Here is a 57,671-nt window from a genome sequence, read left to right as displayed (position 1 = left end):
GGCGCGGGTGGTTCTGGGCACCAGGTCCAGGGCAAATGCCTGTACGTTTTGCCCGGCGAGCTGTTCCAGCAAAGGCTGGTTGAACCAGGGATCGAGCAGGCAGATCAGGGTGGCGTCTTGCTGAATCAGTCGCGCTTCCTCTGAGGAGGGCGCCCGAACCTTGAGGATGACTGTGGCCTGACGATATAAGGCGTCGGCATCGTCGGCGATGATGGCCCCGGCGTGGCGATAGTCGTCATCGGTGAAATGGGCGGCACTGCCAGCGCCACTCTCGACCACCACCTCGTAGCCGGCCTCCAGCAGGGTGGAAACTCCGGATGGGATAATGGCCACACGGTTTTCACCGTCTTGTCGTTCTCTGGGAATCCCTATCATCATGCGTACAGGCTCCGTTCAGTTTGAGTTTGTTCTGCCCCGGTGTTCAGTCCCAGGGTGTTAAGGGTGTAGCGGCGGACATCGGCTAGCAGTTGGCGGTTGGCCTGAAGCGATTGACCGTAGCTCGGAATCAGCGATTGCAGGGTTTGCAGCGGTTGGCCCTGAATCAGTTCCGGGAAACAACGTTCTATAACCTCCAGCATTGCGGAGACGCAGGTGGAGGCGCCCGGTGAAGCGCCCAGCAGGGCTGCCAGGGATCGGTCCTCAGTGCTCAAAACCTCGGTGCCGAATTCCAGACTGCCCCGGCCCGAGGCCGTTGGCTTGATAACCTGAACACGCTGCCCGGCCCGCACCAATTGCCACTGAGCCGGATCCGGGTCCTCCATAAAGCGCGCCAGTTCGCCGAGGCGGGCCGATTTGGGGCTGAGAGCTTCTTTGATCAGGTATCGGGTCAGCGGCCAGTTGTGCACGCCAACGTCGATCAGCGGCCGCAGGTTGTGGCTGCGAACTGAGCGGATCAGGTCCGATCGATCGCCGCTTTTGAGGAAGCGGGTGGTAAAGCCAGCGAAGGGGCCGAAGAGCAGCGCCGCCTTGCCATTGATAAACCGGGTGTCCAGGTGGGGCACCGACATGGGTGGGGCGCCAACCGGTGCCTGGCTATAGACCTTGGCGTTGTGTGACAGGGCCATGTCTTCGTTATCGCAGGCCAGCCACAGGCCGGATACCGGGAACCCCCCGTAGCCGCGAATTTCCGGAATACCGGTCTTCTGCAGCAATGACAGGGCCGCTCCGCCCGCGCCAATGAACAGAAAACGGCTGGTAATGCTGCGTTTCTCGCCGCTGCCCAGGTGATGCAGGCTCACGCGCCAGCCGCCGGCTTCGCGCTTGATATCGGTTACCTGGCACTGGAGCTGAATATCACAGGCGTGCTGGGCCAGGGAGCGCCCCAGCAGGCGCGTCAGTGCGCCAAAATTGACGTCACTGCCGTGGGCGACGCGGGTAGCTGCGACCGGCTCAAAGGCTTGCCGGGTACCGTGGATAAGCGGGAGCCAGCGAGCGAGGGTGTCTGGCTGATCGCTGAACTCCATCTCCTGAAACAGCGGTTGGCCCTCGAGGGCTCTGTGGCGGGTTTTCAGAAATTCACAGGCCCTGGCACCCTCAACCCAGCTCAGATGTGGCACCCGGCGAATGAAGTTGGCCGGTGCGGGCAGGAGCCCCTTCTCAACCAGGCTGCTCCAGTACTGAAGTGAGAGCTCGAAGCGCTCGTTGATGGCGAGCGCCCGCTCTACGGAAACGCTGCCATCGGGGTTGGCGGGGGTGTAGTTGAGTTCGCAATAACCGGCGTGACCGGTGCCGGCGTTGTTCCAGGCGTCCGAGCTTTCTCCGGCCAGCTCCTGACCCTGTTCGACCAGGGTGATCGACCGGGAGCTGTCCAGTTGCTGAATCAGAGAGGCCAGCGTGACGCTCATAACGCCGCCGCCAATCAGAAGAATATCGGTATCGAAGCCCGCCATGGGTATGCCCCTTTCAGTAGCAAACGAACAAAGGGGGCATACTTTAGTCTAAGGCGGTTGCCGCAAGAATCGTATTTACTGAGGCAAATACATCGAAAAAATCGATCTATTTAGTGCCGAAGCCGCGACCATTCAGGAATGCTTTTATGTGCGGGCGCAGTTTTGAGGTAAACAGTGGCTTCAGCTGTTCGGACCAGGTGGTGTCCTTGTTGCTGCTGCTTCTGGCCTGGTAATACTGATTCATGGTCTGGTCGAAACGGGTCACCAGTGCGGTGTCATCGGCATCGGTGTAGGCGTCTTCTTTCAGAATCGCGGAAAGTGGCAGCCGGGGCTTAACTTCGGGGTTCTGATCGGGGTAGCCGAGACACATGCCAAATACCGGGTAGACATGTTCCGGCAGTTTCAGAATCTCGCTCACGTCCTGCGGGTTGTTACGAATACCTCCGATGTAACACAGTCCCAGACCCTCGGATTCCGCGGCAATGGCGACATTCTGTGCCATCAGGGCGGTGTCGATGGTGGCAACCAGCAGTTGCTCGGTCATACCTCGTATCACCTCGGCACCGGCCCGCTCTGCGGCTTCGGTCGCGCGTTTCATATCGGCACAGAAGACCAGGAAGTCGGAACTGTCTGCCACGTAGGGTTGGCCGCCGGCCAGTTCGGCGATCTTACGGCGGTTCTCCGGGTTGACCACATGGATGATGGAATAGGCCTGAACGTGATTGGAGGTGGCGGCACTCTGGCCGGCACGAATCAGCTCTTCGAACAGTTCCCGTGGGATTTGCTGGTCCTTGAACTTGCGGATAGAGCGGTGGGATTTCAGAAGTTCAATGGTCGGATTCATAGCCTCTAGCCTGTCTTTTAAGAGAGAAAACAGACGATAGCTTGCTCATCAGCAACCGCACAAGCGGACAAAGGTGGGTAGTTGTCCGGATAGTATGACCAACCTCAACAAAAAAGGCGCGCCGGGAAAGCGCGCCTTTGAGGGTGAACGCAGAGCCCGTGACTTACGGGATCATGTCCACCGGCTTGGGCGTATTGGCGGTGCTTGGTGGCAGTACCGGATAGGTTACTTCCGGAACATTGCCGGTCAGGGTCTTGAGGAAGGCGACGATGGATTTCACTTCATCGTCGTTCAACTCGGTGCCCAGCTGGGCCGTACCCATCACCGCAACGGCTTCTTCCAGGCTCCAGACGGCGCCAGAGTGGAAATAGGGCGCGGTCAGCTCGATGTTACGCAGCGGAGAGGCGCGGAACACATACTCGTCAGACGCGGTTTCGGTGACAGAGAAGCGGCCTTTATCGCCCTCTGGCAGGATCTCGGCACCCGGCTTGGCAACCAGCCCGAATGGATGGTAGCTCTGACCGCCGAGGTTCACACCACTGTGGCAGGCGGTACAGCCGCGGTCCATGAACAGCGCCAGACCTTCTTTCTCACTCTCGTTCAGCGCGGAGGTGTCGCCGCGCAGATATTTGTCGAAAGGTGCTTCCGGGGTGATCAGTGTTGCTTCATAGGCTTCAATGGCAACAGCCATATTGTCGAAGGTGACCGGATTTTCCTGGCCCGGGAATGCGTCCTCAAAGCGCTCGATATACTCCGGCATACTCTTCAGGGTAGCCACCACCCGGTCCGGCGTACTGCTCATCTCGACACCCGCCTGTACCGGCCCTTTGGCCTGTTCGGCCAGGTCGGCGGCACGGCCATCCCAGAACTGGGCTGCGTTAAACACGGCGTTGAACACCGTCGGCGAGTTCCGGGGACCCTTCTGCCAGCCATGGCCGATAGAGGTAGGCAGCTCGTCATCACCGCCCAGCCCGACGTTGTGGCAGGTGTTGCAGCTGATCAGGTGGCTGGAAGACAGGCGCGGTTCAAAGAACAGCATCTTGCCCAGTTCAACCTTGGCCTGAGTGAGTTCATTGCCATCAATCACCGGTGGGTATTTGGGAATGGGCTCGAACATGCTGTTGGCCCGCTCCATCAGGTTGTCCGCCATGGCGGAGCCTGCTGCCACGCCCAGGCTCAGGGTGAGTGCTTTTGCCAGTGGATGCTTGATCATGTCGCTTTCTCCTTTGAGAACAACTTGGTATCCATCTGGTTCCAACGTAACAGAGTGGCAGCGCGGTTCATCGCAAAAACGCGAGAGTTGGTTCTGAGCTTGACGTTCATCAAGTTTGATTCCGGTCTGCAATTTCTGGATCTTTCTGCGGCATTTCGTCGCGCAGAAAAGCCGTGCTCTCCCGTTTTCATTTAGGTTATAAAGTTATACTCAGAAGAAATTTAAAAGTAGGCAGGAGTACGCGTTATGAAACCGATTGTTGTGTCTGTGCTTTTCTTTTTGACGGTTGCCATGTCAGCCCAAGCGGAAGATGCACTGTCTGTGACTCCGGAGCAGACCTGGGACGCGGTTCAGGAGCAAGGTGACCATCTGCTGTTCATTGATGTCCGGGATCCGGTGGAAATCATGTTCATCGGCTTTACCGATGCGGTGGACCGAAACATTCCGTTCCAGCTGGTGGATCGTATGCGCTGGAACGATGAGAAAGGTGTCTTCGCCATGGATATCAACGAGGATTTTGTTGCCCAGGTTGATGCCGCGCTGAAGGAAAAGGGACTGACGCGGGATTCCCTGATCATCACCATGTGCCGCTCCGGTTCCGCCCGCGGCAAGCCCAGTGCTGATTACCTTCTGGAACGTGGCTTTACCAACGTGAAGTACATCGACAACGGCTTCCAGGGCAGTACTGTGAAGGACGGCGAAAAGAAAGGATTCCGTGTGCAAAACGGCTGGCAGAATTCTGGCCTGCCCTGGTCGACCAAGGCCAACCCCGAGAAAATCTATCGTTTCCCGGCATCAGGGACCTGACCAACACGGCTGTCAGCCTGGAGCGGCCACTCCGCTCCAGGACAGAAATTCAATCACTTCAGTCAAAAAGTAAAAACCCTCGTCTTGCGATCCAGCATCTGGTTCGCCATCGACGGTGGGGTTGCAACGCCGACACCCTCCATCAAATCTTCTTTGCTGTGTTCGCTGTTGGGCAGGTACAGCGCACACACATTCACCGTACCACCGGCTTTCATCAAACCGCGCAACATCTGGCCCGGGGTGACGTTTTTCGGTGCCAGGGGCTTGGCCTCATAAGTTTTCAGGGCCAGGGCGCCGGCTTCGTCGCATAGAAGCACATTCACCTTGGCACCTTTCTGGGCCATGGTGTTGGACAGCACCATCGCCATACCCTGGGTTTGCGGGGAGTCGCTGGAAAGAATCACCAGAACCTCGTCTACGGTGTTTTCTTTACTGCCGTTGTTCGCCTTTTGATTCTCCGCAACGGCTGTCAGTGGAGCCGCGAACAACAGCGACAGTACAAAAGTCTTGATGGCATTCGTCATTGGGTCACTCCTGAGTTTTGATGGTTCACATGCCAATCCTAGACGCGGGGCTATTGGAGCTTCAGTGACAATGTCACTGTTCTGTCTGTCACCGGGCTCTTCTCCACCCTGCGCGCTATGAGACAGGAAGACCTTGCGCGGCGATATATTCCTTTATGATATAACGATATATCTAAAATGGTGTTAGGATTTGATATGTATCAAGATGAAATGCCGTGCAAATAAACACAAGAGGGTAGAGGCATGAACAGCAGAACAGAACCGGCGGGGGCCGATCGGCACCACAGCGTTGTTATCGTTGGTGGCGGCGCTGCCGGTATCTCGGTGGCGTCCAGCCTGCACAAACGGGACCGCCGTCTGGATATCGCGATCCTGGAACCATCCGCGACCCATCACTATCAACCAGGCTGGACCATGGTCGGTGGCGGCGTTTTTCAGCCGGAGGTTACCTCCCGGCCCATGTCACAGGTGATGCCGGGTTTTGTCTCCTGGTATCAGCAGGCGGTTTCGGGCGTAATGCCGGAGCAGAATCAGGTAAGGCTGGCGGACGGTTCGAGTATTTCCTATCAGACACTGGTGCTGGCGCCGGGGCTGGAGCTGAACTGGTCTGCCATTGATGGCCTGGAATCGGCGCTTGGGTCCAATGGTGTGACTTCCAACTACCGTCAAGGCATGGCGCAATACACCTGGCAAACGGTACAGGCCCTGAAAAAGGGAAGGGCCCTGTTCAGCCAACCACCCATGCCTATCAAATGTGCCGGGGCGCCGCAGAAAGCGATGTATCTGTCTTCCGACCATTGGCGCAGAAACGGAGTTCTTGGCCAACTCGATATTCAGTTTCATAGTGCCGGAGCGGTTCTGTTCGGTGTGCCGGCTTATGTCCCGGCACTTCAGGAATACATTGATAAATACGGTATTCAGGTCAACTTTCAGAGCAATCTGGTAGCTGTTAACGGCCCCGCCCGGAAAGCCACGTTCCGGCTTACGGACGCTGAAGGTAACAGCCAGGATCGGGAACTGGATTTCGATATGTTGCACGCGGTGCCACCCCAGCGGGCGCCCGGTTTTATCCGTGAGTCCGTCCTCGCCAACGACGGTGGCTGGTTGAATCTGGCGGACGATACGCTCCAACACAAAACCTTTGTCAATATATTCGGACTTGGCGACGTGAGCGGCACCGGTAATGCCAAAACCGCCGCAGCCGTTCGAAAGCAGGCGCCGGTCGTGGCGGAAAACCTTATTGCAAGTTTACGGAATCAGCCCCTGCCTGCGGCTTACCTCGGATACGGCTCCTGCCCGTTGACGGTAGAGAACGGCCGCATCGTGCTGGCCGAATTTGGCTACAACGGCGTGCTTCAGCCCAGTTTCCCGCAGTGGGTGAATGATGGCACCAAAGCCACACGCGCTGCCTGGTGGCTCAAGGCCAAGCAGCTGCCCACTTTGTACTGGCACGGTATGCTCAAAGGGCGTGAGTGGTTGGCGAAGCCTGAAGTCCGGGAGGGCTAGGCGCTTACAGTGCACAGCTGAATGACAGCGTGCCAAAGCTGAAGTTATCCTGGTTACGCTGTTCTTCCCCCGTCGTGGCCCGCAAAATCAGCGCCGCTTGCAGGTTGTCCCACTGCCAGGTGCCGCCCAGGCCTAGCTGGCCGAGCAGGGGGCCTTCACTGAACCGGTAGGGCCCGGAATTGTCCTCCAGATAGGAATAGGCAATGTATTCCGCCCCCAGGCCTATGAATACTGACCAGGCGCTTTTCGCGTCACTGAAAGATCCGGGTAGCGCGATGGCAGAGGAGCTGCCGGCGTAATCCGGTATAAAATTGGCCGGAAGGTTTCTGCCCATCCGCCAGATCACGCCAACGGTCGCGGAGGTTCGAAAACTGGACAGCAGGCCGGAGCCTACCGCTGAAAACTGTTGTTCAAGGTCGCCGCGTTGCCCCGCTTGCAACAGTTTGCGCCCGTGGGCCGCCTGAAATCCGCCAACCACGTCGGTCCCTAGCTGGTTGTCCCATCCTTCGGGGCGTTCGCTCCCGGTGATTTTGTGTACCCATTTCTGGCTGGCTTCGGCGCCGCTTTCAGGACCAACCACGCCAATGTGAGCGCCGTACCCCGTAATGCTGTCGGCGCTCCAGCTCCAGAGGGTGCTGCTCAGGGAGAGATGACCGGCGTAGGGGATATCATTGAATTGAGGCTCTTCCTGGCTAATGTCTGCCGGTGTCACCATGAGTTGACGCAGACTGACGCTCATTGCATGGTTGTTGGCGACGTCGCCGACGCCGGGCAGAAATGACAGACTATCTCTGCCTGCCCTTGCAAGTCGGGCTGAGCCTCCGCCGGAGTCTTCGGCTGTGTTGGTAAGGTAAGACAGGCGCACGCCATTGGTGTAGCCCCGGTCGCTGCCAGTGAATAGATCGTTGTCCCAGGCAAGGTTGAACTGTTCTGAATTGGCGGAAGCGGGGGCTAGCACGAGTAAGAGGCTAATGCGGGCAAAAAGAGCTCGGATGGGCACTGGGAATGGACTCCGTGAGGGTAGGATGCAAAGTATCTTAGCAGAACCCTGCTACGGTTTTATGGCGCAAACAGATCCATACCCGCGCTAATCAGGAGTCAATATGCACGTTAAAACCAATACCACGGGCTATGCCGATGCGCTGATTTGCGAAGCTGAGGGTCTGGAATCTCTTCGGGACGGGTTGCAACAGGCAGGGGTTGAAGCACTCCGTATTCCGGAGGTTATGGAGGTGAGCCAGCACCGACTTACCCTCAGGCGGATTGACTCAGCACCGCCCGACGACAAGTGCCTCACTGCGTTGGGGGAGGGGCTGGCGCAGTTGCACCTGCTGGCTCGGGATCAATATGGCTGGCGCCGCGACAACTTCATTGGCCTGGCACCTCAACCCAATACGCTGACAGATTCCTGGGGCCGGTTTTTCCTGGAGCAGCGGCTGAAGTATCAGGTCAGCCGGATCTCAGATGCCGAGGTGCGAGCCAGGTTCGAGCGCACCCTGGAAGCCTGTGGTGCCAGCCTGGCCAACTGGCTGGACCGGCATTGCGAACAGCCGAGCCTGCTGCATGGCGACCTGTGGAACGGCAACGTGATGTTTGACCGTAATGGCCCCTGGCTGATTGACCCGGCGGTGTATCAGGGCGACCGGGAGGCGGACCTTGCCATGACCGAGATGTTTGGCGGTTTCGGCGCGGCGTTCTATCGTGCCTACGATCGCGTATACCCGCGCACTGAGATCTACGCCACCAAGCGAGAAATCTATAACCTGTACCACTACCTCAACCACTACAACCTGTTCGGTGGTGGGTATCTGGGTGGTTGCGAGCGTGGCCTGTCGGCCTTGGCGGCGCTACCAGCCTCGTAAGCAGAAGCTGGTAACGCCGGCATCACACTCAGCTCCTGGCGGGTTTGCGTTCCCACACGGTCACTTCAGACAGCGTGTGCTGGAACTTGTGCTCGGTCTCGCGGATCACGAAGGGCACTTTCCGGGGCTCGCCCACCATCCTGAAGTGCTCTCCCAGGCACTCTCGAATGCCGTCTAGCGTTCGGTGATTTTCGCCATCCTTCTTGAAACCGCCAAGCCATTCCTCTTTCGGGGTGTGTTCTTCAAGCCAGGTATACGGGGAGGCAATAATCAGCAGCCCGCCTTCGTTAATGCGATCGTGGATGCACTCCAGGAAACGACGTGGCCGGTACAGGCGGTCGATCAGATTGGCGGCCAATACCAGGTCATAACCGGAATGCCCGGGTTTCAGGTTGCAGGCATCGCCCTGATAGAACGCCACCTTGGCGGCGGTATCTTCGAGATCCAGTTCTTTCAGGGTGCGGGTGTGGTAGCTGACCAGTTCGCCTTCTTCGGTCAGTGAATAACGGATGGCGCCCTGCTCGGCCATCTCCACCCCCAGACGTATGAAGTTGGCGGAGAAATCGACACCTTCAACCTCGTCAAACTGGCGTGCCAGCTCAAAACTTGCCCGGCCACAGGCACAGCCCAGATCCAGCGCTTTCCCGGTCTTTTTGCCGGCCATAGCGTCCAGGGCCAGTTCCGCCATGGTTTTCGGGAAATTGGCGACGCCAAACCAACGGTCGCCGTAATGGAACTCGGCGTATTCAGTGAGTAGCCGGTCGCTCTCGTAGTAGGCGTTGGGTTGAACAGCCTCGGCCTCGGAGGTGATGTAGCGGAAGCCTGCATTCTGGAAGAAATGCCGACGGAAGGCATAACGGGAGGCCAGCCTTGCTTCGTTGCCGCAGGAAATCCAGGAGCCGCCTTTGATCAGATTGTGCTGGCCGTCGAACGTGGGTGTGGTGAAGTCGTCGTACAGTGGATGCACCTTGAAGTTGTCGAACGGATAGGTGGGCGTTTCGGTCCACTGCCAGACGTTGCCAACCACATCGAACCACTGGCCGTGGCGAAAGCGCGTTACCGGACACGACGAGGCACCATGGTCCAGGTGGAGGTTGGCGTTGGCCGGGGAATCACCTACTTCCCGGACGCCGGCTTCGTCACAGAGGCGATACCACTCGTCTTCCGTGGGCAGGCGGATGGGTTTGCCGGTTTGCTCACGTTTCCACTCACAGAACGCCTTGGCCTCGTGATAGTTGACCTCGACCGGCCAGTCCCAGGGCATCTCCACCTCTTCAGTCATCAGGCGCAGCTGCCAGCCATTTTGCCAGCGCCAGAACGTGGGGTGTTTGGCTTCGGCAAAGGTTCGCCAGGCCAGCCCCTCCTCGCTCCAGTATTCGTCCTGCTGATAACCGCCGGCCTCGACAAATTCCAGGAATTCCTGGTTGCTCACCAGGTACTGGCTGGCCTTGAACTCGGCGACATCGGCCTGGTGCTCGCCGTACTCATTGTCCCAGCCGTAAAAGGCATCGTCGTAGGGCTTACCAATGTGCACTTTGCCAGCGGGAACGGTGAGCAACTCGTTTTCCGGTGCCTCGCCGGTTTCCAGGATGGGCGCCCATTCCGGTTGCGTTTGAACGCGTTCCAGTGCGTGCTGGCGGATGAGCACCGAGGAAGTCTCAAGGTGAATACGCTCATGTTCGATGCCCATCACGATGGGCCACCAGTTACTGTCCCAGTCAATTGGCAGCGAGAGTGGCATGGTTTCGATCAGGTCCAGCACGGTCTGGCGCACCTGTGCCCTGTAGTCCAGCACTTCCTGAACAGCGGGCCAGTCGTAATGGTCGTCGTTCAGATCGTCCCAGCTCATTTCATCCACACCCACCGCGAAGATGGATTCCATGTTGGGGTTGATGCGTTCTTTCAGGATCTTGGCCAGTACCAGTTTGTTCACAAAAAAGGTGGCGGTGTGGCCAAGATAGAAAATGAGCGGATGCCGGAGCGGGATAGATTTCTGGTAATAGCCGGCGTCATCGGCCAGGCAATCGAACAGGCGTGTGTAGGTGTCGAAGGTGTCTGTGAAATAACGCGCGATTTCCTGGCGTTTGGTGTCCGGGGTCCCCTCGGCCAGATTGGGCGTGCGGGTTAAACCGATGGCATGTTGGCGTTCGAGAATTGCAGTCGGGTTGGAGAACTCCATGGTTGAACCGATCCTTCCAGTGAATGATGTCCTACAGGATTACGTTCAACCATAGGTAACCGGTTCAGCGACTGGCAAGTAAAGGCCGGAATTAATCCGGGGGACTCAGGCGCGGTTCAGCTCGTAAACCGCCATATTGACCGCGGAGGCCAGATTCAGCGACTCGATAGCGGCCGCACCGGGGATGGTGTAGGCGTGGGCGCCCAGTTCAGTCAGGGCTTGCTTCGGCACACCGCGGGCCTCATTGCCAAACAGGTAGCAGTCCTGGGCCTGGAATTCTGGCCTGGTAATGGACTCCCCGCCGATGTCCAGGCAGGCGATGCGGGCGTATCGCTGCCCCAGCGTGCCCAGGGCAACCTCGGTCTCCAGCGGTACATGGAATATGGCGCCCATGCTGGCGCGCACCACTTTCGGATTGAACGGATCCACGCTGCCGGGGCTAAGGAGGCACCGGAAGCCACCGAACCAGGCCAGCGTGCGCAGGATGGTGCCCAGATTGCCGGGATCCTGCACCTCGTGAAGGTAAAGCGCTTTTTCCCGGGAGGCGTTTTCTCCGTGGGCAGCCGGTGGCAGTGGCACCAACGCCAGGATGCCCTGAGGCGTTCTGGTATCGGAAAGCTGGGCCATCTGCCGGTCGCTGATGACGTGCTTGGGCCAGGGGCTGGGCCAGTGCTCGTAGGCGCTGGTTACGTACAGTTGGGCGTTGCGCCAGTGGGGCACCTGCTTCGCCGCTTTTTCCAGCTCCAGTACCAGATGTTCGCCTTCCACCAGAAACTGTCCGAACGACTGGCGGTATTTCTTTTGATGCAGCTTTTTGATGTCGTCCAGTTTCACGGTCTGCTTTCCATGGTGCCTGGCACGGCCGGGGCCGGGCGATGATGTTTTTAATGAGGCATGTGATCAGGCGCTATTGTACGGGGGCGTGGCTGGCTTGTCAGGAAGTGGCTGGTTTTTGCGGCGTCACTGGCGGCGGCGTACAATGCCGTTTTTCCCGCAGTGAACAGAAGGCAGGCGATGGCACGCTCGAAAAGCAGTAACCGATGGCTCGAAGAGCACGTAAACGACCCCTTTGTAAAACAGGCGCAACAGGATGGCTATCGTTCCCGTGCCAGCTACAAACTGCTGGAAATCAACAACAAGGATCGGCTGATAAAACCCACGGACCTGGTCGTCGATCTGGGTTCGGCCCCGGGCGGCTGGTCCCAGGTGGCGGCGAAACTGGTGGGCCACAAGGGCCGTGTGGTGGCGTCTGACATTTTGCCGATGGATCCGATTGCCGGCGTTGAATTCATCCAGGGCGACTTCACCGAACAGGAGGTCTTCGACCAGATCATGGCGATACTGGACGGGGCCCGTGCCGACGTCGTGATCTCGGATATGGCCCCCAACATCAGTGGCGTAAACGCCGCAGACCAGGCAGCCTCCATGTATCTGGTGGAACTGGCCCTGGATATGGCCTGCCAGGTGCTCAAACCCAAAGGCAGTTTTGTTGCCAAGGTGTTCCATGGTGAAGGCTATGATGAGTATGTGAAAACCGTGCGCGAGTCCTTCGATAAGGTGGTGATTCGCAAGCCGGATTCGTCCCGGGCCAGGTCCCGGGAGGTGTATCTGGTGGCCAAGGGTTTCAAGGGCTGAAGAGCGCAAGCCGGTTCAGGCAGCGTCGGGGAGTCCCGCAGCTTTGCTCGCTCGACGTAGCCAGAAGGTGTGCCTATAATGCGCGCCTTCCGCAGGAGAGTGGGCCGGCTGGCCCCGCCGAAGGCGCAAACTCCCATAAACGCTCAGGCACAGGTACTGCGGGCATTCGATAACGCCGTCTGGAGAGAGACTGTCGACACAGTCCACCGAAGGGGCAAGCAGAGCCGGGCTCTGTAAACTCTCAGGTATCAGGGACAGGGGGAGAGGCCACAGAAACGCAGGAGACCTGTGTGCTGACCTCTATCTATATGATTGCCATTACCGCGGAAGCCATGTCCGGGGCGCTGGCCGCCGGGCGCAGGAACATGGATCTGTTCGGCGTGGCCCTGATAGCCTTCCTGACCGCCCTAGGTGGCGGCACCGTTCGGGACATCCTGCTGGGTAACTTTCCCGTGACCTGGACCCAGCACCCTCGCTACATCTACATGACCATCACCGGTGGCCTGCTCACTATCGCCATTGCCCGCCTCATGCGCCACCTGCACCAGCTGTTTCTGGTACTGGACGCCGCCGGGCTGGTGGCCTTCACCGTGATTGGCTGCAATGTCGCCCTGAAACTGGGTTACGACACCATCGTGGTGGTGATGTCGGGCATTACCACCGGCATATTCGGCGGCATCCTCCGCGACATCCTCTGTAACCGCACGCCTCAGGTTCTGCGTCACGAACTCTATGCCAGTGTCTCTCTGGTGGTGGCATTGCTTTATCTGGAGCTGCTGAACCAGGGCCTGAGCGAGAACATCACGTTACTGGCTGCCTTCAGTGTTGGCCTGCTCTTGCGCATGGCCGCCATCCGCTGGCAATTGTCGCTGCCGGTGTTCAGCTATTCGCAGGCGCGCTGGGAATAGGTTTCTGTGTAAAAACTGGGGTATCCCTAACTAAATAGATGCGGACACGACCGCCGGGATGATTCGCCGCGATATCGACTTTCTCATGGCATCTGGCCAGAATCCGAGCCAAACTGTCTTTAACTGGCGAGGCAGAGTCGGGCAAACGACGGCCTTGCCCGATTAATCAGTCCAACGAGGACCGAATGAGAGTAGTCCTGTTTATCATCACGGCATTCTGGTTCTTCCCGGTTTCCTCCCAAACCCTTCAGATTATGGGTTCGGACGAGGGCTTCCTGCCGTTTTATTATGGCAAAGGTCTCAGCGAGGGAGTTTTGGTCGAGGTGATCAAAGACTTCTCCATGGAGACTGGTATCGAAGCCGACTTCCGCCCGATGGCCCGCAAACGCCAGATCTGGGCCCTGCAACGAGGACTCGCCAACGCGGTTTTCGCCAGCCCGCACTGGATGCCTTTGCCGGACCAAATGCACGCTGTAGGGCCGGTGTTAACCTGGCGCGACCGGGTGTTCGCGCAGCCTGGCATGCCAACGGATTCCTTCGATGATATCTCGGGAAGCATCTGTCTTCGTAGATGGTTTGTATACAGTGACCAGCTCGAGCGGCGGATAGGGACTCAGCTGGTGCGCCATGACGGATACAACACACAGCAGATGCTGCTAATGTTTTTGCGCAAACGTTGCGATTACATCGTCATGAACGAAACGGAGTTCCGGTTTCTGACAATGATGGGGGGCATTGATCCGGAGCGTTACAGCACGGAACTGATAGACTCAGAATGGCCGGTCTATCTTGGGATACTCAAAACCGAGAAAGCTCTCATTGAGGCGGCGGAAGATTTTTTCGCTACCTACTCGATTGACGTAGAGGCCATGTTACCTGAACTGCCGCGGCCGGATCGCTGAAGAGGTTGGCTGGCAAATGTCCATTCGCCAGGCATTCACGCTTTTTTGTCAAACGTCGTACCCGAATGTCCGCTTAGCGACCGTAGCTTGCGTTTGTACTTCCGCCAATCGCTGGGCCGCCCACTCCATAGTTATGCTGCTTGAGTTCGACACGTTCTTTTAGCCCGGAAGCCAGCCGGAATTCCCGATGGTGTCAGTACTACCTAGCAAAGAAGGTGGGCACTCTTCAGCACCAACGGCCGGCTAAACTATGAGCTCAAGAACACAGCAAGATATCGTCATCAAGCTAATGCGTATGTCGTGTCCTCATAACGACATTGATTAGCCCAAGGGTCGGAAGACGTTATTGAAGAGAGCTTGGCTAAGCTGATGCAAGTGAATCCGGATCTTCTGGTTGGGACGTCGATGGGAAGATGGCTGGCGGGCATTCTGTGAGCCGAAGCCGGTATTCCGGTTGTCGCCATCAATCCTGTGACGGATTCTGCCCACACTTTCACGTCCTGGATAGGCCCGGATGTCGATCATCAGGGTAGGCCTATCAACTGACAGACGAAGTGGTTTCTGGCTACTATTCTTTCACCCGCTGGGGCAGCGGGCTGTTGCTGCTGGATCAGGGGGATGAACTGCTTCCGTGGAATGACACCGTCGGGGCGCTTGGGGATTATTTTCCGGTTTATAGCTTTGAGGGTGGCAGCCACCGGGTTGAGCATATGGAAGAAGCGTTGAAGCTGATTTGGGAATATGTGAAGGATTGAAACCGAAAACCAGGACTGTATGAACGGATAGACCGAACCATGAATTATGACACTCTCAAGCAGTGCCACCGCGATGAGCGAGGCGGCTGCCCCGCCAATCTCAGCCTGCGGGTTCATCGGTCTATGAACTGGCTGCAGCGAGCAGGGCAACTTGAAGACCCCTGGATTGGAGCGGGCAAATAAGTTCCTTTGCTTGTGAGCGACTCTGCCAGGTCGATTTGCAATTAATAAAAGCAAGAAGGCCTGAGGTCGTTCAGGCCTTCTTGATATCTCAGAAGAGTAATTCCGGCAACCAGGTTGCGATCTCCGGGAAGATCATGATCAGGATGATCCCAACAATTTCTACCAGCACAAACGGTATGATCGACTTGTAGATATCGCTCATCGTGACCGACGGAGGCACTACACCTTTCAGGTAGAACAGGTTGAAACCAAACGGTGGTGTCTTGTAACCAATCTCCATGTTGATCACGAACAGAATACCGAACCAGATTGGGTCAAAGCCTAAGGCAGTAATAATCGGGATAAACACCGGCAGAGTGATCATCATGATGCCGACAGGATCCAGAACCATCCCCAGAAAGAAGATGATGATCATCATGGCAATGACGGTTCCCCAGGCTCCGCCTGGAATCATGGCCATGATGCTTTCTATCAGAGCCTGGGCGCCCATGCTCTGATAGGCGGAGCTGAATGCGTGGGCCGAAAACAAAATCCACATCGTTAGGCCGGTCAGCTTGAGTGTACGGATCGCGGCTTCATTCAGTACCGACCATTTGAACTCGCCATAGACAGCTGCAGAAATCAGCGCACCGAGGACGCCCATGGCTGCGGCTTCTGTGGGTGTGGTGAGTCCGCCCATGATGGAGCCCAGTACCATTCCCACCACGCTGATCGGCAGGAGAACAGAGCGCAGGGCGCGGAACTTTTCAGGCCAGGATGCCCGGTCTTCTTTAGGAAGCGCTGGTGCCAGGTCTGGCTGCAGGGCGCAGCGGACAACAATATAGAGGGTGGTGAGTACCATCAGCATAATGCCGGGCATAACACCTGCAGCAAACATCTTGCCTACGGATACACCCGTAATCAGGGCATACAGAATCATCAGGATACTTGGCGGAATCAGAACACCCCAGCCGCCACCAGTATTGATCACCCCGAGTGCCATCTGCTTGTCGTAACCCCGGGAGAGCATGGAGGGGAGTGCGATCGCACCCATAGCGACCACTGCCGCACCGCTGATGCCCACCATGGCTGCAAATACCGCACAAATACCCAGAGTACCGATGGCCAGGCCGCCCCTGAGGCCGCCGAACCAGAGATACATCATGCGGTACAAGTCTCGCGCAACACCTGTGCGTTCAAGAATCATTGCCATGAATACAAACAGTGGTATGGCCACCAATGTAAAGCTTTCCATGGTGCCCCAGATCTGGGAAACCACCATGTAGAAGGAGTCAAAGCCCCAGGTGAAATAAAGAAAAACAACAGACACACCACCCAGCACGAATGCCAGTGGCAGGCCAAGCAGCAGGAAAAACAGCAGCGAACCAAAGAAAAGAAGCGTCATGACTTCAATGCTCATTATGCTTCTCCTTCTTCAGAATGGCTTTTTCGCTCGGCGGGGTCGTAATAGCTCAGGTTAAATGCGATGGCGATATCCTCCAGCAACCTCACAATGCCTTGCAGCAGCATCAAAACAGAGGCAACAAAGATGGCTCCCTTGGCTGGCCAGATAGGCGGGTTCCAGGCAGAAAAGGAGGTTTCCCGGCTTTCGAATGACTCAGATGCCATGTCAAAGCTGAACCAGACCAGCGCCAGCATGAAAATGAAAAACAGAATGGAGGTGAAAATGTCGACAAAGCCCTGGGCTCTCAGCTTCAGCGTCGAGTGCAGCAGATCGACATTCACGTGCCCGCGGTGGGCCATGATGTATCCGCCAGACATTACTGCGTATACACCGAACAGCAGCTGTGTCAGTTCATTTGTCCACACCGAAGGTGAATTGAAAAAATAGCGCAGAGCTACTTCAAGTATCAGAAAGACAAACATGGGAAAGACGATCAGGGCTATACATCGGCCAACGTACTCGTTGAGCCTGGTGACGCCTTTCATGAATGCGCTGACTATGCTCATGGCACTCTCCGGGGGACTTGGGTGTGAACTGAGAAAACAGGCCCCGAGGGTTAATCGGGGCCTGTGGTGTTGCGTTTAAGATCAGAGGTAGCCAAGTTCGCCAAGGAACTGCTTGAGCAGGCTCAGAGCCTTCTTGGCCTCATCGCTGCGCTTGGCTTCTTCATCCCACATGCCCTGGGCGGTCTGGGCAAGCTTCTGCTGAACATCTTCAGGCATCACGTTTACTTCAACACCTTGATCAGCAACGGCTTTGGCCAGGGCGATACGCTCTTTGTACAGATACTGGTTGGTGCGGATCCAGAATTGCTCATCCAGGGCCTGTTTCACCACCTGCTGCAGGTCTTCCGGAAGTTTGTCCAAGGCCTTCTGGCTGACGATGATGACATCAGTGCCGGCGATGTTCAGCGCAGGCTGAACGTGGTATTTGGCAACATCATACAGGCCCATGCTCGCAGCACCCTGGGCAGCACCCCAGTGGGCGCCGTCTACAATGCCGGAATCCAGTGCGGTGTACAGTTCACTGCCCGGGATATAGGAAGCGGAAGCACCGGCTTCGGTCAGGAACTTCTGAAGCGCACCGGAGGAACGGATTTTCAGCCCCGTGAAGTCTTCCCAGCTGTTGATGGGTTTGCTGGTAACCATTTCGGTCGGGTAAACCTTGTCGGTTGCCCAGTAAACGCCAGACTTGGCGGCTTCATCCCGCAGCATTTGTTCGAAGCCCATGTTCTGGTGGAAGTAGGCGGCTTCCCAAACGTTTCGGAATGCGAAGGGCAGGCCAGAAGCAATGCCGGCCAGAGTCATCTTGTCCTGGGCATAACCGGGAGAAATCGTACCCATTTCCAGAATGCCACGACTCACGGCATTGAAGGTTTCTGTGGCCTTGAACATAGCGCCTGCTTCAAACAGCTGGAGCTTGATGCGGCCTTCAGAGCGTTCTTCGATCACATCCTTCAGTCGACCAAGGCTGTCCTGGTAGGAGCTGCTGGAGCCTGGCCAGTGGGACTGAACCTTCCAGGTGTAGGTTTTTTCAGCGTATACAGGTGCGCTGGCGATAACAGCGGATACACCCAGTGTTAACGCGGATGCATAGGTAGTAAGGTTTTTTCTGAATGTGGCAAGGAAGCTCATAAGTTTGCTCCAGTACTTGTTATAGTTGCATTGCTCTTGTTTCGCAGTGCAGAATATAAGACTGCACCGTGAACTGTTGTTGTTCGACTTTATCACAAGATTTGCCATTTGCAATAGGACGTTTTTCTCCTGTTTCAGAGGGGGAGGGCGACACCCAGGAGATGTACATGATTAAGAAATATAGCCAAGAAAAAGCGATCCATCTTGTCATAGATCGTCCGGATAAAAAGAACGCCCTGAACCGAAGCATGTATGAGCAGCTGGCAGGTTATGTGCGGGAGGCAAGTTCTGACCAGAACGTGCATGCCGTCGTCATCTCGGGTGCTGAAGGTGTGTTTACCGCCGGTAACGATCTTGATGATTTCCGGGCGCGGGCTACGGACGAAAACCCGAAACCCTCTGCCGGCCTTGCTTTCATTGAAGAATTGATGGCTTGTGATACTCCGGTGATAGCGGCGGTGGAAGGGTTGGCGATTGGTATTGGCACCACTATGTTGCTCCATTGCGACAGCGTGTTTGCGGGGCGCTCGGCCAGGTTCAAAGCTGCCTTTGTCGATTTGGGATTGGTGCCGGAGGCTGCTTCAACTGTGACCATGCCATTGCACCTTGGCTCTCGTATGGCTGCTGAATTGCTGTTGCTTGGTGAAACCCTGGATGGCACCCAGGCCGGTGAGTGTGGCCTGGTAAGCCGGGTGGTAGATGATGGGCAGGCTGTGGATTCGGCCCTGGCCCTGGCGGGCAGGCTGGGAGAAAAGCCCCGAGAGGCATTGCGGGCCAGCAAGCGTTTAATGAAGGCGCCATGGCGCGACCAGGTGCAGCAGGCATTGGAGCGGGAGCGCGGTGTGTTCAGTGAGCGCTTGCGTTCCGATGACTGCCGTGATGCCCTGAATCGTATGCAGCGCCGTTAACCGGCGCTGTTTTCCCAGTAAGGCGTTCTTAGCTCCCGCTTCAAGACCTTGCCAATGGTAGAGCGAGGCAGTTCCTGTCGGAACTCTACGGCACTCAGACGCTGGGTCTTGCCCAGATGCTGGTTGGCCCAGTCCCGGATTTCCTCTTCTGTTTCCTGGCATCCGGATTTCTTTACCACCAGAGCGAGGGGAGTTTCGCCCCATTGGCTGCTGGGTATGCCGATAACCGCAGCATCGGTTACCGCAGGATGGCTGAGGACGACTTTTTCCAAGTCTACAGCGTAGATGTTGAAACCGCCGGAAATAATCATGTCTTTCCTGCGGTCGAGAATATGAACAAAGCCGTCTTCGTCAATGCGGCCCATATCGCCGCTGCGATAAAAGGCAAGTCCGTCGGGGCTTTGCCACAGCATCTCCCTGGTCTGCTCCGGGCGGTTTACGTAACCCCGCATCATGGAAATCGCGCGCCCGACAATCTCGCCGATCTCACCCTGGGGCAGCTCCTTGCCATCTTCGCTGACCACCCTTACTTCAGCCCCTTCGGTGGGCAGTCCGACGGTATCCCATTTGTCCGGGTAGGCAGCGCAGTCGAGGCTGGTGGAAATGCCGCCTTCTGTGAGGCCATAGACCTCCCGGATATTGCCTGGCCAGCGTTTCATGGTTTCGGCGATCACATGGGCCCGTAGCGGTGCACTGGTACAGAGCTTGAGCTTGAAGCTTGAAAGGTCAAACTGGTCGAAGTCCGGAACCGCCAATATGCGTTCAAACTGCACGGGCACCAGCATGGCGTGGGTGACTTTGTGCTGTTCTGCCAGTTCAAGGAAGCGACGGGCATCAAACTTGGCCATCAGCACGAGGGTGCCGCCATAGAAAATGGTCGGTAGCACCGATACCAGGGTGGTGTTGGAGTACATTGGTGTCGATACAAGGTTAATGGCTTCACCGTTGAGCCCGAACCGGCTCATCCTGACCATTTGCCGCTGGCGGAACCGGTAGTCGTGGAGTATGCCCTTGGGCGTTCCGGTCGTGCCTGAACTGTAAATGATGTTGAACGGATCGTTCAGCGTTAACGACGCCGGGTCTGGCTCGGCGGGAATCGAGCCCAGCCAGTCCTTTAAATGCTGTCCGGCATCATCGTTGTCCAGCCCGATCACCTCATCGTCATTCAGGCCGGCCCGGGGGCTGGCTTCGGCCCAGATATCGAGGTTTTTACGGGAAACGAACAGGAACCTGGAGCCGCAGTCACGAATCATCAGAGCCAGGGATTCGCCGCTGGCCATACCGGAAAGCGGTACCATGCAGCCACCCGCCACCAGGGTTCCCAGATAGAGGGCCACCATTTCCCTGCTGTTTTCCGACAAGGCCGCAACGCAGTCGCCTTTTTTAAGGCCGGCTTGTCGCAGCCTGTTGGCAATGCGGTTGACCTCATGCAGCAGGCCGGCCCAGCTGAGTGCTCCCTTTTCGTCGATGATTGCGGTCTTGTCGCCTTGTCCGCTGGCAAAGGCCTGAATACGAAAACCGATGGCCTCCATGGCTTCGCCGGAGTCAGTGGGAGCGTATACGGGCATTTCGTCAAATCGCGTTTTCATTTTGTCATCCTTTGATGTTGTAGTTTTGCTAGATGAAATTAACTTCCAATTATATTGACTCATAACCGTTGCGCGTGACAAATTATCTGGAAAGCAAAATAGAACACACAAAAATAAATCATGTTAGCGGGGAGAATTTCATGGGGCGATTTGATCAGCGAGTGGTAATCGTCACCGGGGCCGGAAGTGGTATCGGGCGGGCAACCGCACTCAGGCTGGGTCGCGAAGGGGCATCCGTTGTGCTTGTTGATGTCGCCGAGGGCGGCTTGCTCGAAACCGAGAATCAGATGGCTGATGGTGTATCTGTGCTGCGTCGGGTGGCAGATGTTGCTGATGAGGCTGCGGTAACTGCCCTGGTAGCCGAAACCATGAAGACCTTTGGCCAGATTGATGTGCTGTGCAATATCGCCGGTATCGCCAGTATTTCCGGAGCCCATCCGCCGGTCACCGAGAACAGTCGTGACGAGTGGGAGAAAGTGCTCGCTGTAAACCTGCTGGGAACGATGCTGACGATAAAGCACGTTGCACCTCACATGCAGGCCCGCAAGAAGGGCAGCATTGTCAATACTGCATCTGTTGCCGGTATTCGTTCGGGGGCTGGAGGCAATGCCTACAGCGCATCAAAGGCCGGCGTGATCAACCTGACCATGACCGCAGCCTGTGATCTGGGGCTGGACAACGTGCGGGTAAACGCAGTTTGTCCCGGGCTGGTTGAAACCGGTATGACCCAGAAAGTCTTTGACTATGCCCGGGCACACGAAAAGGCCCACAAGCTCGGCTCCCGTTGTGAGTTGCGCCGTTATGGCGATCCCGCGGAAATTGCTGCCGCCATCCTTTTTCTCGCCAGTGACGATGCCAGTTACATTACCGGCCAGGCCCTGGCCGTTGATGGCGGGAACACCGCGTCCCTCAACCTGCCTGGAATGAAAGTCTGATGAGCAACAGTAGTCTGCACATTACCGGTGGCAAAGACTTGCCGGGTTTTCACAACATGCTGGGCTACCGGCAGGTGTCGTGGGAAGAAAACGAGGCCGTGATCGAGCTGGAAATCCAGGCGGATCACCTGAATCTGGGTGGTGTTATCCATGGTGGAGTGCTGACCTCCCTGCTGGATATTGCCATGGCCGAAGCCGGCACCTACTGCCCCTACCCCGGGCGCATGCGCAAAGCCATTACGCTTTCGCTGACCACCACGTTTACCGGGCAGTGCACCGGGGGCCTAATCCGGGTGACCGGTCGTAAGCGCGCGGGTGGAAGCCGGATTTTTAACAGTACCGGTGAAGTTCACGACGAGCAGGGCAATCTGCTTGCAATCGGTGAGGGTACTTTCCGGATACGTTCTGGTAGTGAGAAACCTGAAGGCGTTCCCGTCTGAATGCCTGCTAACGCGATTGCCGGCGTTAGTGGCGGTCGCAAATAACTGAACAGAGAGGAAGCGGATATGTTCGAGCTGTCTGACAAGGCCAAGAAACTGCAGGCCGAATTAACCGAGTTCATGAATGCCTACATCTACCCGAATGAAGAGAAGCATCACCATCAGGTGGCAACCGCAGAAAACCGTTGGGCACCGGTTCCGATCATTGAAGAGCTGAAAGATAAGGCCAAGGCTGCCGGGCTGTGGAACCTGTTCCTGCCAGAAAGTGACCTGGGTGCCGGACTGACAAACTTCGAGTACGCACATCTGTGCGAGATTATGGGCCGATCCGAGATGGCTCCTGAAGTATTCAACTGCTCCGCGCCGGACACCGGCAACATGGAAACCATTGCACGTTACGGTAACGAGGAGCAGCAGGAACAGTGGCTGAAGCCGCTTCTGGATGGAAAAATCCGTTCCTGCTTTTCCATGACCGAGCCGGATGTGGCTTCCTCTGACGCAACCAACATTGCTTGCGAGATTCGTCGTGAAGGTGACGAGTACGTTATCAACGGTCGTAAGTGGTGGTCTTCAGGTGCCATGACCACCACCAGCAAGATTGCCATCGTTATGGGCAAAACCGATCCCAGCGCTCCCAAGCACCAGCAGCAGTCGATGATTCTGGTGCCACTGGATGCACCCGGGGTGAAAATGATTCGCCCGCTGACGGTATTCGGTTATGACCATGCGCCGCACGGCCACGCCGAGATTCACTACGACAACGTGCGGGTGCCGGTCAGCAATATCCTGCTGGGTGAAGGTCGCGGCTTTGAAATTGCTCAGGGTCGCCTCGGGCCGGGCCGTATCCACCATTGCATGCGCACCATCGGTGTCGCCGAGCGTGCCCTTGAACTTATGTGCAAGCGCGCGAATGCCCGTGAGGCCTTTGGTCGCCCGCTGTCCGAATTTGATTCCATCCGGAAAGACATTGCCCGCAGTCGCATCGACATCGAGCAGGCTCGCCTGATGACCCTCAAGGCGGCCCATATGATGGACACCGTTGGCAACAAAGTGGCCCGCCAGGAAATCGCCATGATCAAGGTGATTGCCCCGAGCATGGCCCTGAAAGTTATCGATCGTGCAATTCAGGTGCACGGTGGTGCCGGTGTTAGCCAGGACACCTTCCTGGCATCTGCCTGGGCCAAGGTCCGTACCCTGCGCCTGGCCGATGGCCCGGATGAGGTTCACCTGGATTCCGTAGCCAAGCTTGAACTGCGTCAATACCGCTGAAACAGCTGTTACCCAGAGTAATAAGGATTCGGAAATGACTAATCCATTATTTGATATGACCGGGAAAGTGGCGGTTATTACAGGCTCCACCAAGGGCATTGGCCGGGCCATTGCCGAAGAAATGGCCCGCTGTGGCGCCCGGGTTGTGATCTCCAGCCGCAAGGCTGAAGCCTGTGAGCAGGTTGCCAGTGAAATGCGGGCCCAGGGCTTTGATGCCATGGCTATCGCTTGCCACGTCGGCAAGAAGGAAGACCTGCAAAACCTGGTCGACAAAACTAATGAAGCCTGGGGCACCATCGATGTTCTGGTTTGCAACGCCGCGACTAACCCAGTGTATGGTCCGACCGCGGAAATGACTGACGATGCCTGGGACAAGATCATGGACACCAACGTCAAGGGAACCTTCTGGCTCACCAATATGGTGCTGCCACAGATGGCCGAAAAAGGCTCAGGTTCTGTGGTGCTGCTGTCCAGTATTGCCGGTATTCGCGGCAACACCACTATCGGCACTTACGGTGTGTCCAAGGCGGCAGAAGCTGCCCTGGCGCGCAACCTGGCCGTTGAGTGGGGGCCGAAGGGTATCCGTGTGAACAGCATTGCGCCGGGCCTGATCAAGACCGATTTTGCCAAAGCGCTTTGGGAAGACCCGGTTCGCGTAAAGCGGGCAGAAGACAAAACCCCGCTTCGGCGCATCGGTGATCCGATCGATATTGCCGGCCTGGCTGTTTTCCTGGCGACCCCGGCCAGTGCCTACATTACCGGGCAGGTGATTGTTGCCGACGGTGGTGAAACCATCTGCTGATACCGGGAAACCGGAACACCCCTGCCGCCGGGCCCTGTCTGGCGCCAGGGGTTATCAGAACATAACGACAAGAGATAATCATGAGCATGACTCCAGAGCTGGTAGCGGTTCTGCCAGCCCACAAATTCGATGAAGCCCGCCTGCTCAACTGGCTTCAGCAGGCATTGCCGGACTTCGGTAACCAGATGGACGTGAAGCAGTTTCAGGGCGGGCAATCCAACCCTACCTTTCTGCTGGATACCGGCAACAGGCGTTATGTACTGCGGAAGAAGCCCCCGGGAAAGACGCTGCCTTCGGCTCACATGGTGGAGCGGGAATACCGCGTTATGCGCGCGCTCGCTGAACACACGTCCGTTCCGGTACCCAATGCTCGCGTACTGTGTGAAGACAGTGAGGTCATTGGCACTCCCTTCTACGTGATGGATTTTCTGGAAGGCAGGATTTACTCCCATTCGGCACTCAAAGAGTTGGAGCGTGATGAGCGAATGAGGGCTCATCACTCAGCCATCGACACGCTGGCAGCTTTGCACTCCGTGGATGTCAACGCTATTGGCCTGGCAGATTACGGCCGCCCGGAGGGTTATGTGTCCCGTCAGGTGGCTCGCTGGAGCAAGCAATATCTTGCATCCCGGACGGATGACCTGCCGGCTATGGACAAGCTGATGTCCTGGTTGCCGGAGAATCTCCCGGCCAGGGATGAGACTTCGATTGCCCACGGTGACTATCGGTTTGGCAACCTGATGCTGGCACCGGATCGCCCGGACGTAATCGCGATCCTGGATTGGGAACTGTCGACTCTCGGGCATCCGCTGGCAGACCTCGCCTATTACTGCCTGCCATACCACCTGCCTGCTGATATGCCCGGTATGCGTGGCCTGAATGGCGAAGATCTGCAGGAGCTTGGTATACCAAGCGAGCAGGAAACCATTGCCCGGTACTGCGCGCAAACCGGCAGAGACGGCATTGATGACTGGCACGTATTCCTGTCGTTTTCGTTATTCCGGCTGGCAGCCATTCTTCAGGGTGTGTACAAGCGGGCCCTGGATGGCAATGCTGCCAACGCCAATGCGCTGGAAGTTGGCAAGCGTGCCAGCCTGCTGGCGGATATCGGCTGGCAAATCGCTTGTGAAGGCCGGAAGCCATGAGCGGAGAAGCGATTATGCAGGGCAAGATTGCCAATCGAATTCTGATTACCAACGATGACGGCATCAATGCGCCGGGTATCGCGATCCTTGAAACCATTGCCCGGCGGTTGGCCGATGAGGTTTGGGTTGTGGCTCCGGAACATGATCGCAGCGGAGCTGGCCAGAGCATATCCATTCACAGTCCGTTACGGGTTTATCAGGTTGGGGCTAATCGTTATTCGGTGTCTGGCACACCGGCCGATTGCGTGTTGTATTCCCTGGCCGAGTGGTTCGGGGAAACACCGCCAGACCTGGTGCTTTCCGGCGTAAACTGCGGTGCGAACATCAGTGATTCGGTCCAGTACTCCGGTACCGTTGGCGCGGTACTGAGTGCACACCACATGAACATTCCGGCCATTGCGCTGAGCCAGGCTTACCTGAACCGGGACGACGTCCGCTGGTCGCCGGTGGAAACCCTTGCTGAAGCTGTCATTCGCAGACTTTACCGCCCCGGCCAGGTTCTGGCGTGGAATGTGAACTTTCCAGCCTGTGAAGCGGCCGATATTACCGCAGCCCGATGGTGTCGGCAGTCCAACGGCTCTATCCAGAAGCCAACACTGGTCGCTGGTCGTGATGCGCGCAGCCTGCCTTACTGGTGGCTTGGTTTTGACCGGAGCTCACGCCACATTGTGGCGCCGGATGCGGATGTGACCGTACTTCGTGAAAAAGCCGTTGCCATTTCACCGTTACGCCATGACGAGCCCTTGCCCGGGGCTGTTGATTATTTTGATTTGTCCGCTCAAGCGGTTGACTGAATTAACCCAGGGGGAGAACAAGAATATGTTTACACGCCACTACAAGGTTTGGCCGAAAGATCTGCCCAAAACCATGACCCTGCCGAAAACCAGTCTGTACACCAACCTGGAAGTCTCGGCACTGCGTTATCCGGACCATAATGCCATCGTTTTCTACGATGCGCCCATGACCTATGCCCGGCTTAAGCGAGAAGTCGATACTATGGCGGGTTACCTGCAGGCCCAGGGGGTCAAGAAGGGTGATCGGGTCCTGCTTTATATGCAGAACTCCCCGCAGTATGTGATCTCCTACTATGCCATCCTGCGGGCCGACGCCGTGGTTATTCCTGTGAATCCCATGAACCGCGCGGCGGAGCTTGAGCACTATATTTCGGATACTGGCTCCACGGTGTGCATGGCGGGCCAGGAACTGGCGGGCTTCATCGCGCCGTTGATTGGTGAGACCAACCTGGAACAAGTGATTGTTGCGTCTTACAACACCTACATTAACCCGGAAACCGACCTGACGTTGCCGGCTGAAGTTGCTGCGCCCGCGTGGTCCAGAGATATACCGGGAGTGGTTACCTGGGAGGCGGCCCTGGAAGCCGGACACAAGCCCGGTGAACATACTGCCGGCCCGGATGACCTTGCCGTTATTCCGTACAGCTCCGGTACCACCGGGGCACCCAAGGGCTGCATGCACACTCACCGGTCGGTGATGGCGACAGCCGTGCACCGGGTATTCTGGAATCTGTCCACTCCGGATAGTGTTCAGCTATCCACGCTGCCGTTCTTCCACGTAACCGGCATGACTGGCTCCATGAACGGTCCCATATTCTGCGGTGCCACTTCTGTCATCATGACCCGTTGGGACAGAACCACAGCGGCACGTTTGATTGAGCGTTACAAGGTTACCGGCTGGACCAACATCGTCACCATGGCGGTGGACTTCCTGTCGAATCCGGAGCTGGGCAAGTACGACATCAGCAGCCTGAATATGATTGGTGGTGGTGGTGCCGCCATGCCGGTTGCGGTCGCCGAGAAGCTCAAAAAGCTGACGGGCCTTGATTACATTGAAGGCTACGGTCTGTCTGAAACCATGGCAGCGACCCATATCAATCCAACCAAAAGCCCCAAGCCCCAGTGTCTGGGGATCCCGGTGTTTGATGTCGACAGCCGGATTATCGACGTGGATACGCTTGAAGAGAAAGCTGTCGGAGAAACCGGAGAGATCGTGTCCTGCGGGCCTCAGGTCACGCTGGGCTACTGGAATCGCCCGGTGGATACCGAGGCTTCATTCGTCGAAATCGATGGCAAGCGTTTCTTCCGCACCGGCGATCTGGGTTACTACGATGAAGATGGTTACTTCTTCATGGTGGATCGGGTCAAACGCATGATCAACGCGTCTGGCTTTAAGGTCTGGCCGTCTGAGGTAGAAGGGTTGATGTACCGTCACCCATCCATCCACGAAGTCTGCATTATCTCTGCCCCGGACCCCAAGCGTGGTGAAACGGTCAAGGCTTGTATTGTACTAACGCCTGAGGCTGAAAGCACAACAACCAAGGATGACATCATCAGTTGGTGTAAGGAGCAAATGGCGGCCTACAAGGTGCCAACCATCATTGAATTTGTTGATGAGTTGCCAAAATCACCGACCGGAAAGCTGATGTGGCGGGCACTTCAGGAGCAGGAGTGGCAGAAGTAGCTTGCACAACACTGGAAGTTAGGAAGGCGGCTCCCCCCCCCACCCTCAGGGCTTGCCGCCTTTTTGCACTGACCGGAAAACTCAGACCACGTACATGGCCAGATTTTCCAGTACGCAGGCTGGCTTGTCTTCGTTCCTTATTTCCACCACGGTCTGGTAGGTGGCCAGTAGGCGGTGATCATCCACCTGCTTCAGGGATGCCAGCTCAACCCGGGACCGGATATCCGAGCCAGCCTTCACCGCCGCCGGAAAACGCAGCTTGTTCAGGCCATAGTTGATGGTGGCTGAAGTACCGGTCACCTTGATGACCTCGCTGTTGAGCTTGGGGATCAGTGATGCCGTCAGGTAGCCATGGGCTACCGGGCTCTTCCAGGGTGACTCCCGGCTGGCCCGGTCGACATCCACATGGATCCACTGATGGTCGCCGGTGGTTTCGGCAAAGGCGTTTATCATGGCCTGGCTCACGGTTACCCAGGGGCTGTGGCCAATCAGCATGCCCTGATAGGCTGCCAGTTCATTAATATCAACAGTAATCATAGGACCTTCCTGATAGTGGATTGATGAAGGGCTCAAACGTTGTAGCCAGGAGACCTGGCATCAAGCAGTCTCAGAAGGGCGGGCCAGGTAAGCTTTGCTGCCTTGCCGAGTGAGCCTGATTGATCCGCCGTGGTGTCGATAGCCTGTTGGGTGGGCATGTATACCGGGCCACAGCTCTGCGCTTTTACCTGTATCTCGCAGGCCTTCATCAGGAAGTAGAGGTAAGTGAAGGTTTCCGGCACATCGCGGCCCACGGTCAGAATGCCGTGATTTCGCAAGATCATCATGGATTTGCTACCCAGATCCCGGATCAGGCGCTCCCTCTCATCAAGGTTGAGCGCTACGCCTTCATATTCGTGGTAACTCAGGTGCTCAAGGCACAGCATGGCGGTCTGGCTCAGGGGCAGTAGGCCATCACGGTGGGCTGATACCGCAACACCATCTGCTGCATGCAGGTGCATGACGGCTCCGGCATCTTCACGCCCCATATGTACGGCACTGTGGATGGTAAACCCCGCCGGGTTAACCCTGCGCAGCCCGCCAGCCTCCACGACTTCGCCATTTTGGTCGACTTTCACCAGGGATGAGGCGGTCATTTCATGGAACAGCAATCCGTAGGGATTGATCAGAAAGTGATGATCAGGCCCGGGCACCCGGGCCGACAGATGGGTGAACACCAGGTCGTCCCAGCCAAAGAGGGCTACCAGTCTATAGGCAGCAGTCAGTTCGGTTCTTATTTTCCATTCGGCTTTTCTCAGATCAGCCTGCATTTCGTCCGGGTGGTTTTTTGTCATGATTGTTCCTCCGCAGAGAATGATTACTCAAGGTTATTCCGGGCATAAAAAAGGGGTGGCATAGGCCACCCCGAAAGAGGGTCCTGACTGAATGTGGAGACAGACCCAAGGTTCACTGATTTGGTATCAGTTGGCTTCCAGCAGAGCGGCATAGCGCTCAAGATGGAAGTCATCATCGCCCAGCTGGTGGTTGATCATCACCAGCCGCTTGGCGTAATGGGCAAAGTTGTATTCCCAGGTCATGCCAATACCGCCGTGGGACTGAACGCCCTTTTCCGAAATAAACTGGGCGCTGCGACTAATTACGTTTTTAGCGGCCGCAATTACCCGGCGGCGTTCGTCGCTCTGAGACTCATCAGCCACACTGGCGGCAAGGATGGCCATTGAACGAGCCTGCTCCAGTTCGGACATCATGTCGGCCATCCGGTGCTGAAGCACCTGGAACTTTCCGATGGGCACACCAAACTGCTTGCGCTGTTTGAGATAGTCCAGGGTCAGGTCACAGGCGACTTCCATAACGCCGACAGCTTCACCACAAAGAGCGGAAATGGCACGGCCAACCTGGTATTCAATAACATCGGCAGCCTCACCTTCGTTGCCCAGCAGAGCGTTTGCGCCGACTTTGACGTTGTTCAGGAATAGATCGCAGCCCTTCGCGCCGTCGATGGTCGGGTAGCTGCGACGCTCCAGGCCATCAGCGTTGGCGTCGATGACAAACAAGCTGATGCCAGAGGCATCACGGCTGGTGCCAGAGGTGCGAGCAGAAACCACCAGCAGGTCGGCACTATGGCCACCGATTACAACCGCTTTGCGGCCGTTAAGAACATAGCCGCTGTCGGTTTTCTCGGCGGTGGTTTCTACGTCGTTGGTGTTGTAGAAGCTCTGGGGCTCCTGCAGGCCAACGGCTACCTGGGATTCGCCTGTTGCAATGCCGGCCAGCCACTGTTCTTTCTGCTGTTCATTGCCGGCCTGGCTAATTAGCCCGCCACCAAGAACCACAGATTGAAGGTACGGCTCGATGCACAGGCCGCGGCCCAGCTCGGTCATCACGCTTTGAACTTCAACGCCGGTGCCGCCAAAGCCGCCGAGTTCCTCGGGGAATGGCACCGCCATCAGGCCCAGTTCGCCCAGTTGCTTCCAGAAACTTTCACTGAAGCCAAGCTCTGATTCGCTGTATTCCAGCCGTTTTTCGAAGCTGTACTCACCGCGAACCAGACGAGCCACGGTGTCCTGCAGCATTTGCTGCTCTTCGTTGAGTCGGAAATCCATGGTCGCCTCCTTAAAGTCCCAGAATCATTTTCGAAACGATGTTCTTCTGGATCTCGTTTGATCCACCGAAAATAGACAGCTTGCGGTTGTTGAAGTAATGGGCAGCCAGAGGCGCAGCATCCGGGTCAGACAGGAATTCGCCGTCATAGGCCTGGTCCATCTCTTCTTCAACAAACGGAATGGCGTAAGGTCCGATCGCCCGGCGTGCCAGGTCGTTGATGGCCTGGCGAATCTCGGTGCCGCGCACTTTCAGCATAGAGCTTTCCGCTCCCGGAACGCCGCCGCCTTCTACCGAGGCAACAATTCTCAGGTTGCTGATCGCTGCTGCCATCAGGTCGATTTCGACCTGCGCGATACGTTGGCTGAAGGTCGGATCCTGAATCAGAGGTTTGCCGTTCTTCACCCGACGGCTGGCCAGCTGCTTGAGGTGTGTCAGTGCTGCCTTGGACAGGCCGATGCCCGCCAGGCCGGTACGCTCGTAGGTGAGCAGGTACTTGGCGTAGGTCCAGCCTTTATCTTCTTCACCCACCAGGTTCTCGACGGGAACCTTCACGTCTTCGAAGAAGACTTCGTTAACTTCGTGCTCGCCGTCCAGAGTGATGATCGGACGAACGGTGATGCCCGGGGTATTCATGTCGATCAACAGGAATGAGATGCCTTCCTGCGCCTTCACTTCTGTGTTGGTGCGAACCAGGCAGAAGATCATGTTGGCGTGCTGGCCCAGCGTGGTCCAGGTCTTCTGGCCATTAACGATGTAATGGTCGCCTTCGCGTACAGCCCGTGTTTTCAGGGAAGCCAGGTCAGAGCCGGCGCCCGGCTCGGAATAACCCTGACACCACCAGTCTTCGCCGCTCAGAATCCGGGGCAGGTACTGCTGCTTCTGTTCTTCGGAGCCGAACTTGATGATGACCGGGGCCACCATATTTACGCCGAAGGGAATGGAGCGGGGCACACCGTAACGGCAGGACTCTTCATCCCAGATGTGCTTCTGGACCGGTGTCCAGCTGACACCCCCGTACTGTTCCGGCCAGTGCGTGGCGTACCAGCCTTGCTCGCTGAGAATTTTTTGCCACCGCTGGTGGTCTTCCTTGCTCAGCTTGCGAAAGCCTTTCACCTTGGCTGCGATGTCTTCAGGCAGCTTGGCATCCAGAAATGCGCGAACTTCATCGCGGAAAGCCAATTCCTCGGCTGTGTAATTCATGTTCATAGGTAACCCTCACCGTGCTCTTAGCGAAAATGTATACCGCATAGCAGAATTGTTCCATGATCCATCAACCAAACGGTGGATGTCAATGCTAACGGAATCAACTGTCAAAAAATGCATCGTTGTAGACATGCAAAAAGATAAATGGACTTGTTGATCTAAAATTCTTCATCTATATTCGTCGTCGCGGAAGATGGTACTGCATAATGAAATGCAAATAACCAGCAGTTCCGTTGTGCGGAATTATTGCGCGAAGGTATGTGCCAGTCCCGTAGATTTAACAATAAAGACGCTAACCAACTCCGATGCGAGGTTTTTCAAGATGACAACAACAACAACCCGTTTTGCCACCCATCCGCTGGTCCGCGCCGTAGCCCTGGCGGGTGCACCTCTGCTGATGCTTGGCTCGGTAACTGCCCAGGCGCAGAGCAACACAGAGCTGGAAGAGCTGCGTGAGCGCATCCAGGTTCTGGAAAGTCATGTGTCGACTGCCCCTGAGGCGCGGGACGACAACCCATATCTGTTACGTGAAGGCAAGGGGATGAAGATTGGTGATACCACGATTACATTTGGCGGGTTCATCAAGGCCGATGTGATTTTCGGATCCAACGGTAATGGAATCAGCAACGGTTACTCCATTGGTTTGCCCCGGACGCTTGCCAAGGCGGCCAATGAAGGTGAAAGCGACTGGAAAACAGGCTTCTCTGTCCGTGAATCTCGTATCAGCATTGGTACCAAGACCGAGGATGTTGCCGGCCATGATTTGACCACGTACATCGAAATGGATTTCAACACCGCGGCTGATGCTCCCGGCAATGAAGTTGTCTCAAACAGCTATAATCCGCGCATGCGGCAGGCGTATGGCTCCTGGAATGGTTGGGATTTTGGCCAGACCTACACAACCTTTACCGATCTGTCTGCATTGCCAGAGATTCTGGACTAAGGTAAACAGGCTGCCTTTATCTATGCCCGACAGCCGATGCTCCGCTATAACATGTCCGCTCCGGGTGGCAAGTTGATGGTCGCCCTCGAAAACCCGGAAGATGGTTTTGGCTCTGAATCCTATGGCGATCAGTCCTATCCGGATCTCGTAGCGCGCTATCAGACTCGCGGCAACTACGGTTTCTACTCTGTTGCGGCCCTGCTGCGCCACCTGGAAGATGATGCTGCGGAGGACACCAAGGCAGCCGGTGCTGTATCTCTGAGTGCCCGTATTCCTACGTTTGGGCGTGATGACTTGCGTCTGCAATACAGCTATGGAGCGCTTGGCCGTTACATGGGGCTGTTCACCTACCCGGATGTGGATCGGGCTGAGCAGGCGGCCGGAAAGGTTGAGCCGCTGAATACCTACGGGGTCACTGCGGCCTACCGTCACTTCTGGAATTCAGCCTGGAGAAGTAACCTGTCGGTTTCCCATACCGAGATTGTGGACGATCTGGACTTCTCTCCTGCAGGGACTCTCAGCTATTTCGACTCCTCCACCTCAGTCCACGCTAACCTGCTGTGGTCCGCTCATGAGAACCTTGCTCTGGGTCTTGAGTATGCCTACTGGGACTTTGGCGAGATCGCCGGCAGCGGCAGTCAGCAGTATGAGCAGGTAATGGCTTCCGCCAGGTTGTCATTCTGATCAGCGATTTCCGTTGAGTTAAAACGAATATTAGGTATTTCATCGCTTGCCCCGGGTGCGCTGCACACCGGGGCTTTTTTATGCCTGCGCGAAGCGCAGGCCTCGGACGCCGGGCACAAAAAACCCCTCCGTAGAGGGGTTCAGGGGTGCTGTTCCGAAGGGATCAGCTGAAGGCTTGAATGCCGGTCTGGCCACGGCCCAGAATCAGGGCGTGGACGTCGTGGGTGCCTTCGTAAGTGTTAACCGCTTCCAGGTTCATGACGTGGCGGATAACGTGGTATTCATCGGCAATACCGTTGCCACCGTGCATGTCGCGGGCTACCCGGGCGATGTCCAGGGCCTTGCCACAGTTGTTACGCTTCAGAAGGGAAACGGAATCCGGGGTGGCAATGCCGGCATCCATCATGCGGCCCAGCTGCAGTACTGCCTGCAGGCCGAGGGTGATTTCAGTCTGCATGTCTACCAGCTTCTTCTGGATCAGCTGATTGGCGGCCAGGGGCTTGCCAAACTGCTTACGCTCCAGGGTGTAGTTGCGGGCTGCATGCCAGCAGAATTCCGCGGCACCCAGGGCGCCCCAGCTGATACCGTAGCGAGCCTTGGTAAGGCAGCTCAGGGGGCCTTTCAGGCCTTCAACTTCCAGGCGGTTTTCTTCAGGAACGAAGACTTCGTCCATAAAGATAGAACCGGTGTCGGAGGCGCGCAGCGAGAACTTGCCCTCAATCTTCGGGGTTTCCAGGCCCGTGGCGCCTTCGCGCTCGATCACAAAGCCGTTTACCACGCCGTCCAGCTTGGCCCAGACCACACAAACGTCGGCAATCGGGGAGTTGGTGATCCAGGTCTTGGAGCCGCTCAGCAGGTAGCCGCCGTCAACTTTCTTGGCGCGGGTTTCCATACCACCGGGGTCAGAGCCGTGGTTGGGTTCGGTCAGGCCGAAGCAGCCAACAAACTCGCCAGAGGCCAGTTTCGGCAGAATGCGCTTTTTCAGCTCTTCTTTGCCGTAAGAGAAGATCGGGTACATCACCAGTGAAGACTGTACGCTCAGGGCCGAGCGGTAGGCAGAGTCTACCCGTTCAACTTCCCGTGCGATCAGGCCGTAGCACACGTGGTTCAGGCCGGGGCCGCCGTACTCTTCCGGCAGGGTGGCACCCAGCATGCCCAGTTCACCCATTTCGGTGAAGATGCTGCGGTCGAATTTTTCGTGGCGGTTTGCCTCGACGATGCCGGGCATCAGACGGTTATCGCAGAAGCTGCGAATGCTGTCGCGTACCTGACGCTCGGTTTCGTCCAGTTGTGATTCAAAGTTCAGCAGGTCATCCCAAGGTGCGGAAGCCATTGTTGTTCTCCTGAAAAGTTAGTTGGAAACCCGTTCAATTACAGCAGCAATGCCCTGGCCTACACCAATGCACATGCTGATCAGAGCGTAACGGCCACCGGTACGTTCGAGTTGGCGTACCGCCGTCAGGGCAATCCGGGCGCCGGAAGCGCCAAGAGGGTGCCCCACGGCGATGGCGCCGCCGTTCGGGTTGAGTCTGGAATCGGAAGGATCGATTCCCAGTTTGGTGGTGCAACCGAGAACCTGGGCGGCGAACGCCTCGTTGATCTCGATTACATCCATGTCTTTTAGTGTCAGGCCTGCCCGGGCCAAGGCTTTCTGGCTTGCCGGAACCGGGCCGTACCCCATTACATTGGGCGCAACGCCGGCGATGGCAGCCGATACGATACGTGCGCGGGGCTGGATGCCAGCCCGCTTGCCGGCTTCTTCGGAGCCGATAATCAGGGCGGCAGCGCCATCGTTCACGCCGGAGGCGTTGCCGGCAGTAACCACGCCATCTTCAGCCAGCGAGCGAAGATTGGAAAGCGCCTCGAGGTTGGATGTAGGCCTTGGATGCTCGTCGTCCTGTACGGTCAGTGGCGGTTGTTTGCGGCCCTGAGGTACAGAAATGGGCAGGATCTCGTCTTTGAAAAAACCGTCCTGGCGGGCGGCTTCATAGCGGGCCTGGCTTTGTGCGGCAAAGCGATCCACTTCCAGTCGGCACAGGTTAAGTTCGCGCGCAATGTTGTCTGCGGTTTCCGGCATGGTGTCCGAGCCGAACTGGCGTTCGATCAGCGGGTTCGGGAAGCGGGCACCAATGGTGCTGTCAAAGGCGCGGAATTCACGGCTGTAAGGTGATTCGGACTTGGCCAGCACAAACGGCGCGCGGCTCATGCTCTCGGCACCGCCGGCTACGAACAGGTCGCCTTCGCCACAACGGATAGCGCGGGCAGCATCGATGATGGCGGCAAGGCCAGAGCCGCAAAGCCGGTTCACGGTCTGGCCACCGGTTTCGACCGGCAAGCCTGCCAGCAGTCCGGCGTGCCGTGCCAGGTTGCGGGCATCTTCACCGGCCTGGTTGGTGCAGCCGGCAATCACGTCTTCATAATTCTCCGGAGCAAAGGCGTTGCGCTCAATGAGTGCGCGAATGACCTCGGCCAGCAGGTCGTCGGGGCGAACCTTGGCCAGGGCGCCTGCATGCCGCCCAAATGGTGTTCTCAAGCCATCATAGATGTATGCGTTCATAAGAATTGCCGTATCGATTATGGTTAGGTAATTCCGAACTGCGGAATATAGTTTTGTAAATGATATTGGAAAAGACTAATCTGGGTCTATCTCAATTGCAAGAATTGTTCATCATTGGTGGCTGACTGGTTTATGAATGGAACTCTTCGCTGGCTGCTGGCTTGTGCCGTGGTCATGGAGCTTGTCGCGATTTGTCTGCAGAGCAAAGCCCTTAGCGCCTCTGCCGGGCTGGTATTCATCCTGGTGTTTGTTCTGGGCGCGATGCGCCTTCAGGTCTATGCAAGGACGTTGTTCCTGCTTTCCCTCACGTTTAGTGCTGGTTTGTTTGTGACCGGCCGTCTCGGAATGGACGGTGCCCTTGATGCGTTGTCGGATGCAGCGTTCTATTCGGCGTTTTTGGGCAGCCTGGGGATGATGCAGTGCCTGGTGCGCCGCTTTGAAGTCCTCAGGCGTATCCACGATGTGCTGCTCGGGGGTCGGGCATCCCTTTTATACCCAAAGTATGCGGCGGTGAGCTGCGGTATTGCTTCGGTACTCAGTTTCGGAATGATGAGCCTTCTATGTGGCACTCTCGCAGATAGCCTTAAGGAGAGGGGAATAGAGGGAGCGGCAAGGCTGCAGTGGCTCAGGAGCGTGCTGATCAGCGCCTTGCGAGGGTTTGCCCTGGTGCCATTGGTGGCACCCACCAGCGTAGCGGTTGCGATTCTCACGCGAGAGCTGCCCCAGCTCAGCTGGTCTTCTCTTTTGCCTTTCGGCTTTGTGGCAGCTTTGCTGATGATCGTGGTTGGCTGGGTGCTGGAAAGGCAGCGCTTCCGGGAAATCAGTAGTGAACGGGTTGCGCTCGACGGCTGGCCTGAAGGAACGGGCAAACTGACGCTTCTGGTTCTGGTGGTGTTTGCCTGTATGGCGTTGCTGGTTGCCTTGGCGGGCGTGAAGGTGTCGGTGGCTGCCATGTTGGCTGTTCCGGCTGTCACTTTGTCTTATATGTTGTTGCAGGAACGCTCTCCGGTGGCGGTATTGGCAGAAGGGGTGGGACAGTTGGCGGTGATGTCCAACGAAATGGCGATCTTTGCCGGCTCAGCCATGCTTGGGGTATCGATTGCCACTGTGGTGCCGTCAGATCTGTTGAACGGACTTGTGGTGAGCGGCTGGGGTAGTTACCTGATTGCAGCCGCAGGGCTGCTGATCATGCCGCTGTTCTCCATGGCCGGGGTGATTCCGATTACCGTGCTGAGCGTGCAGTCGGGCATGCTTGCGCAACTTGTGGCTAGCGGGGCTGACCCGATGCTGGTGGCAATTGGCCTGGTTATTGGTTTCTCGCTGGCAATGATGGTGTCGCCGTTCGGGCCGTCGGTGATGTTGCTGTCACGGTTTGGTCAGGTTTCCCGCAACGTAGTGGCCTTTCAGTGGAACGGTGTTTTTGTCTTGCTGGTGGTGCCGCTGTTGCTGTTATTGCTGGCGGTGTTTGCGGTACTTCTGCCGGTCCTGGGTTGACCGGCAGAATCGGCTCGCGGGTTAGTCAGTAGCCACGGGCTATGTCGACTATTCCTGTGATGGGGTGCCCGCTGGCATGGTCCCGGATTTTCCCGGTGATCTGCTCCAGGGTGGCATCCCGAAGAGTTCGCGCCGAAATGTGCGGCGTGATTGTGATGTCGGTTCGCTCCCAGAATGGGTGGCCAGCCGGCAAAGGTTCCTTGCGGAACACATCCAGTGAGGCCCGCTGCAGTTTCTCCTCATTCAGTGCCCTGAGCAGGTCTTCTTCCACGAGGTGCTCCCCCCGGCCGACGTTGATCAGCACCGCACCCGGCTGGAGCTGGCTGAACAGGTCGTAGTTAAGGATGTTTTCGGTTTCGCTGGTCAGTGGCAGGGTGTTAACCAGCACTCGCGTTGCCCCCAGAAACTCTCCGAGTTGCCCGTTGCCTGCAAAGGTGCGCACGCCTTCTACCGTGTGCTCACTCCTGGCCCAGCCGTTTACCGTATAGTCCAGGCTTGCCAGTGTGCTGGCCACACGCTTGCCAATGTGCCCAAGCCCCATAATGCCGATGGGCCACTCTTTCCGGCTGATGGGGCGGTGTATCTTCCACAGCCGCTGGCGTTGCTGATCCCGGTACAGCTCCATCTGCCGGCTGACTTCCAGTATCTGGTGCAGTACATGCTCGGCCATCTGTACCGACATGCCGGCATCTTCCAGTCTTACCACGGTAAGGTCTGCCGGCAGGTTGGGGACTTTCAGCAATCCGTCGATACCGGCGCCCAGGTTGAACACGGCCTTCAGGCGGGTTTCACGCTCGAACAGCTTCGCCGGGGGCTGCCATACGATGGCGTAGTCTGCATTAATCGCCGGTCCGTCCGGATCCCAGACATAAATGTCTGCTTCTGGTAGCAGTTGTTTGATAGGTACGGTCCAGCGCTCTGGTTTGGGATCGCCCGCTACAAAAAGTACCTTCATACATGCTCCTGAGTATGGTTTGTTGTCGTGCATATGACTTGGTTCCGCATTGCAGAATAAAGTATCGCTATACTATGGTAAAGGTTGCCCGGGTTTCCGTCATGGCTATTTCGTGGCATCGGGTAATGCCAGTGTTTCGAATCTGGCATGAAATTTGATGGCAGATTGTGGTTCTTGAGTTTCTCATAGACTAGAATATGTCCACTTTTCACGCCCACGGTTCTCCAGGCTATCCGTGACAGGCAACGCAGTTCAGGAAATAGGCAAGTTATGGCAAAAAAACAGCAGGACAACTCACCGGAGTTGAAAGTAGCGTCTGGCGATGGCAAGCCCGTTCAGCCGGGCAAGGATCGCAAGTTTGTAGAGGCGCTGTCCCGGGGGCTCGATGTACTGCGCGCTTTCAGTCAGGGATCTGTGATTCTAGGTAACCAGGATATCGCCAGGATTACTGGCCTTCCCAAGCCTACCGTTTCCCGGATGACATACACTCTGACCAAGCTTGGCTACCTGAGTTATAACCAGCAGTTGGAAAAATATCAGCTCAGCTCGGGCGTACTGGCTTTGGGCTATGCCTATGTGTCGAATTTGAAGGTTCGTCAGCTTGCCAAGCCTTACATGGATGAGTTCGCCCGGCAAACCAACATGTCGGTTGGTCTCACCTGTCGCGACCGTTTGCACATGATTTATGTCGAGAATCGCCTGCCACCGGAAGCAACACTGCTGCGCATGGATATCGGTTTGAAGTTGCCTATGTCTACAACCTCTGCCGGCCGAGCGTATTACTGTGCCGTTAGCGACCCGGCCCGCAAGCTGATAGATGATGCCATGGCTGAGAAGTACGGTGAAAAGTGGCCGACTATTAAAGAAGGCCTGGACCAGGCGATGGAAGATTACCGGGAGCACGGTTTCTGCCTTTCGCTGGGAGATTGGGATCGAAATATCAACTCGGCCGGTGTGCCTATCCACCTGCAGGATGGCACTACCATGGCTTTGACCTGCGCTGCACCCTCGTATCTGGTGCCGGGTGACAAGTTACGCGATTCCTACGCTCACCAGCTCGCCATGCTGGCCCGTGATATCGAGTCGCTCGGGGTCTAGTGCCGGGCGCCGGTAGTAAGCCGGTACAGAGTGAGTCGAAAGTGAAAACCGCAGATGAGAGTCTGCGGTTTTTTTATGCCTGAACCAAAACGGTGGTTGAAATGAGGGGTAAACTTGTATTAAATCGTTAATTGATTTCGCTAGATAAAACCATATTTCATCATAAGGCGAGGGGAGATTATGTCTGAGGTTGTTGCTTATACCCGTGAAGGGAATGTCGGTGTCATTTCCGTAAACTACCCGCCGGTTAATGCGTTGAGCCACGCGGTGCGTGCCGGCCTGGTTGCCGCCCTGGAGCAGGGCCAGAAGGATGCAGAAGCAGATATCCTCCTGCTGGTATGTGAAGGCCGTACGTTCATTGCTGGCGCGGACATCCGTGAATTTGGCAAACCTTTGCAGGAGCCGGGTCTTCCCGATGTGATCAATGCCTATGAGACCAGCGACAAGCCCATTGTCGCCGCTATACACGGAACCGCCCTGGGTGGCGGGCTGGAAACGGCCCTGGGTTGTCATTACCGGGTCGCCCTGGCGTCTGCCAAGGTAGGTTTACCTGAGGTAAAGCTTGGCCTGTTGCCCGGTGCTGGCGGTACCCAGCGCCTGCCTCGCCTTGTGGGTGCCCAGAAGGCACTGGAAATGATTACGTCTGGCAACTTTGTAGGCGCCAGAGACGCGCTGGCTCTGGGCATTGTTGATGCTGTTGAAGGCGGTGACGATATTCGCCAGGTTGGGCTGGCCTATGCGCGGAAACTGGCAGCTGAAGGTGCTCCGGTGCGCAGGGTGCGTGATATTGCCGACAAGGTTGAAGCTGACAAGGGCAGCGATGTCTTTGACCAGTTCCGTGCTGGCCTGGCCAAAAAAGCCCGTGGCCTGTTCTCTCCTTTCAAGTGTGTCGACGCCGTAGAAGCAGCTTTCACCTTGCCGTTTGCCGAGGGCCTGAAGCGTGAGCGTGAACTGTTCAAGGAATGCATGGAATCGCCGCAGCGTGCTGGCCTGATTCATTCGTTCTTTGCCGAGCGCGAGGTTTCCAAGGTCAAAGGCCTGGCCAAGGATACTCCGGTACGTGAGGTGAAGAGTGTGGGTATTATCGGTGCCGGCACCATGGGTGGTGGTATTGCCATGAACTTCGCCAATGTGGGCATTCCTGCCACCATCGTTGAGGTCAAACAGGACGCGCTTGATCGAGGCCTTGCCGTAATTCGCCGTAACTACGAAAACTCCGCCAAGAAAGGCAAGCTCACTGCAGAGCAGGTGGAAGAGCGTATGGCGCTGATCAAAACCAGCCTGAGCTATGACGATTTCCGTGATGTGGATCTGGTGATCGAAGCCGTATTTGAGAATATGGCTATCAAGAAAGAAATCTTCGCCAAGCTGGATGAAGTGTGTAAGCCGGGCGCTATTCTGGCGTCCAACACCTCGACCCTCGACATTGATGAAATTGCCTCTGCTACCAAACGCCCGGAAGACGTTGTGGGTATGCACTTCTTTAGCCCGGCTAACGTAATGAAGCTGCTGGAAAATGTTCGTGGCAGCAAGACGTCTGACGAGGTGAAGGCCACTGTGATGGCCGTAGCGAAGAAAATTAACAAAGTCGGAGTCATGGTCGGTAACTGTCACGGCTTTGTTGGCAACCGGATGCTGCATAAACGCGGTGCCGAGGCCATGGCGCTTGTAAACGAGGGTGCTTCGCCGCAGCAGGTGGACAAGGTACTGACCGACCTCGGCTTCCCGATGGGGCAGTTTGCGATGTCTGACCTGGCCGGCATTGATGTCGGTTATCGTATTCGTGAAGAGCGTCGTAACGCCGGTGAAGATGTGCCGGCCAGTTGGATGGACAAGCTGGTTGAGCAGGGTCGTCTGGGACAGAAAACCCAGGCTGGGGTATACAAATATGAGGAAGGTAGCCGCGCGCCGGTTGTCGACCCGGAAGTGGAACAGCTGATTGAAAGCTTCCGCGCGGAACAGGGGATCGTAGCCCGGGAGGTTACCGACCAGGAAATCCTTGAGCGTTGCATGTATGTAATGGTCAACGAAGGTGCCAAGATACTGGAAGAAGGCATTGCCGACCGGTCACTGGACATCGATGTGGTCTGGATCTACGGATATGGTTTCCCCGCGTATCGTGGCGGCCCCATGTTCTGGGCAGATCAGGTTGGGCTGGACAATATTCTGGCGGCAGTGAAGAACTACAACAACACAGTGGGTGGCGAGCAGTGGAAGCCTGCGCCGTTGCTCGAGAAGCTGGTGGCGGAAGGCCGCAAGTTCAGCGATCTATAATTATAAGGAGTTCATCTTATGTCTGATGCTGTCATCGTTTCGACCGCGCGTACCGGCCTTGGCAAGTCCTATCGTGGTGCCCTGAACAACACGCACAGTGTTGATCTGGCCGGGCACGTTATCCAGCACGCCGTTGAGCGTGCCGGAATTGATCCTGCCATTGTTGAAGATGTCATTTTGGGCGCAACCTTCCACGAAGGTTGTCAGGGCAAGAACATGGCACGCCTGGCGGCTATTCGCGCCGGGCTCCCGGTTACTACGGCCGGGCTGTCAATTAACCGGTTCTGCAGCTCCGGCCTGCAATCTATTGCTATTGCTGCGCAGCGAGTGATGTCGGAGAAGGTGCCTGCCATCGTGGCTGGTGGCGTAGAGTCCATCTCCCTGGTTCAGAACGACAAACTTAATGGCTTCCGTGCTACTAACGAATGGCTGATGAAGAACAAGCCGGAACTGTACCTGTCGATGATCGAAACGGCCGATATTGTCGCCCAGCGTTACAACGTAAGCCGTGAAGCCCAGGATGAGTACGCACTGATTTCCCAGCAGCGCACCGCCGCGGCCCAGCAGTCCGGCAAGTTTGACGACGAAATTGTGCCTTTTGACGCCACCATGCTGGTTAAAGACAAAGAAACCGGTGAAGTGAGCGAAAAACAGGTAACCCTGGACCGGGACGAGTGCAACCGCCCGAATACCACACTGGAAGGGCTGGCCTCACTGGACGCGGTACGTGGCCCGGGCCAGTTTGTTACCGCGGGCAACGCCAGCCAGCTTTCTGATGGCGCCTCCGTCTGTACGGTCATGGACAGCACCTATGCCGAAAAGCACAACATTGAGCCTATGGGCATTTTCCGTGGCTTTGCTGTTGCGGGCTGCGAGCCCGACGAGATGGGTATCGGCCCGGTGTTTGCTGTTCCACGCCTGCTTGCCCGCAACGGCCTGACCATGGACGACATTGACCTGTGGGAACTGAACGAAGCCTTTGCATCCCAGGTGGTCTACTGCCGCGACCGTCTGGGTATTCCGATGGAAAAGCTGAACGTGAATGGCGGCTCTATTTCTGTGGGTCACCCCTATGGTGTGAGCGGTTCCCGCCTTACCGGCCATGCCCTGATTGAAGGCAAGCGCCGGGGTGCCAAATATGTGGTGGTCACCATGTGCATTGGCGGCGGTCAGGGCGCAGCCGGCCTGTTCGAAGTGGTATAAACGGAGAGCGCCGTCATGCAGCAGAAAATCGTCAGTACCCGGGACCTGGCTTTCCAGCTTTATGAACTTCATGAAGTAGAGAAGGTGCTCAGATTTGAGCGCTATCAGGACCATAGTCGTGAAACGCTGCAGGCGGCGCTGGACCTGGCGCTGAAAGTTGCCGTAGAGGAGTTCGCACCCCATGCTCGCTTGGTGGATGAAGAAGAGCCGACCTTCGAGAATGGCCGTGTGCACATGCGCCCGGAAGTTCACAAGGCGCTGGACGTACTGAAAAGTACTGGTCTGATGGCGGCCAGTCAGGACTACGAGCGCGGTGGCATGCAGCTGCCCAGTGCGGTTGCCCAGATGTGTGTGGGGATGCTCAAAGGAGCCAACGTAGGGACTCAGGGCTACGCCGGGCTAACTATTGCGGCAGCTAACCTGATTCTCGCCCATGGCTCCGACGAGCAGAAAAGCCGCTACGCCGAGCCGATGCTGGCGGGGCGTTTTTTCGGCACCATGTGCCTGACCGAGCCCCATGCAGGTTCCTCTCTGGGAGATCTGCGCACTCGCGCGGAGCCACAGGCGGATGGCAGTTATAGGTTATTTGGTAACAAGATCTACATCTCGGGTGGTGATCACGAGCTGAGCGAGAACATCATTCATATGGTACTCGCGCGTTTACCTGGGGCCCCGGCCGGCGTAAAAGGAATTTCCCTGTTTCTGGTGCCGAAGGTCCTGGTTAACGAAGATGGCTCTTTGGGCGAGCGCAACGATGTCGCCCTGGCTGGCCTGATTCACAAAATGGGATACCGTGGCACGACGTCTACCATGTTGAACTTTGGTGAGGCAGCGGGGGCGGTCGGGTATCTGGTTGGCGCGCCCCACGAGGGCCTGGCTGCCATGTTCCATATGATGAACGAAGCCCGGATTGGCGTTGGTCTGGGCTCGGTGATGCTGGGTTACACCGGCTATCTTCATGCCCTTGAGTATGCCCGCGAGCGGCAGCAAGGGCGTCCGGTTGGAGAAAAGGATCCGGAGAGCCCCCAGGTGCCTCTGATCCGCCATGCCGATATCCGGCGCATGCTGCTGGCCCAGAAGGCCTATGTGGAAGGAGGGCTGGCGCTTTGTCTGCAAGGTGCGGTATTGGTGGACGAAAAGAAGTTTGCGGAAACTGGCGAGCAGCGCGAGCTTGCCGCCGGGCTGCTCGACTTGCTCACGCCGGTGATCAAGTCCTGGCCTTCCCGTTATTGTCTCGAAGCTAACAGTCTGGCAATTCAGGTGCATGGTGGCTACGGCTACACCCGGGAATATCCGGTGGAACAGTTCTACCGGGATAACCGGCTTAACCCGATCCACGAGGGTACCCATGGTATTCAGGGCATGGACCTGCTTGGCCGCAAGGTTTCCATGGCCGATGGCCGGTATTATCGCGAACTGGTGCGAAGGATTGAAGCCACTATTGCCGAGGCCCGCAAGCAGGAACGGCTGGCTTCTAATGCCGGGCTGCTTGAGCGGTCCCTGTCAGCAATGATTGAAGCTACCCGGGTGATCAATGAGGTAAAGGCCTCCGGTGACAAGGAAAAAGCACTGGCAAATGCCACTCTGTACCTGGACGCCTTCGGGCAGGTGGTTGTCGGCTGGCTCTGGGTGCGACAGGCCCTGAAAGCCCTTGTCGGACTAGGCGGGCCCGGTGAGCAGACGGAGGACTTCTATCAGGGTAAGTTGCGCGCCTGCGATTATTTCTGTCGGTACGAATTGCCCGGAGTGGTTGCAACGGCTGAGTTGCTGCAATCGGTGGACTCAACGGCACTGGATATGTTTGACGAGGCATTCTGACCGGCCTCGCCAACTCTGAATCAACACAAAAACAACAGGAGTCAGGGTAATGGACAGACAAGCAAAGGCGGTGGTCTGCCGGGAGTGGGGCAAGCCGGTACAGGTCGAACAGATTACGGTGGACGGACCAAAACGGGGCGAGATAACCATCAAGGTTGCCGCCTGCGGCGTATGCCACAGCGACCTTTCAGCCACCACTGGAAAGATTCAGTATCCACCGCCATTGGTACTGGGCCACGAGGCGGCCGGTGTGGTGGTTGAAGTTGGCGAGGGTGTGGAAGGCTTCAGTGAAGGCGACCACGTTGTTAGTTCGTTTATCTCAATGTGCGGCAAGTGCCGCCAGTGTGTGCGTGGCCATCCGGTTCTGTGTGAAAGCGCCCGCAAGGCGATGTTTACACTGCCCGATGGAACCGTTCGAACCCGCGACAGCCAGGGCGAGCCCTTGAATGTGTTCGGCGCCTGCGGCGTGATGGCGGAGTATGCAACCCTGCATGTGGATAACTGCGTGAAGGTTGCAGAGGATGTGCCACTACAGAACGCCGCATTGGTGGGCTGTGCCGTGATGACCGGTGTGGGTGCTGTATTTAATACTGCCGGGCTGGAGCCGGGTTCCAGGGCTGCGGTGTTCGGTATTGGCGGTGTTGGCCTGAACGCCGTTCAGGGCTGCGCAACCGCCGGTGCCGAAATGATTGTGGCGGTGGACAACAACCCGAAAAAACTCGCCATGGCGCGGGAATTCGGTGCCACCCACACGATTGACCTCAATGAAGTGAACGATGCCGCCAAGGCCATCAGAAAACTGACCGGCGGCGTGGATTACGCCTTTGAGTGTGTTGGTGCCGGTGCCGTGGTTGAGCAAGCCTACAAGTCTCTCGGGCGCGGTGGTACCGCTGTCGTGGTAGGGGTCGCTGACCCGAAAGACAAAACCTCGATTACTACGCTCACCCTGCCGGCCGACGAGCGCACCCTGAAGGGCAGCTGGCTGGGTTCAGCCCGGCCGCAACACGATTTCCCGCGACTTCTGGGTTTGTACCGTGCGGGCAAACTTAAACTCGATGAGCTGATCACCCAGACTTACTCCATAGATGAAGCTGTTCAGGCCTTTGACGACATGATCTCGGGCAAGAACGCGCGTGGCGTGATTGTCTTCGACTGAGGGAAAAACATGAAGATTCTGAACAAGAACTACATTAATGGCAGCTGGGTTGACTGGAGCGGCGACATGGCGGATGTGCATGAAGCGGCCACCGGCGACGTGATTGCCCGGGTGCCCATGTCCGATCCGGGGCAGATGGAGCTTGCAATTGCCGCTGCGCATGCAGCATTTGAGGCCTGGTCTGAAAGTTCTGTAGAGCAAAGGGTGAACGTGCTTGGCCAGCTGCATGCTGGACTCAAGCAAAGGGCACCGGAAATTGCGGAAGCGGTCAGCCGGGAAGTGGGCATGCCACTGAAGCTTGCCACGGCAATCCAGGCTGGCCTGCCGGCAACTGTAACCAAGACCTATACCGATATGTTGCCGGAGTTTCCGTTCGTTGAGCAGTCTGGTAACTCGGAAGTGCAATATGCGCCGGTCGGAGTGGTGGGCTGTATTACGCCCTGGAACTACCCGCTGCATCAGATCATTCTGAAGGTAGTACCGGCGATTGCTGCCGGCTGCACCGTCGTGCTGAAGCCCTCTGAGATTGCGCCGCAGGCAGCTTTTATCCTCGCAGACATTCTGGATGAAACCGACCTGCCGGCGGGAGTGTTCAACATGGTATGCGGGGCCGGGCAAACCGTTGGTGAAACCCTGATCCGGCATCCGGATGTACGCATGGTGTCTTTTACCGGATCCACTCGTACCGGCCACACGATTGCCCACGCCGCTGCAGATGATTTCAAGCGAATTGCGCTGGAAATGGGCGGCAAATCGGCATCGGTTGTATTGCCGGATGCGGACCTGGAAGCCGCAGTAAAAGGCACAGTGAGCAACTGCCTGCTCAACTCCGGACAAACCTGCACCGCCCTGACCCGGCTGCTGGTGCCCGCCGATCGCCATGACGAGGCGTGCAAGCTGGCGGCTGCAGCCGCGGCCCGAATGACTCCGGGTAACCCGCTGGATGAAACTACCCGTTTGGGCCCCTTGGCCTCCTCGCAACAGCGGGACCGGGTGGTGGATTACATCCGGCTCGGTGTTGCCGAAGGCGCAACCCTGATGGCCGGCGGTCAGGATTCGCCGGACGGTCTGGACAAGGGATACTTTGTACAGGCAACCGTCTTTGGCAATGTAGATCCGAACAGCACAATCGCTCAGGAAGAAATATTCGGTCCCGTGCTGTGCGTGATTCCCTACAGCGATGAGGCCGAAGCCTTGCGTATTGCCAATGGCACAGCCTATGGGCTGTCCGGAGCAGTCTGGTCGGCAGATCAGGAAAGGGCGAAGGCCTTTGCTGCAAAGCTCCGGACCGGTCAGGTGTCCGTGAACGGTGGCGGCTTTAACCCGCTGGCTCCCTTTGGTGGCTTTGGCCATTCCGGTATCGGACGGGAGTTCGGCAAGTGGGGGCTTGAGGAGTTTCTGGAAGTTCGCTCGCTGCAGCTGTAATCGCAAGACAACGAAGGAGCCGCAGCAGCGGCTCCTTCACGTTTAAGGGCCGGAAATGTTTATCAACAACAAAAGAGTGATGCCGTGAAAACACGAATTACGGAATTATTTGGAATCGAGCACCCGATCGTACAGGGTGGCATGCACAACGTAGGCTTTGCCGAACTGGCATCGGCAGTCTCCAATGCCGGTGGTCTGGGCATGATTACCGCCCTGACCCAGCCTACGCCTGAACATCTCGCCAGTGAAATCGCCCGCTGCCAGCAGATGACGGATAAACCCTTCGGTGTAAACCTGACCTTCCTGCCGTCCTTCAACGCGCCGCCTTACCCCGAGTACATTGACGTTATCATCCGCAGTGGTGTCAAGGCGGTTGAAACCGCCGGCCGCAGCCCCGAGCAGTACATGGAGCAGTTGAAGGCTGCGGGTATCAAGGTTATCCACAAGTGCACATCTGTTCGCCACGCTTTGAAGGCCGAGCGAATCGGTTGTGATGCCGTCAGTGTGGACGGCTTTGAATGCGGCGGCCATCCCGGTGAGGATGATGTGCCAAACTTCATCCTGCTGCCCCGTGCGGCTGAAGAGCTGAAGATACCTTTCATTGCATCTGGCGGGATGGCCGATGGCCGGAGCCTGGTAGCGGCTATGGCATTGGGTGCCGAAGGCATGAATATGGGCACCCGTTTTCTGGCCACCAAAGAAGCGCCGGTTCATGAGAACGTGAAGCAGGCAATTGTGGACGCCAATGAACTGCAGACCCGGCTGATCATGCGTAACCTGAAGAACACCGAGCGGGTGATGGATAACGCCGCCGTGCGGGAAATTATCCGGATTGAGAGTGAAAAGGGTGACCAGGAAACCATTGACGATATCCGTCACCTTGTCACAGGTGCAAAGGGTAAGTTGGTGCTGCAGGAAGGCAAGATGGATGAAGCTGCCTGGAGTTGTGGCATGGTTGTTGGGTTGATTAATGATATCCCTTCATGCGATGAGTTGGTCCGCAGAATCATGGAAGAGGCTGAAGGGATTGTGCGCCAGAGACTTTCCGGCTTTTTGTAATTGAATTGCCCGGAGGGTGTGTCACCCTCCGGGCAGGACCGTCTCAGGCCAGGGCCTTTTCCCTTCTTTCGTGTTTCTTGTGCGTCAGTGCGGCGGCGATGACCGCAGGAATGATCAACGCAGCACTAATAAGAGACAATTCCAGATTGGTCAGCGGAACCGGTCCGCCACCGGGGATGGCAAGGATCATGCCACCGGCAATGAGTCCCAGCCGGATTGGCCATTGCAACAGTTTGCTTGCTGCCAGAGAGCCTACCCCGATCAGCCAGCCTTGCATCGCCGATGCTATCAACGTTACCCCAATCAGTGCTTGTACAATCACCAGGAGAATCTCGCTCCAGGTACCCTGAAAGATCAGCGCTGGATTAAGCACAAACAGGAACGGGATAAAGTAGATCACGCTGCCCAGCCGCATGGCTTCCACACCGGTTTTCATTGCGTTGGAGCCGGCAACCGTTGCAGCGGCAAAGGCGCCCAGGGCAACCGGTGGGGTGATGAAACTGAGCATGCCCCAGTAAAGGATGAACAGGTGAACGGCCAGGGGATCCATGCCGCCGCCGTTTATCAGGGCCGGTGCGAGCGCAACCGCCAGGAAAATATAGGCAGCTGTAACTGTCATGCCGATGCCGAGCACAAAGCTGGTCAGTGCTCCCATCAAAAGCAGTACCAGGGTGTTGCCACCGGCAAGGTAGATAAGGTCATTGGCAATAGTGCCTGACAGCCCGGTAACCGACAGTGCACCTACCAGCAAGCCAACACCGGTGAGGATCGCGATCAGCTCTGCAAACAGCTTCCCTGACTCTGCGAAGAAGTCCTTCACGTCTTGCCACTTCCAGCGCTGGTAGGGCAGTACCTGGTTGATCACCAGCAAGAGAACCGTTGCAAAGAATGGTGCCGTGGCCTCTCGTCGCAGGAAGAACAGCATCCAGATCAGCAGGGCAAACACGAAGATGAAGTACCAGCCTTCCTTTAATGTCTGCCTGAGTGACGGCAATTCGCTGGCCGGCAGGCCCTGAAGTTTGTTGCGCGCAGCATAGGCATCAATCTGGATAAACAGGCCGAGGAAATACAGTGCGGAGGGCACGACTGCCGCCAGTGCAATGGTGCCGTAGGGAATGTTCAGGAACGCGGCCATGATGAACGCGGTGGCACCCATAACCGGTGGCATCAGAACGCCGCCTGTAGAAGCGCAGGCTTCTACGCCGGCTGCGTAGGAACGGCTGAAGCCGACTCGGCGCATTGCCGGAATTGACATCACTCCGGTTGTCATCACATTAGTGATTACGCTGCCGCTCATGGATCCCATGAGGCCGCTGGAGAAAACCGCAACCTTTGCCGGTCCGCCCCGAACATGGCCCAGCAATGCGAAGGCCAGGTTGATAAAGAAACGACCGCCGCCGGTTTTCTGCAGGGCGACGCCAAACAGAAGGAAGCCGATCACGATGTTGGCAAAGGCTTGTAAGGGCACGCCCATGATGCCTTCTCGACTCATGGCCATGTAGATCGCGGTCTGGTCGGGGGCGGATGGAAACCCCTGGATGGGGCCCGGCAGCTTGTCTGCAAATATCGGGTACAGGCTGGCGACACCGACAATCATGGCAATCGGCAGGCCGCCAGCCCGACGAATGGCTTCGATGACGGTAACCCAGAACAGGAAGCTGAACACTACGGCGTATTGTGGTGCCGCGTATTCCCAGCCGTAATCCAGAATAGTTTCCGCGTTGTAGACAAAGAACCCGCAGATAACCGAGGCGGCAAGGAACAGGATGATGTCGTACCAGGGAACCTTGTTCCGGGAAGCGTGGCGTGACATTGGCCAAAGCAGAAAAACCAGTGGTAGCATAAGTGCCACCACCACATAGAAAAACTGACTTTCCACTTTGGTAACAATATTGATCAGCTGCAAATTGAACAGGTAGTCAATCGTCAGCAGTGTCAGGACAAGAGTTGCAACCCTGGGGATCCATGGCCATCCGCCGGAAAGCCGCCGGATGCCGCTGACGTTTTCGTTCGATGGCTCAGTGTTGTGTGTTTCGGACATGCAGTAAGACTCCTGAAAGAACTCCGGTGTAACAGACCCCTTGTCTTTACACCGGAATCAGGTTTCAACCAGGACAGCAGGTTTTACCGGAATACCGGGTTCATGCCAGCTGCTTGAAGTGCTTCTGCCCGCGCCGTCATCCAGCCCTTTCTGAAGGCTTCCTTGTCGGCAGGCGGGTTGGCCTTGGTGTAGCTCTCCCAAGTGTCCAGGAGGATATTCTGACGCTGTACCAGCATGTCCTGGTGCTGTTGCATATCTTCCGTCCAGTGGCCGATTTCCTTGTAGTAGTCAACGACCACATCATGCAGCGGGATGACCCAGTTGAGATTCTGGTTCTCCAAGGCATAGCCTGCATTGCCCGGTGCGGAGTCCTTGTACTTGTCGTAATCCTCGGTGAAGACACGAATCAGCCCGTCCACCAGTTTTTTATCGGCATCGGCGTTGGCGATGATGATGGGGTAGGGGTAGCTGGAACCAATCCACGGCTCATCCTTGCTGATGCCGGCGCCGGAAGTAACCAGGTGCGGTTGGAAATAGGGAGCCACGGAGCGCAGTCGCTCCCAGCCCTCGGTGTCTTCAGGATCAAGCTCCAGCCAGGATATACCGCGCGGACTGGCGGAAAGCTGTTGTGGGCCGCCGGCGACAGAAACGGTAAATGCGGTATCGCTTTGATTGGCGACGATGCCGTCAAAGGCACGGCCGTATCCCGGGAAGTCTACCCGCTCCACGTCATCCCAGGTGAGGTCGCCAAAGGCCAGCATGGCTTCGGTGCCGAGGTTCAGGGCATCGTCACCACGAATGTAGGAAATGCGTTTGCCCTTGAGGTCATAGGGGGTTTCTACGCCGATATCGCCGGCTACAGCAATGCTCAGGCCAAAACTGGCAATGGATGTGGTAATAACCCGAACCGGCTGCGGCCCCCAGTTGTCCTCGGAGAACATCAGTACGCCCTCGGCGGCGTAATAAGCGGCAATGCCACAGGAACAAACCGGTACGCGCCCGGTTTTAAGTGGTGTCATCCGAGAAACGTCGTTCTCGCCGGGCAGGATCCGCAGTGATACGCCGTACTCATTGCGCAGTAGATTGCCGATAGAAGCCATCTGGCTATAACCTGCTGAGCTGGTGCCATAGGCAGTCATTCCGATGGTGGCTGGCAGATCGACATTTTCTGCAGCCCACGCAGTGGTTGCGCTCCCGGCAAGAAGAGAAATTAAAATGATATTTTTTGTTGTCATCATGTATGCGCTCTTCTGAGGTTATTGTTTTGCTGTGCAGAATAGAATTCTGAATTAAGATTTAGTGTAGTCAGGCTTTTGTCTGTGTGTCAATTGATGTGATCGACGGCTAATTTCCTGCGCGTCGTTGTCAGGTCTGTAAGAGGCTGATAGGTTTCCATCAAGCTGGGTGGACCTGTCGGGCCACCGACAGGTGGGGCCAATTTTGTTCGTAAGTTACTAAATTGTAACGATAAAGTGCCCGTAAGACACGCATCCCCCTATTGCATATTACGGCCCATCATGAACACCCATTCCGGACGAACGTGAACACCGATTCTGGTTCAACGTGAACAGTCATTCCGATTGAAGGTGAACACTTTTCCGGATTTTCCGGAATCGGTGTTCACGATGCCGGAATCAGCGTTCACATTCCCGGAAACGGTGTTCACGTTCAACCGGAATCCTTCTTAACGCATTGTTTATTAGACCGTTTGCTACTCTGACTCCTTTTTCTGGGGAGCGGAGTTGTGCCAGCAAAGAGAATTCTAATGCGTAAAATCAGAGAGGTGCTTCGCCTAAGGCTGGAAGCCGGGCTCTCGATCCGGCAGATCAGTGCCAGCACCAAGACCAGTGTCGGGGCCATCCAGAAGCTGTTAGCCCGGGCCGATGCCCTGAACCTCAACTGGCCGTTGCCCGAGGATTTGGACGATGGCCGCCTTGCGGCCCTGTTCTATCCCAGTGCCGATCCCACCACATCGACTCTATACCAGGTGCCTGACTGGGCCACCGTTCATCAGGAACTCAAGCGTAAAGGGATGACCAAGCAGCTGTTGTGGGAGGAATACACAGCTCAGTATCCCAATCGCTGTTACAGCTACTCCCAGTACTGTGACCGTTATCGGCAATGGCTGAAGCAGCAGAAGCGCTCCATGCGCCAGACCCATAAGGCCGGGGAGAAGTGCTTCGTGGATTACTGCGGCCCGACCGTGCCGATCATCAACCCGCAGACCCGTGAGGTACGCACCGCTCAGGTGTTCGTGGCGGTGCTTGGGGCCTCCAACTACACCTACGCTGAAGCCACCTGGAGCCAGAGTTTGCGAGACTGGCTATCCAGTCACGTGCGTACCTTTGAGTTCTTCGGTGGCATTCCGGAGATGGTCGTGCCGGACAACCTGCGCAGCGGTGTCAGCAAGGCCTGTCGGTACGATCCAGAGCTAAACCCCAGCTACCAGCAACTGGCCGAGCACTATCAGGTGGCCATCCTCCCGGCCAGGCCCTACAAGCCCAAGGACAAATCGAAGGCGGAGGTCGGCGTGCAAATCGTGGAGAATTGGATCTTGGCCCGGTTGCGTCACCACACCTTCTTCACTCTCGCCGAAGCCAACCAGTGCATCCGGTCACTGCTTGAAGAGCTGAACAGCCGCCCGTTCCGGCGGCTCCCGGGTAACCGGCAAACCGCCTTCGAGACACTGGATCAGCCAGCCCTGCGTCCCTTACCGAAACAGCCCTATGAGTACGTCGAGATCCGGCGTTGCCGGGTCAATATCGATTACCACATCGAGTTCGACCAGCATCATTACTCGGTACCGCACCAGTACGTGGGCGAGCAGGTGGAAGTCCAGGCCAGCGATCATCTGGTGCAGGTCCACTTCCGGCAACGCCAGGTGGCAAGTCACCCACGGCGTCACAGGCCGGGCACCACCACCGAAGCCGGTCATATGCCTGCCCGGCATCGAAAACAGCAGCAATGGACCCCGGGGCGTCTCAAGAACTGGGCCCGGGACATCGGGCCAGACACGCTGACCTGGGTCAGTGATCGACTGGCTGAGCGGGAACACCCGGAGCAGGCCTACCGGGTCTGTCTCGGGCTACTCAGCCTGACTCGGGAGTACCCCAACCAACGCCTGAATGCCGGCTGCCGCATCGCCAATCGGGAAGGTCTGAATCGCCTAAAGCACATCAAGGCCATTCTCCGGAGCAACCGGGACAAGCTGCCGGAGCAGTTGCCCCTGAACGCCGAACTCCCTCAACACCACGAGAATATCCGTGGCCCGAAGAGCTTCCACTAGGACATCACCCATGAGCACAACACAGACCCTGGCACGACTGAAAGACCTGAAGTTAGGCGGCATGGCTGCCGCCCTGGAACACCAACAAAACCAGCCGGGCACCTACGACGAACTGCCGTTCGCGGAGCGCCTGGAACTGCTGCTTGACCGAGAGTTCCAGACCCGAGAGCACCGGAAACAGGACCGCCTGGTACGCCAGGCCCGCTTGAAGCTCCGTGCCTCGATCCAGGACATCGACTACCAGCACCCCCGCAACCTGAAGAAAGCTCAGGTGGCCCAGCTGGCTCAGACCGACTGGCTGGAGCGTGGCCAGAACCTGTTGATCACCGGCCCCTGCGGCAGCGGGAAAACCTACCTGGGTTGTGCACTGGGGCACCAGGCCTGCCTGAACGGCCTCAGTGCCCGGTATTACCGGATCTCCCGGTTACTGCTGGAACTGACTCAGGCCAAAGCTGACGGCACCTACCAGAAGACGCTGAACCAGCTGGCCAAAGTGAAGCTGCTGATCCTGGATGACTGGGGACTCGAAGCCCTAAAACCGGCACACCGAAACGATCTGATGGAGATCATGGATGACCGTCACGGCACGCACTCAACCATGATCATCAGCCAACTGCCTACGGATCAGTGGTATGCCGCCATCGGCGATAACACCCTGGCTGACGCCATCCTGGACCGGCTCATGCACAACGCCCATCGCTGGGCTCTGAAGGGGGAATCGATGAGAAAACGACTTCAGGAAATTGACTGAACGTGAACACCCGGAGTAAAAACTCCGGTGGGTGATGCGTTAAGAAAAATGGTGTTCACGTTCAACCGGTATGGGTGTTCACGTTCGCCGGAATACGCACCTATCCTTGTTGGGTTGAGCAGAGGGCTTCAGAGTTCTATCCAGAGATCAGTCGTTGCGCCAGGTCTGAGCGTCATCTTTGTGCGGGTAGGTATCACTCGTCAGCACCCTTACTAGACGAGAATCGCGGGCGGTTGGCCTTGTAGTACTCAATTATGCTGCTTCGAATCCCATAATTTTTCATAAACTTGATACATTCTGAATGTCCGCTTTGCGACCAGAAGCACCTAAACAAGAGCGGACATTCGAGTAAGGGCTTCCCTCCAGAGCCTCCAAGCCAATCAGAGCCATTTCATCCAGTATGATTGACGGGGCAAATTGGCAAACCCCCGATACAGCCTCGGGATAACGGAAGAGCTGGATTCTGCCCGTCGTGATGCTGAGCAACACTAAAAGAAGCTTTTTCGCTCAAACCAAACTAGACGAAATGAAAGGCGTGTAGAGCTTGATAACGCGCCTAGAGTCCCCTGAAGAAAGGACGGCCAACGACAAAACTGGTACGTGACACGGTAGAAAATTCGATTCTCTTTTTGAGCCCAGCTCAAATCATTTAAAAGGGCTTCCCGGTGGAAAAGTCGTAGAAAATTCATGTACATTGGATCAGTCGCGATCCTTACCGTGCTGGCTTTGTGGAAGTGCCGTTGCTCTTTAAACGTCAGCTATCCACGTTACAGAGCTTTGATGATGGCACTTTTGGGCGGGCACAGTTCTAAATCTTATCAATGTTGTCAGTGAGGGACGGAGCATGGCTCATGTTGACCTAACATCTGCGATAGAGCAGATGGAAATGATGGAAGAAAGATTGGGAATCACCTTTGGTGGACTGTCTGCCTTCCTAGACCATGACGAAGACGATGACTGGGAGCCAACACTCACCGTCACCGGTGAGATAATTTCAACAAGTGGAGACCCTCTGGAAGAAGATATTGAAATAAAAATTGCTGCTTACGATTCACAAGGGCGTGTGGTCGCAAAAGCCAGCGAATACATCGATGAGGAATCATTTGCCGGATTCGACGTGTTTGATGTCTCACTAGAAACACCGGTGGCAGATATTGTGAGAATACGAATCTTCCCTGTGAAATAATTGAGCGAGTACTTAATGAGTTTTTCCGAAATTCGGACGTCCCTTTTGGACGAAGCTTTGAAATCACCGCAATTGTTGTCTGATCTTGCGGGATTAGAGCTGTATATATCTGAGACATACAACGCTCGGTCTTTCGTTGAGCTGTTGCAGAACGCGGACGATGCGGAATCGAAAAGATTTTTCGTGTCCATGAATAACGGCGTTCTCTTGGTTGCTAATGACGGAAAGGAATTTTCTGAGGGGGATTTTTATAGCCTCTGTAGAAGCGCTTCGTCCAACAAACGTAGAGGGGAGAATATTGGTTACAGAGGTATCGGATTTAAATCGGTCGTTTCGTTATCTCAAACCGCGCACCTAATCAGTGGAGAATATGAAGTAACTTTTTCGCGAGAACTTTCTAGGCAAGCAGTTCCCGACGCAAACAATGTGCCGATTATTAGAATTCCTCATCCGATTAACAGGACAATTAAAAGAGAAACGGAAAGGCAAGTGTCGGATCTAAGGGCAGAGGGATTTACTACCTTTTTTATATTTGATGATGTGAACAATGACGCGGTACATACTGAACTTTCCAACTTCGATTCCTCTTTTTTAATATTTTTGTCGTCCATTTCGGAGGTTACACTCAAAGGAACGAATGTTAGAGAAATTAAAGTTGATCGTACCGGTGCCAAGGGAAATAAGCTGGTATCTCTAATAGAGAATGAAAAAACAATCAGCTACAGCATTTTGAGTCACCGCAGTATTTTGGTCGCGGCCCCGGTTCTAGGGGATCAGAGTTCGGCAAGTGATGATCAATGCGTAGTGCACTCGTTTTTGCCGACAACAGATGACTCAGGTATTAATGCTCGGGTGCAAGGTAATGTTAGTACTGATCCGTCAAGAACTAGGGTTGTTCTGGATGAATTTACTTATGAGGTTATCCGAGACCTGTCAGACTTCATTATGGCCTACTTGAACACCGTCTCTCGCCCGGAGATCCGCAGTGACGCCCAGAAAACTAGCGCAGACCTTCTTCGAGCCATAGTACCCACAATTGATCCCAGGACCTCAGCCTTTACAAAAAAAGATTTCCGAAGTGAATTATATAAGCAACTTAAGACTGATTCGAATGCGATTTGTAAAACCATTCGGCGTAAGCCAAGTTGGTTGAACGTGGATGACTTCCATATATTACTGGAAACTAGTGATTTTAGCTCGTTTCCCAGCTTTTTTGTTGGTTCAGCCAATGGCAACGCTTTGCTATCGCACCTTAACATCAAAGAGCTTTCTTTAGAAGAAGTGTTGAGCCTCGTAGGCAGCGCAAATCTGTCTAACTTGGGCCTTTCCGATATATGCGGACAGATAATAAAGTCGGCAATGTTTGCAAAAAATATTAGTGAAGATGCTGTAAAGTCTGCTCGACTTTGGGTAAGTAATAATCGGCGAGTGTCTATCGATGAAGTTGAATCAGAATCCCTCGAAATAGATGATGATTATATAAGGCTCGTTTTGGAGAAGGTAGGGTCTCCAGTGCAAACAAAGGTTTTTTTTGAGCGTTTTCTTGGTGAAAATATAGGTGACATGGCTCAAGCGACGACTAGCGGAAGTCCTCCGCTAAGATCGTCAGTTCCAATTAAACCGAGCGTCATTGAGTCCGAAAGGCCAGCTAAGGCTAAACTCAGTTCCCTATTTGTGGAAAAGTGGAGGTCTGCAGAAGAGACGGTCGCAGAAATTTTTCGCCTCAAAGGATATAAAGTTGAGGATGTTTCTAAACAAAATGTTGGTTATGACTATTACTGCGTAAATGGTGATGGTGATGTGATTTATCTGGAGGTGAAAAAGATAGGTAGGGAAAATGAGGCGTTCACGCTTACAACCAATGAGGAGGTTGTGGCGCGGGAAAAAGGAAAAGAGTATACAATTGCTTTGTTGAGAGAATCTGGTAATAAAGTTGAGCTTTCTTTAATTAGCGAGCCACTTACTAAGAAGTACAAAAGTAAGCGGACATCATTTATAATGTAGGCATTGTTCAACCGACCTTATCGGAGTTGCCTACTCATGCGCCATACTGACGGTCGTAAACTGGATCATAAAACTCTGGAAG

Annotated in this window: 51 protein-coding genes and 2 riboswitches (1 of these 53 running past the window's edge); of the genes, 30 read left to right on the top strand and 21 right to left on the bottom strand. The window is 56.2% G+C overall.

Annotated elements, in window-relative coordinates:
* The 4 genes from ARC85_RS00255 to ARC85_RS00240 all read right to left on the bottom strand — a co-directional run.
* On the bottom strand, nt 1–378 hold the 5' end (the start) of the coding sequence (locus ARC85_RS00255; protein WP_014420290.1) for a Re/Si-specific NAD(P)(+) transhydrogenase subunit alpha. 780 nt of this gene lie to the left of the window's left edge; only the first 378 of its 1,158 coding nucleotides appear in the window; the start codon lies at nt 376–378; its stop codon lies off the left edge, out of view.
* On the bottom strand, nt 375–1,889 hold the full coding sequence (gene mqo, locus ARC85_RS00250) for a malate dehydrogenase (quinone) (RefSeq protein WP_199453683.1): 1,515 nt from the start codon (nt 1,887–1,889) through the stop codon (nt 375–377). The genes ARC85_RS00255 and mqo overlap by 4 nt, the downstream gene beginning before the upstream one ends.
* Nucleotides 1,890–1,995: 106 nt before the next feature.
* Entirely contained in the window at nt 1,996–2,733 is a 738-nt protein-coding gene (nfsA, locus tag ARC85_RS00245) for an oxygen-insensitive NADPH nitroreductase (RefSeq protein ID WP_224850981.1), read from the bottom strand.
* Nucleotides 2,734–2,896: 163 nt separating this feature from the next.
* Entirely contained in the window at nt 2,897–3,946 is a 1,050-nt protein-coding gene (locus tag ARC85_RS00240; RefSeq protein WP_011783925.1) for a cytochrome-c peroxidase, read from the bottom strand.
* A 246-nt stretch (nt 3,947–4,192) separates the two neighbouring features.
* On the opposite strand from ARC85_RS00240, the gene ARC85_RS00235 reads away from it, so the two are divergent.
* Nucleotides 4,193–4,753 carry a rhodanese-like domain-containing protein gene (locus ARC85_RS00235; RefSeq protein WP_286714105.1) on the top strand — a complete coding sequence of 187 codons (561 nt, stop codon included), beginning with the start codon at nt 4,193–4,195 and terminating at the stop codon, nt 4,751–4,753.
* A gap of 62 nt (nt 4,754–4,815) precedes the next feature.
* Here the strand turns inward: ARC85_RS00235 and ARC85_RS00230 are convergent, their stop codons facing one another.
* Nucleotides 4,816–5,277, bottom strand: a complete 462-nt coding sequence (locus ARC85_RS00230) for a DsrE family protein (protein ID WP_153739852.1) — start codon at nt 5,275–5,277, stop codon at nt 4,816–4,818.
* A gap of 243 nt (nt 5,278–5,520) precedes the next feature.
* Here ARC85_RS00230 and ARC85_RS00225 point away from each other — a divergent pair, with 243 nt between their 5' ends.
* Nucleotides 5,521–6,783 (top strand): NAD(P)/FAD-dependent oxidoreductase, encoded by a 1,263-nt coding sequence (locus tag ARC85_RS00225; protein WP_153739853.1) that lies wholly within the window; start codon nt 5,521–5,523, stop codon nt 6,781–6,783.
* Nucleotides 6,784–6,787: 4 nt separating this feature from the next.
* Here ARC85_RS00225 and ARC85_RS00220 read toward each other — a convergent pair whose 3' ends face one another.
* The gene (locus ARC85_RS00220) at nt 6,788–7,783 is read right to left on the bottom strand and encodes a lipid A deacylase LpxR family protein (protein WP_286714104.1); all 996 of its coding nucleotides are present in this window, start codon (nt 7,781–7,783) and stop codon (nt 6,788–6,790) included.
* A gap of 103 nt (nt 7,784–7,886) precedes the next feature.
* Between ARC85_RS00220 and ARC85_RS00215 the strand changes: the two genes are divergently transcribed.
* The gene (locus ARC85_RS00215; protein WP_153739855.1) at nt 7,887–8,645 is read left to right on the top strand and encodes a fructosamine kinase family protein; all 759 of its coding nucleotides are present in this window, start codon (nt 7,887–7,889) and stop codon (nt 8,643–8,645) included.
* Between the two features lie 28 nt (nt 8,646–8,673).
* On the opposite strand, the gene ovoA is transcribed toward ARC85_RS00215, so the two are convergent.
* Both ovoA and ARC85_RS00205 read right to left on the bottom strand, forming a co-directional pair.
* Nucleotides 8,674–10,824 (bottom strand): 5-histidylcysteine sulfoxide synthase, encoded by a 2,151-nt coding sequence (ovoA, locus tag ARC85_RS00210; protein ID WP_286714103.1) that lies wholly within the window; start codon nt 10,822–10,824, stop codon nt 8,674–8,676.
* 105 nt (nt 10,825–10,929) lie between these two features.
* On the bottom strand, nt 10,930–11,658 hold the full coding sequence (locus ARC85_RS00205) for a TrmH family RNA methyltransferase (RefSeq protein ID WP_286714102.1): 729 nt from the start codon (nt 11,656–11,658) through the stop codon (nt 10,930–10,932).
* 180 nt (nt 11,659–11,838) lie between these two features.
* Between ARC85_RS00205 and rlmE the strand changes: the two genes are divergently transcribed.
* The 5 genes from rlmE (at nt 11,839) to ARC85_RS00180 (ending at nt 15,207) form a co-directional block, all read left to right on the top strand.
* Complete coding sequence (gene rlmE / locus ARC85_RS00200; protein ID WP_224850972.1) at nt 11,839–12,459, top strand: 23S rRNA (uridine(2552)-2'-O)-methyltransferase RlmE; 621 nt, start codon at nt 11,839–11,841, stop codon at nt 12,457–12,459.
* A gap of 82 nt (nt 12,460–12,541) precedes the next feature.
* Nucleotides 12,542–12,628, top strand: a riboswitch (glycine riboswitch).
* Nucleotides 12,629–12,727: riboswitch (glycine riboswitch) on the top strand.
* A gap of 40 nt (nt 12,728–12,767) precedes the next feature.
* Complete coding sequence (locus ARC85_RS00195; RefSeq protein ID WP_278349855.1) at nt 12,768–13,367, top strand: trimeric intracellular cation channel family protein; 600 nt, start codon at nt 12,768–12,770, stop codon at nt 13,365–13,367.
* 185 nt (nt 13,368–13,552) lie between these two features.
* Nucleotides 13,553–14,269, top strand: a complete 717-nt coding sequence (locus ARC85_RS00190; RefSeq protein WP_199453699.1) for a substrate-binding periplasmic protein — start codon at nt 13,553–13,555, stop codon at nt 14,267–14,269.
* A 599-nt stretch (nt 14,270–14,868) separates the two neighbouring features.
* Entirely contained in the window at nt 14,869–15,024 is a 156-nt protein-coding gene (locus tag ARC85_RS00185) for a hypothetical protein (RefSeq protein WP_199453701.1), read from the top strand.
* Between the two features lie 39 nt (nt 15,025–15,063).
* Nucleotides 15,064–15,207 carry a hypothetical protein gene (locus ARC85_RS00180; RefSeq protein WP_156509988.1) on the top strand — a complete coding sequence of 48 codons (144 nt, stop codon included), beginning with the start codon at nt 15,064–15,066 and terminating at the stop codon, nt 15,205–15,207.
* Between the two features lie 88 nt (nt 15,208–15,295).
* Here ARC85_RS00180 and ARC85_RS00175 read toward each other — a convergent pair whose 3' ends face one another.
* The 3 genes from ARC85_RS00175 to dctP all read right to left on the bottom strand — a co-directional run bounded on the left by ARC85_RS00175 (nt 15,296) and on the right by dctP (nt 18,285).
* Nucleotides 15,296–16,606, bottom strand: coding sequence for a TRAP transporter large permease (locus ARC85_RS00175; RefSeq protein ID WP_023008943.1), 1,311 nt, complete (start codon nt 16,604–16,606; stop codon nt 15,296–15,298).
* Complete coding sequence (locus ARC85_RS00170) at nt 16,606–17,157, bottom strand: TRAP transporter small permease subunit (RefSeq protein WP_199457871.1); 552 nt, start codon at nt 17,155–17,157, stop codon at nt 16,606–16,608. The genes ARC85_RS00175 and ARC85_RS00170 overlap by 1 nt, the downstream gene beginning before the upstream one ends.
* A gap of 81 nt (nt 17,158–17,238) precedes the next feature.
* Entirely contained in the window at nt 17,239–18,285 is a 1,047-nt protein-coding gene (gene dctP / locus ARC85_RS00165) for a TRAP transporter substrate-binding protein DctP (protein ID WP_058091220.1), read from the bottom strand.
* Nucleotides 18,286–18,452: 167 nt separating this feature from the next.
* Here dctP and ARC85_RS00160 point away from each other — a divergent pair, with 167 nt between their 5' ends.
* On the top strand, nt 18,453–19,193 hold the full coding sequence (locus ARC85_RS00160) for an enoyl-CoA hydratase/isomerase family protein (protein WP_286714101.1): 741 nt from the start codon (nt 18,453–18,455) through the stop codon (nt 19,191–19,193).
* Here ARC85_RS00160 and ARC85_RS00155 read toward each other — a convergent pair.
* Nucleotides 19,190–20,782 carry a class I adenylate-forming enzyme family protein gene (locus ARC85_RS00155; protein ID WP_286714100.1) on the bottom strand — a complete coding sequence of 531 codons (1,593 nt, stop codon included), beginning with the start codon at nt 20,780–20,782 and terminating at the stop codon, nt 19,190–19,192. The genes ARC85_RS00160 and ARC85_RS00155 overlap by 4 nt on opposite strands.
* Before the next feature lie 140 nt (nt 20,783–20,922).
* Between ARC85_RS00155 and ARC85_RS00150 the strand changes: the two genes are divergently transcribed.
* The 7 genes from ARC85_RS00150 to ARC85_RS00120 all read left to right on the top strand — a co-directional run bounded on the left by ARC85_RS00150 (nt 20,923) and on the right by ARC85_RS00120 (nt 27,851).
* A complete protein-coding gene (locus tag ARC85_RS00150) occupies nt 20,923–21,717 on the top strand; it encodes an SDR family NAD(P)-dependent oxidoreductase (protein ID WP_199457873.1) in 795 nt (264 codons plus the stop codon).
* Nucleotides 21,717–22,157, top strand: coding sequence for a PaaI family thioesterase (locus tag ARC85_RS00145; protein WP_286714099.1), 441 nt, complete (start codon nt 21,717–21,719; stop codon nt 22,155–22,157). Before ARC85_RS00150 ends, ARC85_RS00145 begins: the two co-directional genes overlap by 1 nt.
* A gap of 66 nt (nt 22,158–22,223) precedes the next feature.
* Nucleotides 22,224–23,426, top strand: a complete 1,203-nt coding sequence (locus tag ARC85_RS00140) for an acyl-CoA dehydrogenase family protein (protein WP_278351218.1) — start codon at nt 22,224–22,226, stop codon at nt 23,424–23,426.
* A gap of 34 nt (nt 23,427–23,460) precedes the next feature.
* Nucleotides 23,461–24,228, top strand: a complete 768-nt coding sequence (locus tag ARC85_RS00135) for an SDR family NAD(P)-dependent oxidoreductase (protein WP_031210154.1) — start codon at nt 23,461–23,463, stop codon at nt 24,226–24,228.
* A gap of 80 nt (nt 24,229–24,308) precedes the next feature.
* Nucleotides 24,309–25,373 carry a phosphotransferase gene (locus tag ARC85_RS00130; RefSeq protein ID WP_278351219.1) on the top strand — a complete coding sequence of 355 codons (1,065 nt, stop codon included), beginning with the start codon at nt 24,309–24,311 and terminating at the stop codon, nt 25,371–25,373.
* Nucleotides 25,374–25,387: 14 nt separating this feature from the next.
* Nucleotides 25,388–26,167: a 5'/3'-nucleotidase SurE gene (gene surE / locus ARC85_RS00125; protein WP_286714098.1), complete on the top strand. Its 780-nt coding sequence runs from the start codon at nt 25,388–25,390 to the stop codon at nt 26,165–26,167.
* A 25-nt stretch (nt 26,168–26,192) separates the two neighbouring features.
* Nucleotides 26,193–27,851 carry a long-chain fatty acid--CoA ligase gene (locus ARC85_RS00120; protein WP_286714097.1) on the top strand — a complete coding sequence of 553 codons (1,659 nt, stop codon included), beginning with the start codon at nt 26,193–26,195 and terminating at the stop codon, nt 27,849–27,851.
* A gap of 81 nt (nt 27,852–27,932) precedes the next feature.
* Here the strand turns inward: ARC85_RS00120 and ARC85_RS00115 are convergent, their stop codons facing one another.
* The 4 genes from ARC85_RS00115 to ARC85_RS00100 form a co-directional block, all read right to left on the bottom strand.
* Nucleotides 27,933–28,388, bottom strand: a complete 456-nt coding sequence (locus ARC85_RS00115) for a MaoC family dehydratase (RefSeq protein ID WP_058342383.1) — start codon at nt 28,386–28,388, stop codon at nt 27,933–27,935.
* A 32-nt stretch (nt 28,389–28,420) separates the two neighbouring features.
* Nucleotides 28,421–29,182, bottom strand: coding sequence for a class II aldolase/adducin family protein (locus ARC85_RS00110; RefSeq protein ID WP_286714096.1), 762 nt, complete (start codon nt 29,180–29,182; stop codon nt 28,421–28,423).
* Between the two features lie 126 nt (nt 29,183–29,308).
* Nucleotides 29,309–30,451: an acyl-CoA dehydrogenase family protein gene (locus tag ARC85_RS00105; protein ID WP_286714095.1), complete on the bottom strand. Its 1,143-nt coding sequence runs from the start codon at nt 30,449–30,451 to the stop codon at nt 29,309–29,311.
* A 10-nt stretch (nt 30,452–30,461) separates the two neighbouring features.
* The gene (locus ARC85_RS00100) at nt 30,462–31,658 is read right to left on the bottom strand and encodes an acyl-CoA dehydrogenase family protein (RefSeq protein ID WP_023008963.1); all 1,197 of its coding nucleotides are present in this window, start codon (nt 31,656–31,658) and stop codon (nt 30,462–30,464) included.
* Between the two features lie 319 nt (nt 31,659–31,977).
* Here ARC85_RS00100 and ARC85_RS00095 point away from each other — a divergent pair, with 319 nt between their 5' ends.
* Nucleotides 31,978–32,598, top strand: coding sequence for a porin (locus ARC85_RS00095; protein WP_286714094.1), 621 nt, complete (start codon nt 31,978–31,980; stop codon nt 32,596–32,598).
* Between the two features lie 36 nt (nt 32,599–32,634).
* A complete protein-coding gene (locus ARC85_RS00090) occupies nt 32,635–33,282 on the top strand; it encodes a DcaP family trimeric outer membrane transporter (RefSeq protein ID WP_286714093.1) in 648 nt (215 codons plus the stop codon).
* A gap of 163 nt (nt 33,283–33,445) precedes the next feature.
* On the opposite strand, the gene ARC85_RS00085 is transcribed toward ARC85_RS00090, so the two are convergent.
* Entirely contained in the window at nt 33,446–34,615 is a 1,170-nt protein-coding gene (locus tag ARC85_RS00085) for an acyl-CoA dehydrogenase (RefSeq protein WP_286714092.1), read from the bottom strand.
* A gap of 18 nt (nt 34,616–34,633) precedes the next feature.
* Nucleotides 34,634–35,839, bottom strand: coding sequence for a 3-oxoadipyl-CoA thiolase (locus ARC85_RS00080; RefSeq protein WP_058091209.1), 1,206 nt, complete (start codon nt 35,837–35,839; stop codon nt 34,634–34,636).
* Nucleotides 35,840–35,971: 132 nt separating this feature from the next.
* Here ARC85_RS00080 and ARC85_RS00075 point away from each other — a divergent pair, with 132 nt between their 5' ends.
* On the top strand, nt 35,972–37,333 hold the full coding sequence (locus ARC85_RS00075; protein ID WP_286714091.1) for a hypothetical protein: 1,362 nt from the start codon (nt 35,972–35,974) through the stop codon (nt 37,331–37,333).
* Between the two features lie 25 nt (nt 37,334–37,358).
* On the opposite strand, the gene ARC85_RS00070 is transcribed toward ARC85_RS00075, so the two are convergent.
* A complete protein-coding gene (locus ARC85_RS00070; protein WP_199457882.1) occupies nt 37,359–38,288 on the bottom strand; it encodes a 2-hydroxyacid dehydrogenase in 930 nt (309 codons plus the stop codon).
* Nucleotides 38,289–38,558: 270 nt separating this feature from the next.
* Here ARC85_RS00070 and ARC85_RS00065 point away from each other — a divergent pair, with 270 nt between their 5' ends.
* The 7 genes from ARC85_RS00065 to ARC85_RS00035 all read left to right on the top strand — a co-directional run bounded on the left by ARC85_RS00065 (nt 38,559) and on the right by ARC85_RS00035 (nt 48,321).
* Nucleotides 38,559–39,386: an IclR family transcriptional regulator gene (locus ARC85_RS00065; RefSeq protein WP_199457883.1), complete on the top strand. Its 828-nt coding sequence runs from the start codon at nt 38,559–38,561 to the stop codon at nt 39,384–39,386.
* A 180-nt stretch (nt 39,387–39,566) separates the two neighbouring features.
* Complete coding sequence (locus tag ARC85_RS00060; RefSeq protein ID WP_199457884.1) at nt 39,567–41,660, top strand: 3-hydroxyacyl-CoA dehydrogenase NAD-binding domain-containing protein; 2,094 nt, start codon at nt 39,567–39,569, stop codon at nt 41,658–41,660.
* Between the two features lie 18 nt (nt 41,661–41,678).
* On the top strand, nt 41,679–42,863 hold the full coding sequence (locus tag ARC85_RS00055; protein WP_058091205.1) for an acetyl-CoA C-acyltransferase: 1,185 nt from the start codon (nt 41,679–41,681) through the stop codon (nt 42,861–42,863).
* 15 nt (nt 42,864–42,878) lie between these two features.
* Entirely contained in the window at nt 42,879–44,681 is a 1,803-nt protein-coding gene (locus ARC85_RS00050) for an acyl-CoA dehydrogenase (RefSeq protein ID WP_286714090.1), read from the top strand.
* 49 nt (nt 44,682–44,730) lie between these two features.
* Nucleotides 44,731–45,837 (top strand): zinc-binding dehydrogenase, encoded by a 1,107-nt coding sequence (locus ARC85_RS00045; RefSeq protein WP_286714089.1) that lies wholly within the window; start codon nt 44,731–44,733, stop codon nt 45,835–45,837.
* Nucleotides 45,838–45,846: 9 nt separating this feature from the next.
* Complete coding sequence (locus tag ARC85_RS00040; protein ID WP_286714088.1) at nt 45,847–47,262, top strand: aldehyde dehydrogenase family protein; 1,416 nt, start codon at nt 45,847–45,849, stop codon at nt 47,260–47,262.
* A gap of 84 nt (nt 47,263–47,346) precedes the next feature.
* A complete protein-coding gene (locus ARC85_RS00035; RefSeq protein WP_286714087.1) occupies nt 47,347–48,321 on the top strand; it encodes an NAD(P)H-dependent flavin oxidoreductase in 975 nt (324 codons plus the stop codon).
* A gap of 43 nt (nt 48,322–48,364) precedes the next feature.
* Here the strand turns inward: ARC85_RS00035 and ARC85_RS00030 are convergent, their stop codons facing one another.
* A complete protein-coding gene (locus ARC85_RS00030) occupies nt 48,365–50,362 on the bottom strand; it encodes a TRAP transporter permease (protein WP_286714086.1) in 1,998 nt (665 codons plus the stop codon).
* Nucleotides 50,363–50,445: 83 nt separating this feature from the next.
* Entirely contained in the window at nt 50,446–51,600 is a 1,155-nt protein-coding gene (locus tag ARC85_RS00025) for a TAXI family TRAP transporter solute-binding subunit (protein WP_286714085.1), read from the bottom strand.
* A gap of 506 nt (nt 51,601–52,106) precedes the next feature.
* Between ARC85_RS00025 and istA the strand changes: the two genes are divergently transcribed.
* From istA to ARC85_RS00005, 4 genes are all read left to right on the top strand, one after another.
* Entirely contained in the window at nt 52,107–53,648 is a 1,542-nt protein-coding gene (gene istA / locus ARC85_RS00020; RefSeq protein ID WP_502688003.1) for an IS21 family transposase, read from the top strand.
* Between the two features lie 10 nt (nt 53,649–53,658).
* Complete coding sequence (gene istB, locus ARC85_RS00015; RefSeq protein WP_286714083.1) at nt 53,659–54,399, top strand: IS21-like element helper ATPase IstB; 741 nt, start codon at nt 53,659–53,661, stop codon at nt 54,397–54,399.
* An 844-nt stretch (nt 54,400–55,243) separates the two neighbouring features.
* Nucleotides 55,244–55,585 carry a hypothetical protein gene (locus ARC85_RS00010; protein ID WP_286714082.1) on the top strand — a complete coding sequence of 114 codons (342 nt, stop codon included), beginning with the start codon at nt 55,244–55,246 and terminating at the stop codon, nt 55,583–55,585.
* Nucleotides 55,586–55,630: 45 nt separating this feature from the next.
* Complete coding sequence (locus tag ARC85_RS00005; protein ID WP_286714081.1) at nt 55,631–57,589, top strand: protein NO VEIN domain-containing protein; 1,959 nt, start codon at nt 55,631–55,633, stop codon at nt 57,587–57,589.
* Nucleotides 57,590–57,671 lie beyond the last annotated feature (82 nt).

This window comes from Marinobacter sp. tcs-11, assembly GCF_002049515.1.
GTDB lineage: Bacteria > Pseudomonadota > Gammaproteobacteria > Pseudomonadales > Oleiphilaceae > Marinobacter > Marinobacter nauticus.
This window is presented reverse-complemented; position numbering and strand designations above follow the sequence as displayed.

Bases quoted from the DNA above. Each gene is read 5' to 3' on its own strand.
- ARC85_RS00100 (WP_023008963.1), bottom strand. From the start codon at position 31,658: ATGAACATGAATTACACAGCCGAGGAATTGGCTTTCCGCGATGAAGTT.
- rlmE (WP_224850972.1), top strand. From the start codon at position 11,839: ATGGCACGCTCGAAAAGCAGTAACCGATGGCTCGAAGAGCACGTAAAC.
- ARC85_RS00110 (WP_286714096.1), bottom strand. From the start codon at position 29,182: ATGACAAAAAACCACCCGGACGAAATGCAGGCTGATCTGAGAAAAGCC.
- ARC85_RS00160 (WP_286714101.1), top strand. From the start codon at position 18,453: ATGATTAAGAAATATAGCCAAGAAAAAGCGATCCATCTTGTCATAGAT.
- ARC85_RS00060 (WP_199457884.1), top strand. From the start codon at position 39,567: ATGTCTGAGGTTGTTGCTTATACCCGTGAAGGGAATGTCGGTGTCATT.
- surE (WP_286714098.1), top strand. From the start codon at position 25,388: ATGCAGGGCAAGATTGCCAATCGAATTCTGATTACCAACGATGACGGC.
- ARC85_RS00085 (WP_286714092.1), bottom strand. From the start codon at position 34,615: ATGGCTTCCGCACCTTGGGATGACCTGCTGAACTTTGAATCACAACTG.
- dctP (WP_058091220.1), bottom strand. From the start codon at position 18,285: ATGAGCTTCCTTGCCACATTCAGAAAAAACCTTACTACCTATGCATCC.
- ARC85_RS00130 (WP_278351219.1), top strand. From the start codon at position 24,309: ATGAGCATGACTCCAGAGCTGGTAGCGGTTCTGCCAGCCCACAAATTC.
- ARC85_RS00090 (WP_286714093.1), top strand. From the start codon at position 32,635: ATGCTCCGCTATAACATGTCCGCTCCGGGTGGCAAGTTGATGGTCGCC.
- istB (WP_286714083.1), top strand. From the start codon at position 53,659: ATGAGCACAACACAGACCCTGGCACGACTGAAAGACCTGAAGTTAGGC.
- ARC85_RS00115 (WP_058342383.1), bottom strand. From the start codon at position 28,388: ATGATTACTGTTGATATTAATGAACTGGCAGCCTATCAGGGCATGCTG.
- nfsA (WP_224850981.1), bottom strand. From the start codon at position 2,733: ATGAATCCGACCATTGAACTTCTGAAATCCCACCGCTCTATCCGCAAG.
- ARC85_RS00095 (WP_286714094.1), top strand. From the start codon at position 31,978: ATGACAACAACAACAACCCGTTTTGCCACCCATCCGCTGGTCCGCGCC.
- ARC85_RS00155 (WP_286714100.1), bottom strand. From the start codon at position 20,782: ATGAAAACGCGATTTGACGAAATGCCCGTATACGCTCCCACTGACTCC.
- ARC85_RS00215 (WP_153739855.1), top strand. From the start codon at position 7,887: ATGCACGTTAAAACCAATACCACGGGCTATGCCGATGCGCTGATTTGC.
- ARC85_RS00030 (WP_286714086.1), bottom strand. From the start codon at position 50,362: ATGTCCGAAACACACAACACTGAGCCATCGAACGAAAACGTCAGCGGC.
- ARC85_RS00140 (WP_278351218.1), top strand. From the start codon at position 22,224: ATGTTCGAGCTGTCTGACAAGGCCAAGAAACTGCAGGCCGAATTAACC.
- ARC85_RS00235 (WP_286714105.1), top strand. From the start codon at position 4,193: ATGAAACCGATTGTTGTGTCTGTGCTTTTCTTTTTGACGGTTGCCATG.
- ARC85_RS00040 (WP_286714088.1), top strand. From the start codon at position 45,847: ATGAAGATTCTGAACAAGAACTACATTAATGGCAGCTGGGTTGACTGG.
- ARC85_RS00075 (WP_286714091.1), top strand. From the start codon at position 35,972: ATGAATGGAACTCTTCGCTGGCTGCTGGCTTGTGCCGTGGTCATGGAG.
- ARC85_RS00230 (WP_153739852.1), bottom strand. From the start codon at position 5,277: ATGACGAATGCCATCAAGACTTTTGTACTGTCGCTGTTGTTCGCGGCT.
- ARC85_RS00135 (WP_031210154.1), top strand. From the start codon at position 23,461: ATGACTAATCCATTATTTGATATGACCGGGAAAGTGGCGGTTATTACA.
- ARC85_RS00195 (WP_278349855.1), top strand. From the start codon at position 12,768: ATGATTGCCATTACCGCGGAAGCCATGTCCGGGGCGCTGGCCGCCGGG.
- ARC85_RS00225 (WP_153739853.1), top strand. From the start codon at position 5,521: ATGAACAGCAGAACAGAACCGGCGGGGGCCGATCGGCACCACAGCGTT.
- ARC85_RS00055 (WP_058091205.1), top strand. From the start codon at position 41,679: ATGTCTGATGCTGTCATCGTTTCGACCGCGCGTACCGGCCTTGGCAAG.
- ovoA (WP_286714103.1), bottom strand. From the start codon at position 10,824: ATGGAGTTCTCCAACCCGACTGCAATTCTCGAACGCCAACATGCCATC.
- ARC85_RS00050 (WP_286714090.1), top strand. From the start codon at position 42,879: ATGCAGCAGAAAATCGTCAGTACCCGGGACCTGGCTTTCCAGCTTTAT.
- ARC85_RS00170 (WP_199457871.1), bottom strand. From the start codon at position 17,157: ATGAGCATAGTCAGCGCATTCATGAAAGGCGTCACCAGGCTCAACGAG.
- ARC85_RS00070 (WP_199457882.1), bottom strand. From the start codon at position 38,288: ATGAAGGTACTTTTTGTAGCGGGCGATCCCAAACCAGAGCGCTGGACC.
- ARC85_RS00045 (WP_286714089.1), top strand. From the start codon at position 44,731: ATGGACAGACAAGCAAAGGCGGTGGTCTGCCGGGAGTGGGGCAAGCCG.
- ARC85_RS00120 (WP_286714097.1), top strand. From the start codon at position 26,193: ATGTTTACACGCCACTACAAGGTTTGGCCGAAAGATCTGCCCAAAACC.
- ARC85_RS00025 (WP_286714085.1), bottom strand. From the start codon at position 51,600: ATGATGACAACAAAAAATATCATTTTAATTTCTCTTCTTGCCGGGAGC.
- ARC85_RS00190 (WP_199453699.1), top strand. From the start codon at position 13,553: ATGAGAGTAGTCCTGTTTATCATCACGGCATTCTGGTTCTTCCCGGTT.
- mqo (WP_199453683.1), bottom strand. From the start codon at position 1,889: ATGGCGGGCTTCGATACCGATATTCTTCTGATTGGCGGCGGCGTTATG.
- ARC85_RS00150 (WP_199457873.1), top strand. From the start codon at position 20,923: ATGGGGCGATTTGATCAGCGAGTGGTAATCGTCACCGGGGCCGGAAGT.
- ARC85_RS00010 (WP_286714082.1), top strand. From the start codon at position 55,244: ATGGCTCATGTTGACCTAACATCTGCGATAGAGCAGATGGAAATGATG.
- ARC85_RS00105 (WP_286714095.1), bottom strand. From the start codon at position 30,451: ATGGATTTCCGACTCAACGAAGAGCAGCAAATGCTGCAGGACACCGTG.
- ARC85_RS00080 (WP_058091209.1), bottom strand. From the start codon at position 35,839: ATGAACGCATACATCTATGATGGCTTGAGAACACCATTTGGGCGGCAT.
- ARC85_RS00240 (WP_011783925.1), bottom strand. From the start codon at position 3,946: ATGATCAAGCATCCACTGGCAAAAGCACTCACCCTGAGCCTGGGCGTG.
- ARC85_RS00180 (WP_156509988.1), top strand. From the start codon at position 15,064: ATGAATTATGACACTCTCAAGCAGTGCCACCGCGATGAGCGAGGCGGC.
- ARC85_RS00065 (WP_199457883.1), top strand. From the start codon at position 38,559: ATGGCAAAAAAACAGCAGGACAACTCACCGGAGTTGAAAGTAGCGTCT.
- ARC85_RS00175 (WP_023008943.1), bottom strand. From the start codon at position 16,606: ATGAGCATTGAAGTCATGACGCTTCTTTTCTTTGGTTCGCTGCTGTTT.
- ARC85_RS00145 (WP_286714099.1), top strand. From the start codon at position 21,717: ATGAGCAACAGTAGTCTGCACATTACCGGTGGCAAAGACTTGCCGGGT.